Origin of the sequence: Embleya sp. AB8, assembly GCF_049739465.1 — a bacterium.
In the GTDB taxonomy this organism is placed as follows: domain Bacteria; phylum Actinomycetota; class Actinomycetes; order Streptomycetales; family Streptomycetaceae; genus Embleya.
Map to the genome: position 1 here is coordinate 1 of NZ_JBMHHY010000024.1, position 54,281 is coordinate 54,281.

The window sequence follows — 54,281 nt, forward strand, 5'->3', positions numbered from 1 at the left end:
GTTTTGGCGCCCGGGGGGGTGGGGGCCGGGGGGGGGGGGGGCCCCCGGCCGGGGGGGGGGGGGGGGGGGGGGCGGGGGGGGGGGCGGGGGCCCCCCGGGGGGGGCCCCGGGCCCCGCGGCCGGCCGGCGCCGCGCCCGGCGCCCCGGTCAGTAGTCCTCGTGCGCGAACGGCAGGAAGTCCGTCCGCAACGCCGCGTCCAGTCGCCGCGCGGCGCCCGGCGTCGCCTCGACCACCAACCCGGCGGCCACCAGGCGGGACACCGGCGTGGCGCCGAGGTAGCAGGCCGCCAACTCCGCGACGTCCAGCACCAGATCGGCCGGCGCCTCGGTCGCCGCCCAGGTCGTCCCCGCCTCCCCGACGGTGAGCCGGAAGCGCCCGTCGTTGGCCCGGACCGCCGCGTCCCGCACCTGCAGCACCAGATCCACCGGCGCCGCCCAGGACCGCGCGACCAGCGCCGCCCGTACGTTCACCAGGCGCAACCACAACGCCGGATACTGCTTGGTCACCCGTACCTGATCACGATCGGCCGCGAAGTGCAGCAGCGGATCGTCCAGCGGCCGAACCCACGCCGCCACCTTCCCGGTGAGGTCGATCGAGGCGAGATAGGCCCACAGCGCGGCGGCCACCGCAGCGCTTTCCGCCTCCAGTTCCTGCACCTCGACCACGCCGGGGCTGTGCGTGTCGTCGTTGGGTGCCTGGACCCGGTAGACGACGTATCCGGCCGCAGGTTCGCCCGGTTCGCCGAGGGCGACGACCCGGGTCGGTTCCTCGTCCTCCTGGTCCACCAGGACCTGCGTACGCCACCAGTGCGGGTCCCGGGCATAGCGCCCGCCCCGCAACGCCCGGCCCGCCTCGTAGATCGGGCCGAGCAGGGCGGGCGCCTTGGCCGGGTCGAGCAGCCGCAGCGGGCGCGGGTCGGGCTCGATCCGCAGCGCGAGGGGTCGGCGGCTGTCGATCTCGATGGTGCATGCCTCGGTGCCGGTGCCGTAGCCGAAGCGGCCGTAGATCGCGTGCTCCGAGGCCCACAGACACGACAGGGGTTGGCCGAACTCGGCGCATTGCCGCCACTGTTCGGCGAGCAGGCGGGTGAGCAGGCCGCGTCTGCGATGGGTGGGCAGCACGGCGACGTAGTCGAGCCCGGCGCAGGGCAGGTCGCCGCCGGGTACGGAGATGCGGAAGCGGTACGCGGCGACCACACCGACCAGGGTGTCGCCCTCGTAGGCGCCGATCCGGTCGCAGTTCAACAGCAGTTTGCGGCTCTGCCGGCGCTCGTCGTCCGAGTCCTTCTCGTGGAAGGCCAGATCGGTGAGGTCCAGGATCCGATCGACGTGCGCGTCTGGAATCTTTCGGATGTCGAAGGTCACCGCTGCGACGCTAGCCGCGTCGTGCCCGGATGGCCATCGCGTTTGGTCGAGGGGGTCGTGGCGGATGCGTCAGGTGGTCAGGCTGGCACTGATCAGCCAGATGTGGGCGCAGGTGGAAGCCGCCTTCTGCAGGTTCTCGCGGGAGTCCTGCGAGGCGTGGTAGAAGGTCCGCTCGATCATCCAGCACAGGACGTGGGCCATCGCCGACGCCTGTTCCGGTTCGGTGCCGCCCGGGACGCCGGCGCGTTCCAGGACGGCGGTGATGGCCGCGATGAACAGGTCGGCCGTATGGCTCCACAACTCGCCGATCTCCGGCACGGTCAACGACAGGTCGATCGCCGTACGCATGACCGGGCCGTGCTCGTTCCACAACTCGACCGTGCGCCGCATGGCCGCGGCGACGGCCCGGCGCGGCTCCTCGGTCTCCGCGGTGACCCGGGACCGCTCCCACAGGTGTTCCACGGTCCGGGCCACCAGTGCCGTGACCACTTCCTGCTTGGAGCCGAAGTAGAAGTACAGGGCGCCGCGGGTGATGCCGGCGCCCTGCGCGATGTCGCCGACGGTCATCGCGTCGTAGCCCTTGTCCGCAAGGAGCGCCTCGCAGGTGTCCAGGATCGCGCGCTCGCGGACGTCGCCCTTACGTTCGGCGGTGCGTCGGCTGCGCGCGGGGTGGTGGTCGGTCATCGGAGCTGAGCGCCCTCGGCGAAGTCGGTGGTACGGGAGAGCGTCTCCCATGCGCGGATGTCCTCGTCCACGGCCGTGCGCGCGGCGCCGACCAGTCGCAGGGCGTCCGAGCCCAGGAGGAGGTGGGCCGGCGGCCGGTCGACCGACGTGATGTGCACGACGGCTTCCCCGGCCTTGGCCGGATTGCCCAGCTGGTGGCCGGCGGCCTTGTGCCGCGCTTCACGGATGGGGGTGAACAGTTCGTCGTAGTCGTCGATGGTCCGCGTGGCGCGGGTCATGGACCGTCCGGCCCAGTCGGTGCGGAAGGAGCCGGGCTCGATCGCCGTCACGTGGATCCCGAACTGGGCGACCTCCTTGCCCAGTGCCTCGAGGACGCCCTCCAGGGCGAACTTGCTGCCGCAGTAGGCGGACATCCCGGGCACGGCCATCAGCCCGCCCATGGAGGTAACGGCCATCAGGTGTCCGCGGCGGCGCCGGCGCATGTGCGGCAGTGCCGCCCGCAGGGTGGCCATCGCCCCGAATACGTTGACCTCGAACTGCCGTCGCACCTCGGCGAGCGGAGTCTCCTCGAAGGTGCCCTCCAGGCCGTAGCCGGCGTTGGCGACGACGACATCCAGGGGACCGACGCTCTGCTCCACCTCGGCGACCACCCGCGAGACGGCGTCCTCGTCGGTCACATCCAGGGTGCGGCCGTGCGCGTACCCGGGTTCGAGCGCTTCGAAGGCCCGCAGGTCCTGCTCCGAGCGGACCGTGCCGACGACGGTGTGCCCGGCGGCCAGGGCGGCCTGGGCGAAGGCCCGCCCGAGGCCCGAACTGACGCCGGTGATCAGCCACTTCTGCGTCTGCATCTTCTGCATCTTCTGCATCTTCTGCATTGCGCCTCCGGGGTCGGGACTCGAAGGGAGCGCGGACTGCTCTCCCGTGGAAAATTCTACACCACGTCGATTTTTCTCATCACTGTGTAGATAGTGGCAACGTCTCGCCGCTGCGTGCCGACCGACCCATCCCCCAGCTGAGGGATGGGTCGGTCGGCGCGCAGCGGCGAGGGTGATCGCGACCATCACCCACGACAGCGGCAGAAGGAGGCGGTCATGCGACTACGGCTGATCGTTTTGGCCATCGGCACATTCGCGATGGGGGTCGACACGTTCGTCATCGCGCCGATCCTCGGGCCCATGGCGGGCGATCTCGGCGTGTCCCGGACGGCGGCGGGGTGGTTGATCACCGCATTCGCTCTCGCCTACGCGATCGGCGGACCCGCACTGGCCGCCGCGGTCGGACATCGCGCGCCGCGTGGTCTGCTGCTCGGCGGGCTGGTGGTGTTCGCGGCGGGCAACGCGTTGAACGCGGTCGCCGGGACCTACGGCTTGGCGATGGCCGGTCGGGCCCTCGCCGGCGCGGGAGCGTCGTTGTACACGGTCAACGCCCTGGCCGTGGCCCGGGCCACCGCGCCGCCGGGACGCGAGGGCCGGGCCACCTCGGTGGTGGTCGGCGGGCTGACCACGGCGATCGTGCTCGGCCTCCCGCTGGGCGCGTGGCTCGGCGCGACCACCGGGTGGCGGGTGGCGCTGTGGCTGATCGTCGGCCTCGGGGTGTCGGCCGGCGCAGGCGTGGCGGCGGTCGTACCGCGGTTGCCGGGGCTGCCGCGCAAGACGTTGCGACAGCGGGTGGCGCCGTTGTCGAACCCGCGGGTGGTGGTCGTACTCGCGGCCACCTGGCTGTGCCTGACCACCAGTTGGACCGTCTACACCTACTTCGACAAGGTGACCCGGCCGGCGACCGGCGGCGATGCCGGCCGTACCTCGCTGATCCTGCTCACCTTCGGGCTCGGCGCGGTCTGCGGGAACCTGCTCGTGGGCCGCCTGGCCGACCGCTTCGGCCCGGGTCGGACCATGCTGATCGCCGCCCCGCTGCTGACCGCGGTCGCCGCACTGGTACCGGCGCTGACCCGGTCGATGGTGACGGCGTGCGTCGTCGTACCGGTGTGGGGACTGCTCCACTGGATGATCAACGTCCCCCAGCAGTTGCGGGTGACGGCCGCCGCGCCGGACGCGGTTCCGCTGGTACTCGGACTGCATCAGAGCACGATCTATCTCGGGATCAGCGCGGGCGGCGCCGTCGGCGCGGCCGGCTTCGCGCTCGGCGGGCGGGCCGGGATCGGATACGCCGCGTTGGCCACGGGCGTCCTCGCGCTCGCGGTGCTCGTGTGGTCGTTCCGCGCGGGCCTGCCCATCGACCGCAGTAAGGGGTATAGTCTCGCTTCATCACTTACTCCGACAGAGAGCAAGGCGTGGACATCTCGATGACCGATTACGCCCTCGGGGCGGCGCTGGCCACCGCGTTGGTCAACACCTCCCCCACCGTGCGCACCACCACCGGCGAGGCCCTCCCGGACCCGGACGCGCTCGCCGACTTCCTGGCCGGGCACGACCTGCACCTCGACGCCCTCGCCGGTGGGAAGTCGCCGACCGAGGACGACCTGTTCCGGGTCGGACTGTTGCGCCGAGAGGTGCGCGCCGTCGTGGAGACCGAGACGGCGGAGCAGGCCGTCGCGGGCGGCGGCGTGCTGGTGGGGCGGGCCGGGCTCGGCCCGGTCCTGCGCCGCGTCGCCGGCGACGACGACTGGCAGTGGTACGTCCCGACCGCGTCCGGCGCGCCGCTCGCCGACGAGTTGGCGGCGGTGGTGGGCGTCGGGCTCCTCGGCACGGTCCGGGCGCTGGGCCACGAACGATTCCGCGCCTGCGCCACACCGGACTGCCGAGGGGTGTTCGTCGACACCAGCCGGGCCGGGCGGCGCCGCTACTGCCTGCCCGACCTGTGCGGCAACCGGCTCAACGTGGCCAACCACCGCGCCCGCCGGCAGACCGCGAGTGTGACCCGGTGACCGGCGAGCCGCCCCTGGTGGGCGCGTTCCGACTCCCGGACGGCTCCTGGATCCGCGGCCGCGGCCTGCGCAATCCGCAACCGGCGGGCCCGACGCCCGACTTCGGCCTCTACCTGGGCTCGGACCGGCTGCGCCGCCGCCACGATCCGCAGTTGACCTGGCCGCACACCTGGCTCGACTGGCCCGACTTCCGCCTCCCGCGCGACCGGGAGCAGGCGGTACGCGAGCTCCGCGCGCTGCACGAACGGGCACGCGCGGGCGAGACGGTCGAGGTCGCCTGCGGCGGCGGCATCGGCCGTACCGGCACGGCGATCGCCGCACTGGCCGTGCTCTCCGGCCTACCCCCCGAGCACGCCGTCGCGTGGACCCGGGAACACCACCACCACCGCGCGATCGAAACCCCGTGGCAACGCCGCTGGGTGGTCCGCTTCCCGGCACAGTGAGCGCGGCTCTGCGCGAACTCCCCTGCCGGCGGCGTCGGTTCGGCTACATGTAGTCGTCGAGGCGGGCCAGGGCGAAGCCCTGCGCCGTGGCCAGCTCGACGACTCGGCGCAACATGTCCGCCATCGATCCCTTCCACTCGGAGCGACTGCGGAAGTGGGTCAGGATGATGTCGCCCGCGCGCAACCGGCGTTCGTTGCGGTACTCGATCCGGTCCGGGAACGCCTCCTCGTTCCAGATCGGCAGCGCGACGATCCCGCACGCCTTCGCGGCCCGCAGGGTGTCGTCGTTGAACTCGCCGTACGGCGGCCGGAACAGCCGGGCACCATTGCCCATCTCGTAGTCGAGTTCGGCCTGTTCCCGGCAGATCTCCCAACGCTGCTGCGAATAGCTCAGCTTGCGCAGGTCCGGGTGGTTGAGGGTGTGGTTGTTCACCTCGACGCCCTGCTCGTGCAGACCGCGGAAGTAGTTCCAGTTGCTGCGGGCCACATATCCGCTGACGAACGCGCTGAACGGAAGCTGCAGTTCGCGGGTCATCCGGGCGAACTCGGCGTCCTTGTAGCCGCCGTCGTCCACGGTGAGGAAGACCACCTTGTCCTGGGTGGGCACCCGTTCGACCACCGGCGGCATGTCGCCGCGCCGTGACACCCCCGGGGCGGCGGGGTCCAGGACCGGCTTCGTCTCCGGCGGCGCGGGGGCCTTCAGCGGCACCGCCGACAGGCCCCACTGCTGCGCGGCGGCGACGCGGGCGGTCTCCAGCCGGGCGGCCTCCTCGCGTTGCGCGTCCTGGCGCGCGGCCCGCGCCTGCGCGTCGGCCGCCTCCCGCACGGCATCGGGGGGCACTTGGACGGCGGCGACCTGCTCGCCCGGCCCACCCGCTCTCCCGTGACCCGGTTTCTCTCCCCCGTCCGCACACGCGGTCGCGGTCAGGCATACGGACAGGCCCACGGCCACACCCCATCGGGTGAGCGCGCGCCACGACGGGGACGTCATCGCATCGACACAGCTCATGGCGGCAGGTGGTGCCCACTCCTGTTCGATTCGAACCCGGACGTATGTTCGGCCCATGCGGCGGATCGCGCAACGAGACCCGAATTCACCGACGCGGCAACGCCGGTCGCCACACCCGCACGCCACCCGTCCGGCGCACGCCGCCGGGCCGCGCGGGGCCGGCGGATTCGGCCGACCGGTGTACGTCGGGAGGGTGATGGTCTTCCGATTATCGACACGAGCGCGGTCGGCGAGCAGGTCGCCGTCCCGGCGGGGTGGGGCGTGGCGGGGCGGGTGACGCCGTCGGATCGGCGGACGCAACGCAGTCGGTTGATCGGTCGGTCGGTCGGTCAGTAGAGCTCAGGCCTACCTGCTCCCGGCGGTCCCGGTCGCCCAGGAGCTGTACGCGCGGGTCGCCCGACGCAGTGTCCGAACACGAGGGTCGCGCTCCGGCCCACCGGCCGCACGACGACGGCAGCGGCAGCGGCAGCGGCAGCGGCGAGCGTTTCGACCGGGACCCGACCGCCGAACGGCGGCTACCGGGACCGGCACCCGTCAACCCGCCGACCCGCCGACCCGCCGACCCTCCGACCCTCCGACCCGTCGCCGCAGCCACCCCAGCCGGCCATCGGGTCGACGATGTGGCTTGCGCATCGCACGATCGATCGATCGTGGCCCGAGGCGATCGTGGGCGGGATCCTACAGTGGTGTAGAACTTCGAAGGAATCACGCGGAGTTGTGGAACGCTCGGCGCGAGTGGACGGTTTCGGCAGTCCGGGCCGTGGATGTGTGGGTTTGGGGTATGTCGCGGCAGTCGACGTGCGATGCTGCGGGTAATACGCCAAGTACGGTGCGTTGGGGGCAAGATGAGGCTCGGGGCTGGTTGGGGAGGCCGCGCCACGGCGGCGGTGTGTCTGGTCGTGGCGGTGTCCGCGTGTTCGGATTCGAAGGGAAGTTCCGCCAAGCCGGCCGGATATGCGCCATCGGCGACGTCCGGGGCACCCGGGGCGTCCGGGCCGGCCGCGGCGGCGGGCGGCGGCGCGATACCGATCGGGCCGGGGCCGCAGGCCAAGTACGCCGCGCAGCCCCAGCCCGCGCCGGGGACATGCCACTATCGGCACACCGCGACCGGGGAGCCGCTGCCGGATCCGCAGTGCACGCCGGGGGCGTTGAGCCCGGCGGTCACCCAGGCCACGCTGGCCACGACGATCTGCAAGGCGGGCGGCTACACGTCGACGATCCGGCCGCCGGTGTCGGTCACCGGCAAGGAGAAGACGGACAACGCCAAGTCCTACGGCTACACGGGACCGATGGGCGATGCCGAGTACGACCACCTGATCAGCCTCCAACTCGGCGGCGACCCGAACGACCCGCGCAACCTGTGGGTCGAGCCGCCCTCTCCCGGCCATGTCCCGGGCAAGGGTCCGAACAACCCCAAGGACTCCGTCGAAACCCACCTGCACACCGCGATCTGCAAGAACCAGGTCACCCTCGCCGCCGCCCAACAGGCGATCGCGGCCGACTGGACCACGGCCGAGGCCAAGTTGGGCATCTCCCCGGCGGGATCCCCGGTCGAACCGATCGAGTCCGACTGACCCGGCCCACCTCATGAGCAGGCGCCGCGACGTAGCCCGCGGCGTCCCGGGCGGCTACCGACTCCGCGTTCTGATCCCCTCACGATCGCATTCGCGACGGAACCGCCTCGGGCATCCACCCGGGGGGATTTCGTGCCCGGCGCAGTGTTGACGCGGTACTACGTTCCGGTGCGCACCTGGATGAGGCCGTACTTGCCGCTGGTGCGCCATGGCTCCCCGGTGGCGTCCAACCCGGCGACCACCGCCCCGTCGAGGCCGACGACGACGTCCGACTTCAACGTGCGCAGGGCCGTCACCGGGGACGGGAAGTAGCCGACCCTCTCGGCGAACGGGGTTGTGGCGTCCCAGAGTTGGTCTCCGACGAGGCGCCGGTAGTTGAGGTCGCCCTTGCTGATCGTCATCGTGGCGGCGGCGAACTCCGCCCTGAGGTCGGCGGGCATCTCGTGGAACGGCAGCGGCGCGCAGAAGAACTCGTGTGTGCGGACCATGAGGGTGCCGGCGTTCATCGCCTGCCACAGCCGTCGGCCGATCCGTGCCGCCTCCTGCCCGGGCGCGGCGCGAAGGCGGTCGACGGTGGCCAGGAGGTCGGCGGTGGTCGCGTCGGACACGTAGTAGGGAGCGGGCTTGACGTACACGACGACCTCGGCGGCCGGTCCGCTCGTGAGGAGGTGGTCGACCAGGACGAGATCGGGCAGCAGTTCCCGCCCGGCGTTGTCCGCGATGACGCAGACTCTCGGGTTGCTCGCCGCGACGAGCGTGGACCACAGGAGCGGGCTGTCGTCCGCGATCAGGGCGGGGGATGGGGCGTCTCCGACCAGGGCGGTGATTCGGAAACCGAGGTCCGCCCGATTGCCCCACAGAGCCGACGAGAGCAGTACCTCGGCTCGCTTGTCGGCGGACAGGGATGGCAGGTCGTCGAGAGCCGCCAGCTCGTCGTCGACGGCAGGGCCGATCAACTCGGCGTTCTTGAACGGTGCGAACGGGTCGATGCCGTGCCAGGTCCCGGGCCGGAAGTAGCCGGTGGCTTCGAGCAGTCTGCGGTAGAAGTAGCTCTCGGCCCACAGGAACGGCGCCTCGCCCCACGGTCGCCCGAACTGGCCCTCGCCCCACTCCAGCCACTGTCGATGATCATGGGCACTCTCGTCGAGCGGCGCCAGCACGCCGCCGGTGCTCTCCGACAGGAGTTCCTCGACCGCCGCCCGCTCGGTGGGCCCGTAGGGCAACGCGTCGAGCACCTGTCGGACAAGCTTCGGATGCCGCTCGTGGAAGACGCCCCAGGGGAAGGAGCCGGGGATATCACTCAGGATCGTGGGTGCAGTGGACACGTTCAGGCTCGTCCTTCTTCTCGTCGGCCGTCACCGGAATCTACGGCCGGACCGGCATCGGCTCGGTCGACAGCGAGCATGCCGTGACTCGGCCACAACGACGTCGGGCCGGCCGCGCTCCCGACTGGTGCCGTGCGATACGTACCCGGATCGGCGCCGGGAGCACGCCCGACGCGGGCGGTCCTGCCGCCCGGGTGACGTGCTCAGGTCACGGGGTCATCCGGTGGGCGACGCCGACGTGCCTGGGGCGTTGCGGCGTCCGGGAAGTGCTCCGTCGACGATCGCCTCGGCGAGGCCGCGGACGGTGGCGGTGTCGATTTCGTCGGGTGGCGTCGTGACGAGGGTGAACAGGGCGCCGGTATAGAGGGCGATCAGGGTGCGGATCGCGGAAGCCGATACGGGCGTGGCCAGTTCGGCATGCAGAGCCTGGGTCTGTCGCTCCATGGAGGCGGAGACGGAGGACAGAGCGGCGGCGAGAGCCGGCCGGCGCCCGGCTTCGAGCCGGAGTTCGCAGATCGCCAGGTAGCGGTCGCGCCGGTCGGTCGCAGCGCCCAGGAGCGAGTCGGTGAGCAGATCGACCAGAAGCGCGGGGGTGGTGGTTTCGTTCCAGACCCCGTTGGCTGCTGCAACTGCGGCTGCGCCGTCGAGTGTTCCGACCGCGGTGTCCCGCGTTGCCCCGAGCCCGCTCCGTGAGGCGGACTCCATTTCCGAGACGTGCAGCTCGGCGACCCGGTCGGCCGCCGCGACGAGGAGAGCTTCCCGGGTGGGGAAGTAGTTCGACGCTGTTCCGCCGGGCACGTCCGCGATCTTCTCCACGGCGCGGTGGGTCAGCCCGCGGACCCCGTCGGAGGCGAGAAGTGCGATAGCCGCGTCGGCAAGAGCCCGGCGGCGCTGCTCGTTGTTGGGTGGCACGACGGAAGCCTATATGACGCTTGTCCTACGACGATCGTTCTACGATGATCGTTCTACAACTTTCGTACTACTACGCATGTACTGGTACGGTGCGTGAACCCGGCGGTCTCAGCCGGCGAGGTGTCCGGGCGACGGAAGGGAAACGATCCATGAGGGAAATGACGGCGACAGTGGTCGGCGGAGGCATAGCGGGACTCGCCGCGGCGGTGTCCCTGGCCCGGGCGGGCTGGTCGACGACAGTGCTCGAAAGGTCGGCCGGATTCGGTGAACTCGGAGCCGGGGTGGCCCTGCCCCGCAACGGGATCACCGCGTTGCGCTCCCTCGGGCTCGACGACGACACGATCGCGACGCTCGGGCACGAGAGCTTGGTGACGGGATTCCGGAATCTGCGCGGACGCTGGATCCTGCGCATTCCCAACGAGCGCCCGGAGGTGAGCCGGGTGATGGCGGTCTGGGGCATGCACCGTGCGCGCCTGCACACCGCTCTCCGCGCCGCCGCCGAAGCCGCCGGGGTGCGGATGATCTGCGGGGCACGGGTCAGTGAGGTTCATCCGGGGACACCCGGAGGCAAGGCCGCGGTAGTGGCCTGGCGGACCGACGACGATGAACACCGCATCGAGTGCGACCTCCTGGTGGGGGCCGACGGTATGCGCAGTGCGGTCCGGGAGCAGGTCTTCCCCGGCATCGAGCCGGCGTACAGCGGCAGCACGAGCTGGCGGGCTGTCATCCCGGACACCGCGAGCGACGGAAATCTCATCGAACTGTGGGGACCGGGGGCGGAGTTCGGAGCGATGCGGCTCAGCGACAGTGAGATCTACTGGTACGGCTACTTCCGTCATCCCCGGGGCGCCACATTCGCCGACGAACTCGCCGCCGCCCGCAGCCGTTTCGCAGGCTGGGCGCCGCAGGCCGTCGACCTCGTCGAGGCGACTTCCGCGTCGCAGCTGATGCGGCACGACGTCTACCACCTGCCCGGTGGACTGCCGTCCTACGTCCGTGGCCGGGTGGTCATGATCGGGGACGCGGCCCACGCCGCACTGCCCACGATGGGCCAGGGAGCCGCGACCGCACTCGAAGACGGTGCCACTGTGGGACGCATGATCGGCGGCCACCTCGCCGACGGTGCCGACCTCGCCGCGGCAATGGCCGCGTTCGACGCCGAGCGCCGCCCCCGGTGCCATGCGATCGCCCGGCAGGCGACGGTCATGGCACGCTACGGCGCCGACCTGGGCGGCGGCTGGCGCCAGCCGGTGCGGAACGCGCTGCTCCGGCTCGTTCCGGGTGCTGCCGTCGCGCGATCAGCCGCACCCCTGGTGGCCTGGCGCCCCCCTGCGACCGGCTCCTGAACCACGCCGCGAGGGCCGCTGCGGCCCTGCCGCGGTCGGTGCGACCGGGACGCCGATGGTTGGCGACGTCGACGGTCTTCCACCTGCTCGACTCCGCGTTCCGATCCCCTCCCGATCCCCTTCCGATCGTATTCGCGACGAAACCGCCTCGGGCATCCGCCCGGGGCGGTTTTCGTGCCCGGCGCGGTGGTTGACAGCGGAGCCGAGTCTTCGGCCCGGTGGTGGCGCTGACCCCGTTCGGCGACGAGGCGGAGGCGGTCGAGTTGGCCGACTCGGTCAGCTACGGCCTGGCGGGCTACGTGTGGACCAACGACATCCGCCGGGCGCATCGGGTGGCACACCGGGTCGAGTCGGGGATGGTGCGGATCAACTCGCACAACGTGCGGGATCTGCGTACCCCGTTCGGCGGGCTCAAGGCGTCGGGCCAGTCCGGCACCGGCGAGCGCCGACGAGGCGGACACGGTGACCGCCGCCGCGGATCTGTTGTCCATGGTGGACGGGTACGACGCCGAACGGTTCGACGTCGTCGCCCTTTCGCTGGGCGCCCGGCTGACCCGGGAGTTGGTCGAGCAGGCCGGCGGGCGGGTGGGCCGGGTGGTGCTCGGCGGGATGAGCCCGAGCGAGCCGTTCGCCGCCGTGGACGTGCCCGCGCTGCGCCGGGCGGTGCGTGGGGAGGAGGCCGCGTCCGATCCGCTCACCGGCCTGATCGCCGGTCTGATCGGCGCCGAGGAGGCCCGCGCGGAGGGGCTGGTGACCTGCGTCGAGGGGCTGCGGGGCACGCCGTTCGCGCCCGGGAAGTGGGCCGGCGCCGCTCCGCCGCTGTTCGTGGTGGGGGCCGACGATCCGATGACCCGGGGTGCGGACGAGTTGGTCGCGCCGGCCGAGGGGGCGCGCCTGGTCACCGTCCCGGGCGACCACCACGGCGCGCTTGCCGGCGACCGATTCCGGGCCCTGGCCGTGGAGTTCGTCGGCCGCTGAGCGGCGCCGCCGATCGGCACGGGCGGTCGGGTCGGCAGCGCACGCCGACCACCGCCCGCCACTGCCTGCCACCAGACCACGCCGGACCCAGTCGGGCCGGGACACCTCGTCCCGGCCCGCGACCGTGTCCGGCCCTGACCGAGGAGACCGTAGTTGAGTCCCGCAACGGCAAGCGCCGCGAGCAAGGCCGCCAAGGCGTCGAAGTCGGAGATGTGTTACGAGCTGTTGCCCGGACGCATCCTGGACGGCACCTACGGGCCCGGATATCGGCTGGTGTTCGACTAGTTGGCCCGCGAGGCCGGGGTCAGCACCATCCCGCTGCGCGAGGCGGTGCGCCGGCTCCAGTCCGACGGCCTGGTGGAAATCGTCCGCAACGTCGGCGCGCGGGTGGCCGTCGTCGACCGCTCGCAGGTCGAGCACTCCCTCAACGTGCCGGCCCGCCTGGAGGGTTACGCGACCACGATCTCCGCGCCGCTGATGAGCGCGGCGAACATCGCCGAGGCGCGCGCGATCAACGACCGGATGATCGAGGCGCTGGCCGACTTCGACCCGACCGCGTTCACCGCGCTCAACCGGAAGTTCCATTTCTCGCTCTACGCGCATTGCCCCGACAAGCACCTCAACGCGCTGCTCGAATCCGAGTGGGCACGCCTGGACCACATGCGCCGCTCGACGTTCACCTACGTACCCGGGCGGGCCCGGACCTCGGTGCAGGAGCACCAGCACCTGCTCGATCTGATCGGCGCGGGGGCCGATGCCCGGGAGATCGAACAGGCCGCCTGCGCACACAAGATCGCCACGGCGGCGGCGCTGCACCAGGCCAAGACCGGCACGCCGTAGCCGCGACACGGTCCTCGGCACGAAGCAGGGCGGGCGCCCGTTTGCGGGAGTCCGCCCTTCGTGCCTTCGTGCTGCCGCACCGCTCAGCCCAGCAGTTGTCCCCCGTCGACCTGCACCACCGCGCCGGTGGTGTGTGCGGCGGCCGGGGAGGCCAGGAACACCGCGAGCGGGGCGATGTCCTCGGGCAGCGCGATCCGGCCCAGCGGGATCCGGGTCTCCCACGCCGCGCGTGCCTGCGGGTCGGCCATCAGGCCGGCCGTCATCGGGGTGTGCACCGGTCCGGGGGCGACGCCGTTGACCCGGATCCGGTGTGGGGCCGGTTCGAGCGCGCCGGTACGGGTGAGCGCGTCCACTGCGGCCTTGGTGGCCTCGTAGTGGCCCAGGCCGGCGGTGGGTTGCCGGGCGCCGATCGAGCTGATGTTGACGATCGCGCCGCCCGCGCCCTCGGCGATCATCCGGCGGGCGGCGGCTGCGGTGACGGTGAACGTGCCGCGCAGGTTGACCGAGACGACGGTGTCGAACACCTCGATCGGCAGGTCCACGAGCAGGCCGCCACCGGCGACCAGGCCCGCGTTGTTGACCAGGACGGCAAGCGGGCCGAGGTCGGCGACCACGGTGTCCAGGGCGGCGGCCACCGACGCGGGGTCGGTGACGTCCATCGCGACGGCGGTGCCGCCGATCTCGCGGGCGAGTTTGTCGGCGGCCCCGGCGTCGATGTCGGCGATCGCGACCCGGTCGCCGCCCTCGGCGAAGGCGCGGGCGATGGCCGCGCCGATCCCGCTCGCCCCGCCGGTGGCCACGACCACACGTCCGGCGTCCGCTCCCGTGCCGGTCACTGGTGCACCATCCTTTGTCATCGGGCCTTCGCCACGATCACCCGCGGGCTGCCCGGCAGTTCGAGCAGGTCCACCGGCTGCCACCCGGCGTCCACGAGCCACTCCTCGACCTCGGCGCGCGGGTGGACGGTGGTGCCGTCGATGACCGGATATTCGCCCGCGTGCAGCGTGTCGATCAGCCTCGGCACCCCCGTCGGCTCCAGGAAGAAGTCGAGCAGCAGCAACCAGGCGCCGGGTGCCGCGGCCCGGCGCGCCGCCGTGAGGATGCGCCGGTTCTGCTTCGCGTCGAAGCGGTGTACCACGTGTTCGAGCAGCACCAGGTCGAACCCGGTGGGCACCTCGTCGGTCGGCGGGTCGCCGCCGATCACCTCGACCCGGTCCTCGACACCGGCCGCGCCGGCGTGTTCTCGGCGTGCCCGACCAGATCGCCGCCGGACAGGAAGGTCGCGCGCAGTTCGGGATGCGCGCGCAGCGCCTCGGCCAGGAACGAGCCGGAGAGTCCGGCCAGATCCAGGACGCGCCGGTGGGCGCCGAAGTCGTAGGCGCGGGCCGGCATCCGCGCGTGCAGCGCGTTGTACGTCATCACGCCGCCGAGGAAGGTGCCCATCCGGTCGCCGCCCAGGTCCAGCGGGGCGGGCTCGGCGGTGCGCGAGCTCGCGGCCGGCCGGTTCGGCGTGTGGGGCGTCAACAACTGGGCGGCGCGCGACATTTGGGCCGCCCGGCGGTTCGCCGCCGCCGAGGGGCTGACCCCGCCGACCTTCGCCCAGGCTCAAGTACAGCCTGGCCCGGCGTACCGTGCCCGAGGGCGAGCCGTTCGCCGAACCGGTCGCGGACGGGCCGGCCATCCAGGCCTCCGACGTCCTCGAAGGCGGCATCCTGGCGGGCAACCTGCGGCCGGAGCGCAAGATCGGCGCCGACCCGGGCAACATCCGCGACCGGATCCGCCCCGGCTATCCGCTGGTCGCCCGGGTGGCCGCCGAGTTCGACGCGACGCCCGCGCAGGTGGCCATCGCGTTCTGCCTCACCCACGAGGCAATGGCCAACGTACTCTTCGGCGCCGGCCGCCTCGACCAGTGGCACACCAACCTCGCCGCGCTCGGCCTCGCGGCCCGCCACGGCGCAGCGCTGCGCGCGGCGCTCGCGGACGCGTGGGGCCGACGCGGACGTCATGGACCCGGCGGGCTCCGGCGCCTGAATGCGACCGACCCGCCGGTTGTGCCGGCCCGCACCCGGTGGGCCGGCACGGCCGATGCGCGCGACCGAACTCCCGTGCCCAGCCGGGCCGAACCGCGACCCACGCACCCACCGGGCCCTCAGTCAGCCGGGTCGCCCGGGGGTGGCGCCAGCGACCGGGCCGGGTGGGCCGACCAGGCCGGGTGGGCCGGGACCGCCCGTGGGGGTGGTCGCTCGAAGCGAGCAACCTCCCCCGTTCATATCCGGCGAGCCGCCGGGCTCACGGCCCTTCGGGCGACACCGCCTCCCGGTCCGCGCAGAACGGCACCAGGCGGGCTCGCAGGGCGGCCGCGCCGACCTCCTCGAGCAGGCGCAATCCGCCGATGTTGTCCGCCAGTTGCGCCAGTCGCGTGGCGCCGAAGAGCACCGTCGCGGTGGCCGGGTGGGACAGCGCGAAGGCCACGCACACCTGCGCGGGTGTCGCGCCCAGGTCGGCGGCCACCTCGGCGATGCCGGGCGCCGAGGCGATGATCCGCTCCCGAACTCCCCCCGGATCACGGCCGATCTCGCGCGTCGGCGCCACCTTGCCGGCCAGGATGCCGCCCTCCAGGATGTCCGACGCCTGCATCGACAGGCCCGCCGCGAACAGGTCGGCGAACGGCGCGCCGTCCGCGATCGAGCGTCGACACGGGCTGTACTTGAGCTGCGCAACCTGCGGACCGGGCGAGCCGGCCGCCGACGCGTGGCCCCCGATGGTCCGGATCGCGGTCGCCGACCAGTTGTTCACGCCCCAACAGCCGATCAGCCCGCTCTGCTCCAACTCGGCCAGATCCCAGGCCAGTTGGGCCAGGTCCAGGTTCTCGTCCCGGATGTCGCCCAGGATCGCCAGGTCGGCGTGGTCGGTCCCGGCCCGGAACATCGCGCGCTCCACCTGCTCGCGCAAGGACATGGCCGGATAACCCTCCAGCCACACCTTGGTGGACAGCAGGTAGTTCTCCCGGGCCAACCCCGCCGCCCGCACGATCGCCGAGAACAACACGTCGGTGAACGCCGGCGGCCGGCCCGGCATCCCGTACACCGCGACGTCGAAGAGGTCGACCCCCCACCGCACCGCGTGCGCGACCAGGTCGACCGCGTCGTGGAAGTCCATCCGGTCGTAGGTGTGCCACGAACCCAGGGACAGTTGCGGCACGTCGGGTCCGGCCACGCCCAACCGGCGGCGCGGCACGGTGAAGTCGGTCATGTCGATGTCACCCATCGAGAAGGTCCTCTCGGCGAAAACGAGATGTCGGAATACTGCGAGGCGACCGGCGACCGGCGACCGGCGACCGGCGATCGGTGGCCGGTGGCCGGCGATCGGCGATCGGTGGCCGGTCACGGCAACCACGGGTGTACGACCGCCTTGACCTGCTCCTGGCGGTGCATCGCGGCGAGCGCCTCGGTGGCCCCCGAGAGCCCGACCTGGGCGGCGAACAGCCGGTCCCACGCGAACCGGTCGCGGAAGTCGCGCAGGAACTCGACGGCCCGGTAGTAGTCGCCCACATCGCCGTTGAGCGAGCCGACGACAGTCGACTCCTTGCCCATCACGGTGCCCAGCGGCAACCGCTCCGGGGTCGGAACGGTACTCCCGACCATCACGAACGTGCCGCCGAACGCCGCGAGTTCGACCGCCTCCGCAGCGACCCCCGGCGCCCCGGCCAGGTCCAGCAGCAGCTCGGCGCCGCGCCCCCGGGTGGCTTCCAGGACCGCGTCGCGCCGACCGTCCGCGCCGACCGCCAGGCCCAGTGTCACGTCCGCGCCGACCGCCAGGCCCAGTGTCACGTCCGCGCCGAACTCGCGGGCCGGTTCGAGCCGGGCGTCCGGCGCGCCGATGGTGATCACCGTACGCGCCCCGCTCGCCTTCGCCTTCACACCCGCGACGATGCCCAGCGCGCCCGCGCCCTGCACCACCACGTCGGCGCCCGGCCGCACCCCGCCCGCCCGGTCGAAGGCGTGCAGCACGGTCTTGACCGCGCGGCCCGCGCAGGCCGCCCACGTGTCGGGCGCGTCGGCGGGGATGACCACCTTCTCCGCGCACGGCCCGGCGTAGGCGAATTCGGCCAACCCGGCCGTGGCGTACGGCCATCGGTCCGCCCGCCGGCGGAAGCCGTGGCCGCGACGCACGGCGCGCTGCTGATCGACGGCGACTCGGCCGAGCGCCGCGCCGAGCGGCCGGCGGGGATGATCCGGGCCGCGCACGTCGCCGGGCACCGGATCGGCGTACACACCACCGGCGATCGCAGCTCCGCCGCGGTGGTCGCGGCGCTGCGCGCGGCCATCGCCGAGGACGGCCGCACGGCCCGCCACTACCTCATCCACGGCGACCTGCTGCACCCCGGCACGCTCGCCGAGATGGCCGCGGCCGGGATCGGCCCGAACGCCCAACCCGGCATCGCGGTGGCCACCCGCCCACTCCTGCGCGACACCCTCGGCCCGAGCACCCTGGCCCGGATGTGCGCCACCCGCGACGCGCTCGACGCCGGGATCGACGTATGCCTCAGCTCCGACTCCCCCGTCCTCACCCCCGACCGGCGCCGCGGCGTACTCGCCGCCGTCACCCGTACGGGCCTGGACGGCACGGTCTGCGGCGCCGACCAACGCCTGGCCCTGCGCGAGGCATTGCGCGCCTACACCACCACCCCCGCCCGCCAGGACGGCGCCGAATCCTGGAAGGGCTCATTGACGCCCGGCAAGGTGGCCGACCTGTGCGTCCTGGCCGCCGACCCACTGGAGATCGAGGTCGGCGCGCTGCCCGAGATCGGCATCGAACTGACGGTGCCGGCCGGGCAGGTGGTGTACGAGGCGGCAGGTGTGTAGATCGACGCCGCGCCTGCGGGTGCCGGCCCGTCGGGAGGCGTAGGGTCTGACGCGTTATCGGCGGGCGGCGAAGGTGTGTCATGGGCGAAACACGCGAATCGAGCCGGGAGACCGTGCGCATCGTGGAGCACATCGTCTCCGCGGTCGCACGCGGGGACGATGCGCGCGTCCGCGAACTCATCGCCGTCTTCTCCACCCGAGCCGACGTCGCCGACCTGATGTTGTTGCGCCGCCGCCTCGACGATCGGTAGTCGGCGAGTCGTCGGCGGACCACCGGAAAACCGGCCGGCTCACGGCGCCGGCGGATGCGGTAAGTAACACGAGGGACAACTGCCGAACCCGGCCCCCGCCTGCGGCAACTGCCGCATCGACTCGGCCCATTCGCGCACCAACGAATCGAACACCGGCGTCGCGCCGACCCCGGTCGACCACACCTGCGCCGGCACCGGCGCACACCCGTATGTCCCCGCATCCGCCCTTCGGGCTCCCCGCTGCGCTCGCCTCGTCGCCCACTCATCACTCATGCCCTCCTTGATAGCCCGAAGCCCCGCGCCGCGAGCCCGACGGCGTACGAGCCACCCGATCGAAGGACATCCGCGTCTCGAACGGGTGGATCCACGCATGGGGGTCGAGGGTCCTCGTGCGGGGCCCGGCAGCGGACGTGTCCTTCGCCGGCCTGCGGGCATGGGTAGCGGGAAAGCCCCACCGCCACTGACCGCCCGTCCGCCCGTCCGTCCGCCCGTCCGCCCGTCCGCCCGTCCGTCCGTCAGGAAGGTCGCTCGTGAACCACTCCCAACCCGCCGGACCGATCGGGCCGATCGGCCCGGTCCTGGTCAGCTCGCGCACGATCGAGGAGTACCGCGCCCACTTCGTGCTCACCGACGCCGAGCTGACCGCCGGTCCGATCCTGGACTGCCCCGGCGGCGCGAGCGAGTTCGGCGCCGCGGTCCGGGCCGCCGGCGGCTCGTGTACCAGCGTGGACCCCAGGTACACGATGGCGGCCGACGACCTGGCGCGGATCGTCGACGACGAACACGAGCGGGTCGTCGAGTGGATCGCCCGGCAGCCCGATCGGTTCCGCTTCGACGCGGACGGGACATGGGAGCGGGCGACGCCGTGGCGGCGCGCGGCGGACACCTTCCTGGCCGACTACCGACGCGACCGTGCCGCGGGGACAGGTCACTACCTGGCCGCCACCCTCCCCGAACTGCCGTTCGAAGACCGTCGGTTCGCCCTGGTCGTGTCCGGGTTCCTGTTGTTCACCTACGCGGACCTGTTCGACGAGGAATTCCATACGGCGGCGGTCCTGGAACTGGTTCGGGTGTGTTCGGGCGAGGTGCGGTTGCATCCGCTCAACGACACCCGAGGCCGGCGCTACCCGCACCTGCCCGCACTTCTGGACACCCTCCGCGCGCGGGGCGTCGGCGTCCGACTGTGTCCCGTGCGGTCGACCATCCTGCCGAACGACGACCGGACGCTGATCCTCACGGTGAGCGGCGCCTGATCCTCGGCCGAGTACGGTGACCGGGCAAACGTTCGACGAAAGGAACGAGCATGTTCGCGATATCGCTGGGTGACGGAGCCGAGTTGTGCCCGCTGGAGCCGTGGCAGGCCGAGGAGTTCCTGGCGCACCTCGACCGGGGCCGAGAGTACATCGGCCGACACGTCGGACTCACCGACATCGTCACCGACCTGGACTCGGCCCGTGCCTGGCTCCAGTCCTACGCCGACCGGGCCGCCGCCGACACCGGTCGGCTCTACGGCATCCGGCTCGACGAACTGCTCGTCGGCGGCGTGATGTTCCGGGTCTTCGACGCGAACATGGGCAACTGCGAGGCCGGTTGCTGGCTCGAACCGGCCGCCGCCGGACGGGGATTGGTCACCCGCGCGGCCCGCGTGCTGATCGACTGGGCCTTCCACGAGCGCGACATGCACCGGGTGGAGTGGCTGGTCTCCACCGAGAACACCGCCAGCATCAACGTCGCCAAGCGCCTCGGCATGACCCACGAGGGCACCCACCGCGAGAACTTCCGCTACCGGGACGTGCGTCAGAGCACCGAGGTCTGGTCGGTACTGGCCGCCGAATGGCGATCCGCGCCCGAGAAGGGCTGACCCTCAGCGGCCGGCCGCGGCGGACTCGACCACCCGTCGCAACTGCTCGACGGTCGGCGCGCCCGCCGGGCCGTCCGGGGTCCGGTAGACCCGACACGCCAGGCCGGGAACCCGTCCCGGCTCGGCGAACGGGTCGCGCCCGTCGATCAGAACCGTCGGCGACCCGGAGAAGCCGATCCGCTCGGCCTCGGCCGGATCGGCGACGACCCGCGTGGCGAACGCCGTGGCGCCCAGCCCGAGTTCGTCCAGCGCCGCGCGCAGCCGCTCGGCCGTGGGCCGCTCGTGCGGGCAGTCCGGCACCACCAGGATCTCGATCTCCATGCCCCCAGGGTCGCACACAGGAAATTGTCCGGCCGGGCCGTGGGCCCGGGGTGGCTCCCCGGGCCCACGGCCTGCTGCCGGCGGCGGCGGCGCGTCCGAACCGCTACTTCACCGACGAGATCTGCTCGATCAGCCACGAGCCGAGTTCACGGGTCATCTCGGAGTGCATCGTGCTGTGTTCCTCGCTCGAACACAGGAACTCGTCGAGGTCGCTGTCCTGTGCCGGGAGTCGCGACACTCCGGCGTCGGCCCCGTCGATCTCGCGGATGGACACCGCGCTGACCGTCGGGACGAAACAGACGTCGGGGTAGTGCGCGATCGCGATGTCCTCGCCCGCCTCCTTGTTGATCCCGTCGGCGGCGATCTGAAACGACGCGAGCTTCCCGCCGGCGGCGCGGTCCACCTCGGGCAGGTCCTGGGTACGGATCGCGCCCAACTGCTGGCCGCCGAAGAAGAACTCGGCCACCAGCGCGTCGCCGGCGGCCTGGGTGTAGATCGCCGAGCCCGCGAGCAGGCCCTCGGTGATCTCCAGGGCCTTGTGCGTGCCGGACGGGATGCCGTTGTCGTGACCCGCGCCGTTGCCGTTGGCCACTGCGATCTTGCGCGGCCGTACCGGCCACTCGCCGACGGCCTCCAGCGCACGCAGCAGGTCGGTGCGCTTGCCGTCCTCCGCCGGGGTTCCGTCGTAGGTTTCGATGTGCCGCCACAACAACTCCCGCGCGGCCGGGCTGTTGACCTGCTTGGACAGCGCCCCGTTCGGGTCCAGGTGGGCGAAGGCTTGCAGGCCGATGGGGATCCACGCGCCCCGGTGCGGGCTGTCGAAGCTGAGATAGAGCGCCGTCTGGTGCTCGATGCCCTCGGTCTCCATCTTGGCCAGCGTGTAGCGGGTGATGATCCCGCCCATGCTGAACCCGCCGACCACCAGGCTCGTGTTCTCGTCCACCTCCTGGACCGCGCGCCGGATGCACTGCTGGGCCCGGTGCGCGTTGTGCAGGATCGACGCGGAGCGCTCGTCGTAGCCGAGCAGGATCAAGTCGTAGCCACGCTCGCGCAGTTCGTCCGCGAACGCGTACTCGCGCCCGTTCAACTCGAAGTACAGCTCGTCGAAGCTGGTCGGCCCGGTGTTGAAGCCGTCGGACAGGATGACCGGACGCTCCAGCCGCGTGTGCCCGTCGCCGTAGTACACCCGGGCGGTGGCGCCGGGGTAGATGGACTTGTCCGCGAAGCGCCACTCCTCGTTCGGCACCGGCGCGATGGGCAACACCTCGATGGGCGCGCGGAAGACGTTCCAATTCTGGGGCGGCAACTCGGGCATGGCGGGACCCTTCCTCGATGACTTCCGACGACTTCCGACGACTTCCGATGACTACCGGATGTGGACTCCCGGCCGGGGATTCACCGAACGTATCCTCTCGATCACCATCCGGTCAGCAGAAACGTCGAGGTTGTCCTGATGTCGCTGCTTACGTCTCCCGAGCGGCCGGCACCGTATCGGCGAAGGTGCTGCGCACACCACACGCTCGGCCCGGTCGCAGAGCAGGCTCAGGCCGCTGCGGTCGGTGGACGGGCCGGTACCGATCCAGTGCACCGTGCCGCTCGCGGGGATCGCGGGCGTGGGTCGGTCAGCGGACCTCGGCGTTCTCCTTGTCGTCGGTTCCGGCGTGCGTCTCGAAGATGTGCAGGCAGCGGGTCCAGGCCGGGTCGGGCTCGGCCAGGCGCGCCAGGTACGGGTACAACTCGTGCGAGAACGCCCGACTGGACTCGACCGGGAGCAGTGGGGGCAGGTTGTCGATGGCGATCAGGTCGACGGGTCGCTCGCCGCCGCGCAGCCGGCGGACCGGCCGGTCCCAGTCGGTGGTCTCGGTGTAGATCGGGAGCATGTTGCACTGCGAGTGCACATCGCATGTGACGTCCGCGATCACCCGGATTCGTCGCCGGGGGTCGTCCAGATCGGCCTCGGTCACGAAGGCCGGTTGGGGGTGGGTGCCGAGCACGGTGTTGACCACGATGTCGTGGCGCAGCAGCGCGCGGCGGTCGATCTCGCGGGTCTCGGCCGGATCCCATCGGGTGGGTGTCAGGCCCGCCGCGGTCAGTGCGTCGCACGCGCCGCGCCCGGCTCGCCCGAGCGCGCCGATCACCAGCACGCGGGCGTCGTCGCGGGCACCGGCGAGCAGCGCGTCCAGGCCCGCCCGGTCCAGGGGGCACAGCGGTGCGGCCAGGTTTCCGCGCCATTGGAGTACGGCCAGGGCCGCGCCGACGTAGCCGGCCCAGTAGCCGAACGCCGCGGTCCGGCGGCCGTGTTCGTCGGTGAGGCAGTCCAGGTCCAGGAGCACGCCGCCGCCCGCGATGAAGCGGGCGAGCAGTTCCCGCGCACCGGCCTGTCCCTTGTAGGCGTGGCCGAAGTAGATGTGTCGGTGGCGCAATCGGTGCGGTGTGTCGGGCAGTTCCTTCAGGCCCAGGACGTAGTAGTCGGTGGGGGCGTCGACCCAGCGGCCGGTGGGTGCCACCCAACACCCGGCGGCGGCGTAGTCGGCGACCGGGAAGGCGCGTCGATCGCTTTCCTCGACTGCGATCCCGATGCCCCGGCGGACCAGTCGTGCCGCGTCCTCGGGCACGAGTGGTGCGCGTTGCTCGTTGTCGTGCGACTCGTGCCGCATCCATAACCGTGGCGCGTCCGGCATCGGATTCGTGCTTCCTCTCGGGTCTCGGACGGCTCCGCTGCTCGCACATATGTGCGGAATGTACGGCGCCGCGCGCGATCGGCGGGATTCGAGGGGTGGAATGATTCGCGGGGTCCAGCGTATTGGAACAACTCGGCAAATCGGCGCGGCCCGGCGGTATTGCCGCCGGCGCCGGGGGAGCCGGCCGTCGGGTCGAGGGTGGGGGTCGGCGAGAGATTCCCTGGTCGGGTCGGTCGCAACGCGCGGAGATTCGCCCGCGCCGGCCGGTGATCGAAATCCGAACGGGAGTGCGACCATCCGCTTTCGAATACCGGCCCGATGATCGACATGGGCGAAGACATCGGGAAAACTTGATTGCCGCCGAGTGCCGTCGTATGTTCGACCCGGGACGCCCTCGGGCCCGGAAGGACCAGTGCCTGCTTCCACCTGGATGGTGCGTGGATGAGAAATCCCTGTTGAACCTCCTTTGGTGATCTTCCCTTCCCATGTCTTTCCGACATGTCATGGTCGTTTGTCGCCCGGATGATTCATCCGGATTTTCGGCTGCGGTGATTCCGACCGCGCCGATTGCGGTTTCGGTGGCCCACCCCGGTGTTTCGCCTGCCCGATCAACGGCGGCGCACCGCGCCGGCCGCGCATCGAGAACGACGAATACCTCATGGCGGTCGGCTCGGCTCGCCCTCTCGAAGACGCCTGGCGAATTTCCAGGGTCGATATGGTGCGCCGGCTGGGCGAACTCTACGCACTCGATCGACTCGACGCCGATCAGCTGCTTTCGCAGATTTCCCGACCCCCTTGGCAAATGTGGCGGACACGAACTACAGCACGGTCGCCAAGGTGCCCAAGGCGTTTCTCCCGCGCACGAACGCGTACGCCGGGATGCACCTGCGCATGCGGGCAACGGCGACCCGTCCGTAGGTCCGTGACCTCACCCACGAAACGACACCGATCGGAGCCGAATCCGTGGAAATACGCAGTCACGAACGCAGCGCGCCGGACCCGAAGAATCGCCACTCACCACCGCTGATTCCCCGGCCCGCGCTCAACGCGCCGTTCGAGGCCGCCTGGTGCGTGGTCCACCCGAATTCCTCCTCGATCCGGCACGCGCACCCCGATTACGAGATCTTCAGCGCGCTCTCGGGAGAGGCGATCGTAAAATCGCGGGGCGGGCGGCAAAGCTTCCGCCGGGGCGACATCGTGCACTTCCCGCCGAACACCGACCACCAGGTATTCAACGAGGGTGCCGAGGACTTCCGGATGTACGCCGTGTGGCGGACGGGCGAGACCGTCGAGGGCTTCCCGGCCCGCCATCGCGGCGAGGTGTGAGCGATGCGCGCGAGCGACCGCACCCGACCCGCCGTCATCGTCGAGACCGCCCCCACCCCCAACGGCGACCTGCACATCGGCCACCTGGCCGGCCCGTTCCCGGCCGCCGACATCCACGCCCGCTTCCTGCGCGCCCGGGACCGCCCGGTGGTCCTCTCCACCGGCACCGACGACAGCCGGACCTACGCGCCGGCCGCACAACGGAGGCACACATGCGCACGGTGATCGTCGGCGGAGGCGTCGTCGGCCTGCTCACCGCCCTGGAATGCGTCCGGGCCGGCCACCACGTCACCGTCGTCGAACAGGGCTCTCTGCCCAATCCCAACGCCGCGTCGCACGAGCCGCATCGGGTGTTGCGCGCGCTGCACCCGGAGGATCCCGGGGCCACCGGCGCCGCGGTCGCCGCCCACCACGCGTGGCTGGAACTGGAGACGCGCCTGCGCGTGCGCTGCTACCACCGGGTGGGCGCGCTCACCGTACTGCCCGCCGACCGGGTCGCCGCCGCCCGATCCGTCCTGGCCGCGGCCGGCGGCAGCGGGGGCAGCCTCGGCCCGGACTCGCTCGCCCGGCGCTACCGCCACCTGCGCTTCCCCGCCGGGCACGGCGCGGTCTTCGAGGAGCGGGCCGGCGTCCTGCTCGCCGACCGGGTGTTGGCCGCGGCGGTACGCCGGCTGCGCGCCGGGCCGCGCACGCAACTGCTCGCGCACACCACGGTCACCGCGGTGAACGTCGCCGAACGTGCGGTGACCCTGGCCAACGGCCGGGTGCTGCGCGGCGATCGACTGCTCGTCGCGGCCGGCGCGTGGACCCGCCCGCTGCTGCCGGCCGAATGTGCCCGGCGGCTGACCGTACACCGGCAGACCGTCCTGTACTGCGACGTCCCGCACCGCGACCGGGAGACCTGGGCACGCAGCCCGGCGATGCCCGCGCTCGGTGGCGCGGGCGGCGCATGGCTGGTGCCGCCGGTGGCCGGCACGCCACTCGAGATCTCCGCCCACGAAGTGACCCGGGTGGTGGCCGGCGTCGCCGGGCACCGGGCCGCGCCGCTGTGGGTACGCGCCCTGCACGAGCGCTTCGCCGAGCTGATCCCGGGCTTCCATCGGGGCTGGGTGGTCGACGCGCGCGACTGCTACTACGTGAGCGACGCGGCGACCGGCGGGCCGCTGCTCCTGGACCTGGCGGACGGCGAGGTGTTCGCCGACGCGGCCTCGGCGGGCGGCTCGTTCAAGTTCGCCCCGCTCACCGCCCGCGCCCTGGCCACCCGGTTGACCGGTGTCGCGCCACCGCCGACGGGACTGCGCCACCTGGACCGCCCGGTGCGCGTCGACGTGCCCGACGTCGTCGCCCACCCCACCGACCGAGGGGCCAACCCCCGATGACCGAGCCGCGCCCGCCCGCCCGGGCGCCACGCCTCGACCGGCCCACCGAGCGAAGGGCCACTGCCCGATGACCAAGCCGCGCGCGGCGCCCGACTGTCCGCCACCCGTCGCCGAGGACACACCCCGCGCCCGACCCTCCCACCGAAGTTGGGCCGGCCCGCCCGACCACTGCCTGTTCATCCGGAACGGCGCCCGCGGCCGGCGCGGCCCGGCCGACCCGAACCTGAGCTTGATCGCCCGGCGCAGCCGGCGCGTCCTGAACCGCATCCTCGGCGTCAAGACCGACGACCGGTGCCCGCCGTTCCCACGCCGGCCACCGCATCCCGCCGTCGACGAGTTCTCCCCGGGGGTGTGATCCGGTGCCACACGTGCAAGTCGCCGTCGTCGGCGCCGGAATCATCGGCTGCCTGATCGCACGCGAGGTGACCCGGCGCCACCACGACGTCTCGATCGCGCTGCTCGACCAGGACATGGTCGGCTGCGGCGCGAGTCGGCGATCGGCCGGCCTGCACATCCCGCGCGGCGGGTCGCCCCGGATCCGCGAGATGACCCGGTACAGCCAGGACTACTACGCGATGTTGCGGCTGACCCGGCCCACGCTGCCGATCCAGCCGATCGCGATGACCGTGGTCTCGGCCGAGGAGACCGACGAGAGCCTGCGCCGGAGCTACCTGCCGAGCGCCGTGCCGACGCCCACCCGGACGCCGCCGTGTTCGGTGACCCGGCTGCCCGAGGGGGTGCCCGCGTGGAGCGTGCGCGGCGCGCAATACGCGGACGTGCCCGCGCTCACCCTGGCGCTGGCCCGGGAGTTGCGGGCCCGGGTGGTCGTACGCGAGAGCACCCGGGTCACCGCCGTCGACGCCGGCGCCGGCCGCGGCGTCGAACTGCGGCTGGCCGACGGGGAGTCGCTGACCGCCGAGCGGGTGGTCCTGGCGCCCGGGCCGTGGCTGGCCGGGCAGCCCTGGTCGCCGTGGGTCGCGCCGCTGGGCATCCGGGTGAGGAAGATCGTCGCACTGCACCTCCACCGGCCGCCGGCCGCCTGGGACGGGGCGGTGGTCTTCCAGGACGAGGACGCCTTCCTGCTCCCGCTGGCCGGGACGGGCCGGTGGCTCTACAGCTACCCGTGCGCCACCTGGGACGTGGACCCCGACACGGTCGGCCGCGGCCTGACCCCCGACGACGCGACGGAGGCAACGGAGAGCCTGCGCCGCACGGCCCCCACGCTCGCCGATGCCGGCGGCCTCTCCGGCCGGGTCTTCTGCGACGCCTACGGCCCGACGGGCGAGCCGATCATCGAAGTCCTCGACCCCCGGGGCCGGATCGTCTTCGCCGGCGCGGCGAGCGGCCTCGGCTACCGCCTGGCCCCGGCCATCGCCCGAGCCACCACCGAGGCCCTGTTCTGACCGGGCCCGGGTACGGGGAGGCCGACGGCGAGGCCGACGGGGATGCACGGGGCGCAAGGGCGTCCGGGCGCAATACCCGTATGCTCCCCGGCTCCGCACTGCTCCCGTCCTGCTCGCCAGCAGCGCGGTGTTCGATCCTGTGGTATCGATCCTGTGGTGCCGATCCTGGTGCTGTTCGCGAGTCTCCTGCTCGCGGTATCGGCCCGGCGGTGTCGGGAGCCCTGTTCGTCAGCCGACCGCCCACGGGGGCGCCCGACCCGGCTCCGCAGCCGGACGCCCCGCCGCCGTCGCCGCTCAGTCCAGGCGTACGCCCGCCCACGCCAAGTCCGCCGCGATCGCCGCCCGTTGCGCCGCGTCCGCCGGCACCAGCGGCAACCTCGGCGCACCCACCGCCAACCCGCGCAACCCGCACGCGGTCTTCACGAAGGCCACCCCGCCGACCCGACCCAGCGCCCGATACACCGGCAACAGCTCGAAGTGCACCGTCCGCGCCGCGACCACGTCGCCCGCCTCGAACGTGTCCAGCAACGCCCGCAACCGGTCGCCCACCACATGCCCGATCACGCTCACGAACCCCACCGCGCCGACCGACAACCACGGCAGGTTCAGCGGATCCTCGCCGCAGTAGTACGCCAGTTCGGTCTCCGCCATCACCCGCGCCCCGGCCAGGAAGTCCCCCTTGGCGTCCTTGACCGCCACGATCGCCGGATGCTCGGCAAGCCGGAGCAGCGTGTCCACCTCGATCGCCACCCCCGCCCGCGCCGGGTTGTCGTACAACAACACCGGCAGATCGCACGCGTCGGCCACCCCGGTGAAATGCGCCACCAACCCCTCCTGCGCGGGCCGCGAGTAGTACGGCGTCACCGCCATCAACCCGTGCGCCCCCGCCCGCAGCGCCTGCCGGGCCAGTTCGCGGCTGTGCGCGGTGTCGTACGTCCCCACGCTCGCGACCACCGTCGCCCGCTCCCCCACCGCCTCCACCACGGCCCGGACCAGCAGTTCCTTCTCCCGGTCCGTGGTCGTCGGCGCCTCCCCCGTGGTGCCGTTCACCACCAGGCCGTCGTTCCCGCCGTCGACCAGCGCGGCGGCCACCTCCTGCGCCACCTTCGGGTCGAGCCGCCCGTCCGTGTCGAACGGCGACAACATCGCGGTCAGCACCCGCCCGAACGGCCGCCCCGGCAACGGCGTCCGGCCGCTCATCGCAGACCCGCCGGCGAGCCCGGTCGCAAACCCGCGTGCTCGGGCCGCAACTCCGCGATCGAGCCCACCCCGAGCAACTTCATGCTCCGGACGATCTCGGTCCGCAGGAATATCCACCGCCCACTGCACGCCGCGCTCCGGGTGCCCACCTCGGCGATGGTGTGCGCGGCGGCCAATCGGCGTTCGGTGCCGTCGAGTACGAACGGGCGCGGACGCAGGATCCGAGCGAACTCGCGCGGACGGGGCAGCCGACGTGTCGTTGTCGTCGGTTTCGTTTGCTTCGTCTCCTTCATCTGCTTCATCTCCTTCATCTGCTTCGTCGTTGTCACCATTCGGAAGCCTCTCTCACCGGTTCGCAGATCCGGTGTCGGCTCGGCCCGTCGGGCCACGCTAGCCGAGCAGCACCATGGCCAGTAGGGCGCCGGTGGGGTCGAATCCCCTTCGCCGGTCCGCAAGTTGGGGATCGGCGCAGGTCCGGGCCGGGCGCGTGGCGAATGCCCGATCGGTAACACCGGAGCGACGGCGGCAGGCGGTTCGCGGCGCTACCTTGGTGCACGCTCGGAACCGACACGGCCCAGGGAGGGCGATCGCCGTGCAGCGACGGCAGCGACGGTGGACAGGACGACCGGCTCGGTGGACCCGTACGTGGTGTCGCGGGGACGGCGGTCACGCGTGGTCACACCGACGGCCCGATTCCTGACCCGATGAGCACCTCCGAGGAGCGCGGCCCCGAACTGGCGACGGAGCAACTCGCGCTGATCCTGCGGGCGTTGGCGATCGGGAGCGAGCCGGAGCGGGGTGCGCACCGGCGCCGTCCGGGGTCGGGGTCGGCCTCGGGGTCGCGGCCGGCGGCCGGGGCGGGGCAGCCGCCGCTGGTGGAGTACCTGGCGATCCTGCAAGCCCGCGTCGAGGCGCCGGCGCGGGAGGGAGGTGGAGCTCGGGCCGGCGACGGATCCGCGGCCCGGTACGGGGCTCGGTACGGGGCTCGGCCCCGCGACGAAGCCCGGCTCCGCGAGGAGACCCGGGCTCGCGACGAGGCTCACACGCGCACCGTCCACCGCCGATTCGCCGACGACCTGCGACGTCGCCTGGTGGCCACCGCCGAGATCGACCGCGCGCCACGCCCCGACGCGGTCGGCGACCCACCCCCGCCGTTCCCGTTCACCGCCCTGCTCGACGGGCTGCCCGCGGACGTCCCCTACCGGGCGTTGCCCCCGGCCGCCCGGGAGCGCTGGGCCCGGGCCGTCGCCACGCGACACGCGGCGCGCGAGGCGTACTTCGAGGCCGCCCCCGAGCCGCGCGACGAGGACGCGTGGAGCCACGACCGCTGGTTGTGCGACCGCATCCGTACCCACCGCCGGGCCTCGTTCGACGCGGCCCCGGACCACCGCGCCGCCCACGCCCGCATCGTCCACGAGCTACGTGCTCTGCGCCGAGGCGAACTCCCCGACCCCGCCGCCCCATAGGCCCGCCACACCTCACCCGGCGGCGGCGTACCACGCCCGCACGGCGAAGCCGATCCACTCCGGGTTGTCCCACGTGCTCCACCGCGCACGAGCGTCCCGGTCGATCACCACCACCGCGTCGTCGACCGAGACGCCGGCCGCCCGCAGCCGCTCGACCTCATCGCGCACGTACGCGAGGTATCCCCGGACCTCCCGAATCAACGCTCCGTCGCCAACCTCACCGTGCCCGGGCACGACGATCTCCGCCTCGATCGCCGACAGCCGATCCAACACGTCGATCCACGCGGCGCCGTCGACGTCGGTGTCATGCGGCGGGAAGTACGGCGCGATCGGGAACATCCGCGTCTCCACCAGGTCCCCCGTGAACAACACCTGCCCGTCGACGAGCACGGTCTGATCGGACGTGGTATGCGCCGGCCCCACCCCACGCAACACCGCCGTATGCCCGCCGAGGTCGATCTCGGCGTATCCGTCGTAGACCACATCGGGGTCGACCAGCGTCACCCCGTCCAGCCCGGCGGCGAGTTGCGGACTCAGCCCGGCGAACATCGCGAGGTAGCCGGCACCCTTCCGGCGCAGCTCGTCCCGCTGGGCCCGGTTGTAGACGATCGTCGCCGCGCCCTTGAACGCCTGTGCCCCGAAGCCGTGTTCGGGGTGGAAGTGGGTGATCGTCAGGTACAACGGCCGGTCCCCCGCCAACCGCCGAGCCTGCTCCAGTACGTAGGCACCGTTGCACGGCCCGAGACCGGTGTCGATCACCAACGCGGCCCGCTCGCCCACCACGATGCCGATGTTCGGCACCAGCGGCACCCGACCGTCCGGGATGACGAACACACCCTCGGCCACCTCGACCGGCTCGCCGCGCACCACCGGCGGCGGCGCGTCCGACACGTCCGGCAGGGCCGACTCGGCGCCCGCCGTATTCCGGGCGTTCGCGGCGTCGGCGGCGCCGGCCGACCCGGATCCGAGATCCACAACACACATCAGCAACACTCCCCATCTGATCACTGTTCAGATAGCAACGCCCCGACCGTAACACCGACCACCCCGATCCGAACACCGTTAAGATGGCGAGCATGGCAACCGGGCGCTACCACCACGGCGAACTACGCGGCGCACTCCTCGACGCCGCCGAGGCACTGGTCCGCGAGCGCGGCGTCGAGGGCTGGTCGTTGCGCGAGGCCTCGGCCCGGGTCGGGGTCAGCCCCAGTGCCGCCTACCACCACTTCGGCTCCCGCGACGAACTGGTGGGCGCACTGTCCCAGCGGGTGCTGACCCGCCTCGGCGAGCGGCTGCGCCGAGCCACCGCCCGCGCCGCCGGCACCGGCCACCGGCGCCTGATCGCCTACGGCCGCAGCTACATCCGCTGGACCCTGGACGACCCGGCCGTGGCCCGCCTGGCCTTCGGCGCCGGCCGCACCACCCCCCGGCAGCCCGTCTCGCCACACCCCCACGACGTGCTGGCCGGCGAACTCGACCGCCTGGTGCAAGCCGGCGAACTCCCCGAAGCCGCCCGCCCCGGCGCCGAGTTCCTCGTCTGGTCGGCCGTGCACGGCCTGGCCACGCTCCTCGCCGACCACCTGATCCACCTCACCGGCCCGGCCGAGGTGGACCGCCAGACCGAACGCCTGATCGGCGCCGTCCTGCTCGGCCTGTCCCACCAGTCCGCGCCCGACACCCCCTGGCCGACCCCGACCTCACGCCATTCGAGAGGCCTGGCCACGCCGTAGATGCAGATGGCCGTCGAGCGGATAGGTCGGCGGCCACGGCGGCAGGATCCGGTCGAACCGGTAGCCGCCCTTCTCCGCGACGCGACACGAGGCCACGTTGTCCACCTGATGCAACAGCCGCAACGCGGCCAGCCCTTCGTCACCGAACGTCGCGAACGCCCATGCGGTCAGCGCCTCCAACGCCCGCGCGGCGACCCCGCGCCCCCGCGCGTCCGCCACCGTCCAGTAGCCGACCTCGGCAATCCCCGCACCGGCCGCGACATCCTTGACCACCACGGTGCCGACCACCCGCCCATCCTCGACCACGGCGAACCCGAACCGATCCCCCGCCGCCCACCCGCGCCACTGGGCCCGCACCCACTCCTGCGCCGCCGCACGATCGTCCGGCGGCGCGTCGGTCAACCGCCGCACCTCCGGATCCCGGTACGCCTCGACCACCGCATCCGCATCCGCCAACCGCCACGGCCGCAACACCAGAGCGGGCGCCCCCGGGGTCACCACGTCCACCGCAACCGCAGGCGCCCGCAACGCCCGCCCGGCCCAGTCGAACACCGCCACCGAACTCTCCGGCGCCGCCCACCCGTTGATCACCGCGAGCAGCCGCAGATACCGCTCCCGCCGCGGATCCCCCATCCGCACCAGCCGGTCCACCAACCGCCCGTCGTCGAACCCGGCCCCCACGAACCGCGCGTACTCGGCCCGCAACTCACCAATCACCCCCACCGCCCGAACCGACTCCGCCGCCACCCCCGCCACCACCAGCGGCCCGACCAAATCCCGCACCACCGCCCCGAAATCCCGCCGCAACCCGCCGCCGGCCGACTCGGCCGCCAACTCCTCCGCAAGCCCCCGAATCAACTCGCGAAACTCCGTGTCCCGCGCCAACTCGGCCAGTTCCACCCAGGCCCGAATCTGCTCCGGCGCGGGATCGGCCGGCAGCTCGGGCGTCATCGTCCGGATGATCCCGACGAACGCCGGCTCACCCCCCAACCCGCCGAAGGCCGCGTCGAGAAAATCCCCCACCAACCGCTGCCGCTCGACCTCCGACAACCGCGCCAGATCATGCATGAGACTCATCTCCTCGGGTGTGGACTCCCGCTCCGCCACAGCGGCCAACACGGCGCGGCGCAACCGCAGAATCCGGATCTGTACGTCCAACGCCTCGCCATGGACGGCGGCCACCTCGGCCAACGAAAGCTCCCGATCGACGACCTTACGAATCGTCGCGAGATCCAACCCCACCTCACGCAACGTGCGCACGAACGCGACCCGCCCGGCAGCCTCGACGCCATACCGCCGATAGCCACCCGAAGTACGCCCGACCGGCGCCAGGATCCCGAGATCGGAGTAGTACCGAATCACCTTGACCGAAACGCCGGTCCGCCGAGCCAACTCACCGATCGACCACAACCCGCCACCGTCCATGCCCCCACCCTGCCGTCTCCCCCGACGGGAGACTCAAGCCCGCACGAGCAACCTGTTCGGATCGCCGATGTCGATCCTGAGGATGTCGGTCCCCGGGCCGCGCCACGCGACGCCCGACCCTCCGACCCTCCGGACGTCCGGCCGGGTGACGCTCGACGGCTTGCCCCAGCGCACGGAACCTGCGGGATTCGCTGCCGAAGAATGGTTCCTGCAACGGGACTTACAACGGAGTATGGGACGGGGACCGCTACGGAAGCTGCAACGCGATCTGCTACGGGATCTGCTACGGACCCGGCATGGAACCCGGCATGGAACCGGGTACGGAACCCGCAACCAACCCGGAACGTGGCGGTGTTCCCCAGCACAGCCGCGAAACGGGCCCGAAACCGGCCCTAAACCGACCCCAACGGCCCCAAACCGGCCCGAAGCCCGGCCGACCGCGCGCCGTACGTCCGACCCTAAGCGCCCCCGATCCCCGTCACCCGCAGTGACATTCGGCCACCCGAGGGATTGTCGGGCAGCCGACCCGCACCGCCGGCGACGACGCGGACCGGCAGGCCCGCGCGGAGCAGTGGCCGGCACAGCAGTGCGAATCGGTGATATCCACCCACCGTGGGGCAACGAATGTGCCCGCCGCGCGCCGTACTTCACCGAGGCGGGCCACGCTCCGGGGTTCGCGGCGCAATGTCCGGCGCGTGCGGCGCGTGCCCCGGCGTCGCCGGGCGCGCGGGGCGTTTACGCTGGTGGGGTGGAATGGTTCGGCGACTCGCCTCCCCCGGATCTGGACCGGCAACTCGTCCCGTTCGGGTCCCTGTTCCCCTTGCGCGCCCCGGGCGATGCCTGGCGACCCACCCCGCGCTCGGCGGCATTGCTCCATGCGACGCTGGGCATCCTGGCGGACGAGGTGGACGACGACGTATACCGGCATGGGCCGGACCCGGTGCTGGCCGGCCGCGAGGGGCGGTGGAGCGTACTGCATCGCCTGCCGCGCGAGACCTGGACGGTGGTCACCGCGTGGCGTCGTTCCCTGGCCAATGCCCTGGACCTGCTCGCCGCCGACCTGGAGGCGGGCCGACTCCCGTTCCCGCGCTGCCTGGCCGAGCACCACGCACTGCACCTGGGCCTGACCGACGCCGCCGAGGCGCTCGCCACCGACCCGGACCTGGTCGCCGCGGACAATGCCCACCTGCCGGCCGACCCCACCGACTACGACTGGCACGGCTGCCGGCGCAGCCTGATGACCACCCGCACCACCACCGGCGTACCCGCCACCGCGTGGTTCCTGCCGTTCCCCGACGTGGAACCACGAGGTGCCGGCAGGCAGTAGCCCGAGACCGCCGGCCCCACACACGCACAACCCACCACTCTCTACACATCAGTCGAGAAGTCGGGACATCAAGGAGCCGAGAGGTCCCGATCGCCGATCAGTGGTGGAACCCCGCGACGTGCCGCTCCGCGGGCAGCGGGCCCTCGAGCAGGTCCAGGTAGCCGACCGCGTCGCGGATGTCGTCGAGCAGCGCGCGGGCCAGGTCCATGCCCAGACCGTTGCGGACCACGATGCGCTGTACGGTCGTGTCCGCCAGGTTGTCCGGCAGCGAGTAGGCCGGGACCTGCCAGCCCTTCATCCGCAGCCGGTCGGACAGGTCGTACAGCGTCCACCGGTCGGTATAGCCGCCCGTGAGCCGCCACGCGAACACCGGGATGTCCGATCCGTCGTTCCACAGCTCGAACGCGTCCATCTCGCCGATCGCGCGCGCCAGGTACATCGCGACACCCTGCGAGGCCTTCTGCACGTCGTGGAAGCCGCTGCGGCCGAGGCGCAGGAACTGGTAGTACTGCAACAACACCTGGGCGCCCGGCCGGGAGAAGTTCAACGCGAAGGTGGGCATGTCGCCGCCGAGGTAGCCGACCTTGAAGATCAGGTCCTCGGGCAGCCGGTCGGTGCTGCGCCACACCACCCAGCCCAGGCCCGGATAGACCAGTCCGTACTTGTGGCCGGACGTGTTGATCGAGTGCACGCGCGGCAGCCGGAAGTCCCATTCCAGGTCCGGTTGCAGGAACGGGGCGATCATCGCGCCGGACGCGCCGTCCACGTGGATCGGGACGTCCAGGCCGGTGTCCCGCTGGATCGTGTCGAGGACGGCGGCGATCGCGGCGACCGGCTCGTACATCCCCGTGTAGGTGACGCCGAGGATCGCCACCACGCCGATCGTGTTCTCGTCGACGTAGGAGGCCAGGTCGTGGCCGTCCAGGGTTTGGTGCTCGTCGCTGATCGGGACATAGCGCGGCTCGATATCCCAGTAGTTGCAGAACTTCTCCCACACCACCTGGACCGCCGAACTCATGATCAGGTTCGGCCTGTCGGTCGGCTTGCCCACCGCCCGGCGGGCCTGCTGCCAGCGGCGCTTGAGCGCCAGGCCGCCGAGCATGCACGCCTCGGAGGAGCCGACCGTCGAGGTGCCGATGGTCTGTTCCGGGTCCGGCGCGTTCCACAAGTCGGCGAGCATCCGCCAGCAGCGCGTCTCGATCGCCGCCGTCTGCGGATACTCGTCCTTGTCGATCATGTTCTTGTCGAACGCCTCGGCGTACAGGCGCGTCGCGTGGTCGTCCATCCAGGTGCCCACGAAGGTGGCCAGGTTCAGCCGCGCGTTCCCGTCGAGCATCACCTCGTCGTGCACGACCTGATACGCCGTCTCCGGCAACATCGACTCCAGCGCCATCCGGAACCGCTCGACGGCCCGCGCCTCCCCCGGCCGCGCGAACATCGGATTGACCCCGACCACGTGATCCGCCGACATGTACCGCTCCGCTCCATCGAAGAAGGGCCAGGACGCCCCGCGCTCACGCCCGGTACCCCAGGTCGCAACACACGCAACCCGAACGGGTGGCCGCTACCGCCGACCGGGTCACGACGGCCGCGCCGCCCCGGCGGTTGTCCCCCGCCCCGGTCGGTCGTCAGTCGTCGCGGCCGACGGTGCCCAGGAACGTCTTGACCGTGTCGATCGGAATCGCGAAGCCGATGCCGACGCTGCCCGCATCGGTACCGCTACCGGTACCGGCGGCCCCGCCGGCACCGCCCCCGGCACTGCCCCCGGCACCGCTCGGGTCGGCGCCGGCATCGTAGATGGCCGAGTCGATGCCGATCACCCGGCCGGACAGGTCGACCAGCGGGCCACCCGAACTGCCCGAGTTGATCGCGGCGTCGGTCTGGATCGCGGGGTACGTCAGCGTGTTCGCGGCGCCGCCCGCCGGGTCGTCCGACGACGCGCCGATCGCACCGTCCCCGGACACGGTGACCTCACGGTCGACGGCGCTGACCACGCCGGAGGTGACGGTCCCGGTCAGGCCGAGCGGCGAACCGAACGCGACCACCTTGTCCCCGACCTGTACGGACGCCGAGTTGCCGAGGGTGGCCGGGGTGAGCCCGGGGACGCCGCCAACTCGGACCACGGCGAGGTCGTGCGCGGCGTCCGCGCCGATCGCGGTGGCGGGGGCGGTCCGGCCGTCGGCGAATACGGCGGTGATGCTGCCGACCCCCGCGCCGGCGACGACGTGGTTGTTGGTGAGGATCCGCCCGGCGGTGTCCAGTACCAGGCCCGAGCCGGTGACCGAGCCGCGCCGCGTGGTCACCCGCAGCTCGACCACACTGGGCTGAACGGCCGCCGCCACCACGGCGATCGGCGTACCGGTCCCGGTGGCGGCCGCATTGCGGGCGGGCGCCCCGGATACCGTCTGCGGTGTCGCGCGGTCGCCGTCGCCGAACCCGCCCACCGCGACCGCACCCACGAGGCCGCCCACCAGCCCGGCCGCCACGGCGGCGGCGATCAGGACGACCGAGGCGCGCCGCACCCGACGACGGGGCGGGAGCGGCCTCGGAGGGATCGTGGGCATCGACGGAATGGGCGGGATAGGCGGGATAGGCGGCTCGTGGGTCCTCGCGTCCTCAGGCGTCATACTCACGACTGTCGGGTGCGCGGATGAAGAAAGCCTGAGAACGGCCTCAGAGTCCACACAGAACGAGCCCGCCGAATCGCTCCCCGGCCGGGTGCGGCCCGGCCGGGCGACGCTCGACCGGAGGGCACTCGGCCGGAGGGCACTCAGCCGGAGGTGCTCACCCGGACGCCGGCTCGATCGCCAGTGCGTGTCGGAAGATGTCGTGTGGGTCCCAGCGAGCCTTCACCCGTTGCAGGCGTGGGTAGTTGTCCTTGTAGTAGAGGGTCGACCAGGGCACCCCGGAGGTGTTCCACGCCGGGTCGGCCAGGTCGACGTCCGGGTAGTTGATGTACGCGCCGTCACTGACCTCACCGGGCACCGGGACGCCGCCCGTGTCGGCGTAGACGTCGCGGTAGAAGGCGCGGGTCCACCCCACGTTGGTCGCGTCGTCCCGCTCGTCGATCCACAACGTCTGGTAGACCGCCTTCATCACCACGTCGCGCTGGGCGATCGCGGTGTCCCCGGGGGCCACCGCGCCGACCCGGCCGCCGTACCCGACGAGCAGCATGCCGGCGTGCTGGGCGGTGGTCGGGGTGGTCAAGTAGCGGTGGATCGTGTCGAGTTGGCCGTCCGTGAAGGAGCGGCGCAGATAGCCGGCCTTGATCTTGTACCGGCGAGTGAACACGTCACCGGGCTCCCCGGTGCCGGGCCAGGTCGTCGCGTGCACCCACGGCATGGTCCGGTGGTCGTTCAGGAGCGGCTCGACGTTCGTGCCGTCCCTGACCGCGAGGATGAAGTCGTCGACCAGGCCCTCGGCGTTCGGGAGATCGGCGTCGATCTGCACGACCATGGAGAACTGCTTGGCGCTGCGGTGGGTGGGCAGGAGGATCGCGTACAGACCGGCGTTCGGCGACCCGGGCGCACTGTTGCGCTCGTGCCAGGTGCCGAAGTTGCGGAGCAGCGTGGTGAACACGTCCTTGGTCATCCTGTCGTCCCAGGCCCAGATCACCAGGTATTCCAGCATGTTGCGCGGCGCGGGCGGCAACATCCGGGTGGGGTCGGCGCTGCGGCCGACGTTCGGTGAGCGCAGCCAATACCGAGTGACCACGCCGAAGTTCCCGCCCCCGCCGCCCGTGTGCGCCCACCACAGGTCGCGATGCGGGTCGTCGGGCTCACGGGTGGCGACCACCACGCGGGCGTCGCCGTCACGATCGACCACGACCACCTCGACGCCGTACAGGTGGTCCACCACCGAGCCGTAGCGCCGGGACAGCGGCCCGTATCCGCCGCCGGCCAGATGCCCGCCCGCGCCCACCTCGGGACAACCACCCGCCGGGATCGTCACGCCCCAGCCCTTGAACAGGGTGCGGTACACGTGCCCGAGCGTGGCCCCCGGCTGCACCGCGAACGCGCCGCGCGCCGCGTCGTACCCGACGGCGTCCATCGGCGCCAGATCGAGCAACATCCGTACCCCCGGGTCCGCGCTGAACCCCTCGAAGCAGTGCCCACCGCTGCGCGCCGCGATCCGCCGCCCGGTACGCACCGCGTCCCGCACGGCCCGCAACACCTGTTCGGTCGACCCGAGCACCCGAACCTCGTCCGGCTGCCCGACGAACCGGAAGTTGTTCCCGCGCAACAGCCCGTCGTACCGCGCGTCCCCCGGCCGAACGGTCACCGGCCCGAACGCCGTGGCCGCCGGGGACGCTGCGGACATCGATTCGGCCGCGCCGTCGGCCACCGCCGAACCCACCGGGCCGGCCGACCCGAGGGCGACCCCACCGGCCACCGCCGCACCGGCCCGGGCGATCAACCCACGACGACCGATCGAGCGGGAATTCGCATCGTCCACCACAGTCACTCTCCCGTCCGGCCGGCAACCCATCCGGAACCGCCGGCACCGTCAAGAACTCGTGGAACCTCGGCAATTGTTCACGATGACGCAGCCGACAACCGTCGATTCGAACCTCATCGAATCCTTTGCCCCCGGGAGGAGTACTTCCGCATGCTCGTTGCGTCGACCGTACGTCGACCGTAGCCCCGGGCAGGCCGGGGCATCGAAGTCGAAGGAGGAGAAAATGCGGATCAACTTCAAGTCCGCCGCAGTGGCCGGCGCACTGGCGCTGGCCACCGCGGTCACCACCTCGGTCGTGACGGCTTCACCGGCCTACGCCGGCTACGGCTGCACCGGTGGCGACGGCTGCAACCACCAGACCGGCATCGCCTTCGACGACAGCCAGTACGTTGCCAACAAGAGTTTTTGGGGGCCGTTCACCGTCTTGAAGATCCAGACGGACGGCAACTTCGTGCTGTACTGCCAGGGCCACGGCTCGAGTCGTGCGGTATGGGCTTCGGGCATCAACGTCAACCCGATCGCCGCCAAGGTGATCTTCCAGCGGAGCGGCAACATCTCCACCTGGCAGTACCACTACAGCACCCACGACTACCCGGTATGGGATGCGACCTGGATCTCCAGGACCGACTACCAGGGTTCCTGGCAGGCCCTCGTGCAGGCCGACGGAAATTTCGTCATCTACAACAACAACCGTGACCCGATTTGGTCATCCCAGACCTACCACGCCTGCCCGGGAACCGAGGGTTACTGGGGCTGAGGGGCCTGCGGGTCAAGGAGACTCGCGGTGGCATCGCGGTGCCAGGTGTGGGCGTCAAGTAGGTTCCTCTCTCGGCAGTTCGGCAGTCCGGCGGTCCGGCGGTCCGGTCGTGCGGCCGGGCGGCCGGGCGGCCGGGCGGCCGATCGACCATTCCAGGAGGAGAACATCATGGCGACCACCACTCCCACCGTCGGCTACGCGTCGGTGAACGGCATCGAGATGTACTACGAGGTGCACGGGACCGACGGGCCGCCGCTGGTCCTGCTGCACGGTGGTGCGCTGACGATCGAGTCGAGTTTCGGTGCGTTGGTGCCGGCGCTCGCCGCGACGCGTCGGGTGATCGCGGTCGAGTTTCAGGGGCACGGGCATACGGCGGACGCCGATCGTGAGATCACCCTGGCCGCGTTCGCCGCCGACGTCCTTGCCGTACTCGACCAACTGGGCGTCGAGCGGGCCGACTTCGTCGGGTTCAGTCTCGGCGGGCTGGTCGCGCTGGCCACCGTGACGCGCCATCCGGAGCGGGTGGATCGCCTGGTGTTGTTGTCGACGCAGTATCGACACGACGGCTACCACCCCGAGCTGGGCGCACCCGAGCAGACGTCGCGGCGGTTGCCGACCGAGGACGACTACCGGGTGATGTTGGACGCGTATACCCGCGTCGCCCCCGACCCGAGCGGCTTCCCGACCATCCTGGACAAGGTGAAACCGCTCGCCCAAACCTTCGTGGAGTGGACCGACGACGAGCTGCGCGCGATCACCGCCCCCACCCTTCTGGTCCTCGGCGACACCGACTTCGTCCGGATCGAACACGCCGCGCGCATGCATGAGTTGATCCCGCACGCGCGGTTGGCGATCCTGCCCGACACCACCCACTTCGGCATGATCGGGCGGGCCGAGCTGCTGATCCCGCTCGTCGACCCGTTCCTGTCGGTGGATTCCCGGTAATCGAGTCGGCGGCGCCCGGCGAGGTCGCGCACGATCCTCGCCGGGCAGCGGCCGAGCACGGCCGGGGCCCCGGGGGCCGCCGACCGGGGAGTTCAGCTCCAGGTGAGGCCGGCGGGCTCCTGGATCGTGGTGTTGATCCGGTTGAAGAAGTTGGTCGTGGCGATCATCAGAATGATGGCGGCCAGCTGCTGCTCGTCGAAGTGGTCGGCGGCCTCGTCCCAGATCGCGTCCGACACGGCCTGACCGGAGTGGTCGGCCAGGCGCGTGGCCGCCTCGGTCAGGGCCAGTGCGGCGCGCTCGCCGTCGGTGAAGAAGGGCGATTCGCGCCAGGCGACCACCGCGTGCAGGCGCTGGTCGGTCTCCCCGGCCTTCTTGGCGCTGTCCACGCCGCCGAACACACAGGCCGCGCAGCCGTTGATCTGGCTGGCGCGCAGGTGCACGAGTTCCAAAATCTCCTGGGGCACGCCGCCCTGGGACATCGCCTTGTAGAGGTTCTGCACGGCCGTCATCGCGTCCGGCAGGACCTGTGCGGGGTTCTTCATGCGAGCGGCGTTCATGATTCTTCTCCGTTTCGTGGTGGACGACGGGCGGGCGGTTGGGGTCCGCACCGGCCGGATATCGTCCTTCACTGCACTGACGGAACGGCACGTGGAGATGTGACAGGTGAGCGAGAAAGATTTCCTGGCGCAGCGATTCGAGGAGTCTCGGCCGCAGCTGAGCGCGGTGGGCTATCGCATGCTGGGCTCGCTCGCCGAGGCGGAGGACGCCGTACAGGAGGCGTGGTTGCGGCTGAGTCGCACCGATGTCACCGAGGTGGCCAACCTGGGCGGCTGGCTGACCACGGTGGTCGGCCGGATCTGCCTGGACATGCTGCGCTCGCGCAGCACGCGGCGGGAGGATCCGCTGCCGGACGACGACGGGTACATCCGGCTGCCGGACCCGATCGTGAGCAGTCCGGACGGGTTGGATCCCGAGCAGGAGATCCTGCTGGCCGATTCGGTGGGTATCGCGCTGCTGGTGGTGTTGGAGACGCTCGCGCCCGACGAGCGGCTCGCGTTTGTGCTGCACGACATGTTCGGGGTGCCGTTCGACGAGATCGCCCCGGTGCTGAGCCGTACGCTCGCCTCGACCCGGCAGCTGGCCAGTCGGGCCCGCCGCCGGGTCCAGGACGTGTCGCCGGCCCCGGAACCGGACCCGGGCCGGCAGCGTATGGTCGTCGACGCGTTCCTCGCCGCGTCGCGTGGTGGCGACTTCGAGGCGCTGGTCGCCGTACTCCACCCGGACGTGGTGGCCCGCTCCGACGGCGGAGCGCTGCGCCCGAGTCTGGTCCGGCGGGGCGCGGTCGTGGTCGCGTCGCAGGCGATCAGGTACGCCCGCTTCGCCGAGGTGGCCCGCCCGGCGCTGATCAACGGCACACCGGGCGCGGTCGCGATGGCCCACGGCCGGCCGCTGGCGATCATGGCCTTCACGATCGACGCCGGCCGGATCACCGCCCTCGACTTCCTCACCGACCCGGACCGCCTGGCCCTGCTCGACCTGAGCGTGCTGGACGGCTGAGCCGCAGGCGGACCGGTCGGACCGGTCGGTGCGGTCGGTGCGGCGGATGTACGGGTGTACGTCGGTACGGGTGTACGTCCGCCGCACCACCCGGCGCCGCACCATCCGGCCCCGCGTCGGTTCGGGTTGCCAAGGAACTCCGCTCAGCGCAGCAGGTGGTCGAGTACGAGCCAGCCGCCGATGCCGATCATCGCGGCGCCGGACAGTCGGCCGATGTGCCGGGCGGCGTCGGGGCGTTCGGCCAGGACGGCGTGGGTGAGCCGGCCGATACCCAGGTAGAACGCACCGCAGGTGGCCAGGTAGGCCAGGCCGAGGACGCCGATCTGGGCGGCGATCGGCCAGGTGCCGTGCGGGTCGGTGAACTGTGGGAGCAGGGCGACGAAGACCAGCAGGCCCTTGGGGTTGAGGCCGCTGACCCCGATCCCGCGCCGGAAGATGTGCCAGTCGGTGCCGGCCGGTCCGGCGTCCGTCGGTCCGGCCTCCGTCGGGACGGCGGGTGGCGCGGCGGGGCGGGCGAGGGTGGTCACGCCCTGGTGGATCAGGTAGAGGCCGCCGACCAGGGTGAGCCCGGTCAGGATCCGCGGATTCTCCGCGACCAGCGCACCGACGCCGGCCGCGACCACGACGGTGACCATGGCGTAGCCGACGACCAGCCCGCCCACCGCCGGATACACCGCCCGGCCACGCAACCCGGCACTGATCGTGAAGGCCCAGTCGGCGCCCGGCACGACGATGAGCAGAAAGGCGACCGCCCAGAAGGCGAGCACGGACCCGACGGCCATGGGCATCTCCCGACCCGACACAACGGTTGACGGTAGGAGAATAATCTCGAAGACCCCAAAAGTGCTGCCAACTTTCACCCCAATAAAGCCCCCTCATGGAAGAATCTTCCACATGGATGCGATCGACCACAAGATTCTTGCCGCGCTACAGGAGGACGGCCGCCTGACAATCACGGAACTGGCCGCGCGCGTGGGCCTGAGCCTGTCCCCGTGCCACCGTCGGCTGCGCGAGTTGGAGCGCAACGGCACGATCCGCGGCTACCGGGCGATCGTGGACGCCGCCGCGATCGGCCTGACCTTCCAGGCCCTCGTGTTCGTCACGATGCGTCAGGAGGACCGGGACACCCTGCTGTCCTTCGAGGAGGCGGTGACCCGGATCCCGGAGGTGGTCCAGGCCCAGCGGCTCTTCGGCGACCCGGACTACCTGCTGCGCATCGTCACCGCCGACCTCACCGCCTACCAGGAACTCGAGGACGACGTGCTGTCCGCGCTGCCGGGCGTGCAGCGCCTGAACTCGACCCTGGTGATGAAACACGTGGTCGACGAACGCCCCCTGCCCACCACGGCAGGCGTCGGCCGCGACTACGGGCGCGGTACGCGGCTGTAGTCCTGGCCGGGGATCTCGATCAGCGCGTGGGTCGGCGCGATCTGCAGGTGATGGGCCCCGTCGATCTCGTAGCCGCCCGGAACGCCGTAGCCGGCCCAGACCGGCAGATCCACCCGCAGCGCCCAGGCCCCGGACGCGGTCCGCTCCCACCGCAGCACACGACAGAGCAGGACCCCACGATCCTCCGGCTGCCGAACCCAGATCCAGGTCCCCTCCGAAGGCGGCAACGGCCCGGCCGCCACCTCGACCGCCGCCGCACGGGCGGCCGATGCCCGGGTGGCATCCACACGCTCGGCCAGACTCGCGCGACCACCGGAGAACGACGCCTCCAGCTCGTCGACGTCCCGCGAATTCCTCATACCGATCATGGTAGCCCCGTTTCGAACCAATTTCGAACATCTGTTCGCATAGGTGGTCGGGGCGGGTGGTCGAGGCGGGCGGTCAGCCGGCTGCGGTCAGCCGGCTTCGGGGTGGGCCGGATCGGTTGCTGCTTGGGTCAGGTGGTCGAGGACCAGTCGGCCGCGGGGGGAGATCCGGTAGCCGACTTCGAGGCTTTCGGTGAGGCCGCGTTCCTTGAGCTTGCGGACGTCCGCCTTGAACCGGAGCCGTTCCCGGCCGACCCGTGCGGCCAGGTCGCCGGCTCGGACCGCCGGGTTTCGGGCGATCAGGCGCAAAATCTCGGTGGTCCACGGTCCGCGACCGCTGCGTGCGTCCAACCGGCCCAGCCCGGCCACGATTTCGTCCAGGTCCGCAGCGGACAGGTCGGTGTCCGCGCGCAGTTCGGTACGCGGATCCGCGCCCGCGAAGCGCAGCCCGATCCGGTACAACTGCCGGTCCTCGCCGGGCCGCTGACGGGCCAACAGCTCGGCCCGGTCGGCGTAGCCCGCCCGCCGAGCGTCCCGGTCGGTCACACTCGCCTCCGCGACGACCACCACCTCGCCGACTTCCAGGACGCCGACCCTGGTCCGCAACGCGGTACCGGTCCGGACGGCGGGCCTGCGCCAGCGCCGGAAGGCCAGATCCAGCTCACCCGCCGCAAGCCGATCCAGCGAGTCCTGTGTGAACAACACGGCAACTCCGAGTTCGTGAGGAGCGCACCCGACGCCATGATCAACCTCGCCGGCGGTCGCCGCCCGACACCACGCCGCGCCCATTCCGGTGACGGATGCGGAGACTGTGCGGGTGAGGATGACGCGGCGCCTCTTGCTCACCTGGATCTCCCCCGGCCCTCCCGGGCTCGACACGACGAGCGCCCGGAAGCGGGTCGGGTCTGCCATTCGGTCACCGGGCCGCGCAATCGCGGGTCCCGGGGCCGGCCCGCCGAGGCCGGGTCGGTGCGCAGTCGGGCGAGGAACAGGTCGAGCGCGGCGCACAGTTGCGCCGTACGCAACTCCGCAAGCCGCGCGGCGATCTCCGGCGGGGAGTTGCGGCACGCGGTGAAGACGGCGCCGGTCGGCGTCCGCCGCAAAGTCCGCTGCGGAGTCCACCTCGGAGTCCGCCGGAGACTGGTGACATGCCCCACCTCGTCCGGCATACTTCCGACTCATGTTCCTTATCGGTGTCCTCTTCGCCATGCTCGTCCTGATCGGGCTGCCGATGTGGGCGCTGCTGGCACTCGGCCGCTACCTGTCCCGAATCATGTAGCCGAATCATGTAGCGGCGGAGCCCGCAAACCGCCACCGACCGGTCACGCTGGGTGAATGACCGAGAACAGCACGCCCGAGAGCCCCGAAGCCGGCGCGGACGAACGCAGCCCGGACCGCCTGATCGCGCTGTCCGACGGGATCTTCGCCATCGCGATGACCCTGCTCGTCCTCGACATCCACGTCCCCCCGGGCCTGCACGCGGCGCAATTCCGGCACATGGTCGGCGAGTTGCTGCCCAACCTCGGCGCCTACGCGTTGAGCTTCGCCATCCTCGCCGGCTTCTGGCGCGACCACCGTCGAATCCTGCACCTGGCCCGCGCGGCGGACGGCCGGCTCGTCCGCCTCACCCTGGCCGGCCTCGGGGTGATCGCGCTGCTGCCGTTCCCGACCACGATGTTGTCCGAGTACGCCTCACAGCCCCTGGCCGTGGCCATCTACGCGGGCAACATCGTGGTCATCGACCTGTTGCACCTGGCCCTGTTCCTGGCCATCCGCTACCGGCCCGGCATCGCGTACCCCATCTCCGTCCGCCGGGCCCGCGCCATCACCGCCGACCTGGCCTCGACGATCCTGGTCTTCGGCGCGACGATCCCGATCGCCTTCGTCTCCCCCACCGCCGCGCTGTGGACGTGGTTGACGCTGCTGCCGATCAGGCTCGCCCTCGGCCGGGCCAATGCCACTCACCCGGCCGGCGCCGGCTGAGCCCCGGCAGCGGCGTCGGCTGCCGTCTCGATCAGTTCGAGGAGGTTGCCTTCCGGGTCGGCGATGTAGGCGTAGCGCATGCCCTCGGTCACGCCGGGCGCCGGGGGCGATACCGGGGTGGCCCCGCAGGCGCCGGTCAGTCGGGTGAACTCGGCGTCCAGGTCCGGGACTTGGATGGCGAGGTGGGTGAAGGTCTGGACGGCGGTGGCGGCGAAGGGGTCGGCGGGCGCGGCGGGGGTCGAGCCGGGTCGTTGCACGAACTCGACCCGCAGGCCGGTCGTACCGCTCAGGACGACGGTGCGCACGCCGGCCTCGGGCAACTCCAGGCGCTCGTCGACGTGGGTGAGCCCGAGGGCGCTGCCGTACCAGGCTTCCTGGGCCGTGAGGTCGGCGACCGACAGGCTGACGTGGTGGAACCGGGCAGTGGTCATGGCAAGCTCCCATGGTTAATGCCTCTTACCTGGTAAGTAGTGTTAACCTTAGCGCCATGAGCCCTCCCGTCAAGCGGCGACCCACCGGGCAACACCACGGGGATCTGCGCAACGCCCTGCTGCGCGCGGCCCTGGACCTGGTCGCCGAACGCGGCCCGCACGGCTTCACCCTGGCCGAGGCGAGCCGCCGGGCGGGGGTGAGCGTCGCGGCGCCGTACAAACACTTCGCCGACCGCGAGGCCCTGCTGGCCGAACTCGCCACGAGGGGCTACCGCGAGCAGCGCGACCGCTTCGCCGTCGCCGTGGGCGCCGGCCCGGACCCCGCCGCACAACTGGCGTCCTTCGCATCCGCCTACGTCCGGTTCGCCGCCGAGGAGCCGGCCCTGTTCGACATCACCTTCAACGCGGGCCTCGACAAGTCCGGGTTCGCCGAGCTGGCCGCGGCCGGCGACGAGGTGGCCGGCCTCCTGCTGCCGATCGCCCGCCGGCTGGCCCCGGACCCGGACGCCGCGTACGACCTGCTGCTCCGCGTCGCCGGCGCCGCACACGGCCTCGCGGTATTCCTCCGCCAGGGCCTGTTCGGCGTGGGCGGCGAGGCCCTCCCGGACACGGAGGACAGAGCCGCCCGCACGGCGCTCGCGATCACCCGACAGCAGCCCACCGGGCAACCCCCCACGTGAGCCGCCGCCGCACGGCTCACCTCCGGTAGTCGGCCCAGGCCCGGGCCGTGCGCAGCAGGTGGCGGCCGGCCGGGCTACTTCGCGTCTCGGCGCGGTGGGCGCAGCGCGTTGGTGACGACCCGGTCGGCGGCGCGCTGTTGGGACAGGATTTCGGGCAGGCTTCCGTCGAGGCCGAAGTTCATCGAGACGACCGCCCCGCGTCGACCGTCCTCGGTGACGCCGACGGTCACGATGGATCCCGTGTCGCCGCCGTCGTGGCCCCAGTAGCGGCCGCCGCCGGGCAGCGGTCGAGAGACCAGGCCGAGGCCGTATCGGCCGTCGGGCCAGATGCACTTGACGGCCTCCCCGCTGACCGCCCGGGTGGTTTTCATCGCGGTCAACTCGGCCGGGCGCAGGAGGCGTCCGCCGAGGAGGGCCCGGAAGAAGACGTCGAGATCGCGGGTGGTGGAGACGATGCCGCCCGCCGGGTAGGCGGGGATCTGGGAGGTGACGTCGACGAGTTCGCCGTCGAAGCGCTGGTACTGCGTGGCGTGCGGCAGCCGGATCTCCGGCGAGGTCCCGGGCCAGTAGGTGTGCCGCAGGCCCAGCGGCCGGAAGATCCGGCGGTCGAACTCGCGGTCCCACGGCTGCCCCGTGACACGTTCGATGAGCAGTTCGGCGATCAGGTAGCCGGTGTTGGAGTAGGCCCAGTTCGTGCCGGGCTCGAAGAGCTGCCCCAGGGCCACCCCGTCGGCCACCGACTTGTCGATGGGGTCGGGCCGATAGCGCATCTCCAGGTACTGCGCCTTGGTGTTCCACGACGGCATGGCGTCCTGCAGGCCCGAGGTGTGCTGGAGCAGTTGCCGGATCGTGATCGGGCGGCCGGCCACGATTCCGGGCAACCATCGTTCGACCGGGTCGTCGAGGCCCAGGCGTCCCTCGCCGACGAGTTGCAGGACCACGGTCGCGGTAAAGGTCTTGGACACGCTGGCGATTCGGAAGGCGCCGTCGGCGGGGATCGGGCTTCCGGTGCGCACATCGGCGACGCCGACGCGCGCCGCGTAGCTGACCCGGCCCGTCGTCGCCCGCGCCTGAACGGCCGGGATGCCCAGGGCCGATACCGCCTCGGCATCACGACGCAGCAGCGGATGGTCGGGTACGTCCGAGTCGTTGGCGATGTCGTGCGCCGCCGGGTCGCCGCCCGCCGTCCTGCCGATCGCGGTCGGGGGGCACGGTGACGTCGCCTGCGCGCCCATGGCGGGGGGCGCGATCAGGGCGGCGGCCGCGGTGGCGCTCAGTGCCAGTGTCAAGGTGAGTGGAATGGTGTGCAGGCGGTTTCGCATGTCCGGAAAGTTAGCCGGCGTCGAGCCGGCCGCCGATACCGCAGGGCGGAGGTGTGCTGGTACAGCCTGCTGTAGTGCCGGGTCATACCGCCATCCGCATACTGATCGCCATGTACAAGTATGGATCGAACGCGTTGCGTGCGTGCGCCTATCTGCTCGGTAACGTGCCCACCGCGCTCGGGGGTCTCTTCTTCCTCCCCCGCCCGGGCGCGGTGGACAACTGGGCGGACAGTCGGCGGACCGCCGCCCGGCGATGGCTCGGCGTATCGAATGATTCGTCCGATTCATCCGATTCGTCGCCGACCACGCGCCGTTGGCTGGCGATCAACACGCTGATCGGCGTACCGGCGGGCCTGATGGCCCTGCTCGTGGCCGGCAACCTCGTCGTCGGTGTGCTCGGCACGACCGTCTGGTGGGCGTTTCCGCGCGCGAACCGCCCGCGGTTGTGGGTGGACTTGCCGATCGACGGCTGGGCCGACGCACTGTCCCTCGGCATCGTCCAGGTCGTCGTCCTCGGCGCGGTGGCGTGCTTCGTACTGCCGCCGCTCGCGCGGGCGCACACTCGGCTGCTCGCGCCGTCCCGGGCGGAGCGGTTGGCGGTTCGCACGGCGACGCTGACCCGGACCCGAGCCGACGTCCTCGACGCGCACGGCGCGGAACTGCGCAGAATCGAGCGGGACCTGCACGACGGCACGCAGGGCAGGCTGGTCGCGATGACCATGGAACTCGCCCTGGCGCGGCAGGCGGTGCGCGAGGAGCCGGAAACGGCCGAGGGACTGATCGAACGTGCACACGCGAGCGCCGAGGCCACACTGGCCGAACTCCGGGACGTGGTGCGCACGATCTACCCGCCGATCCTCGCCGACCGGGGGTTGTCCGGGGCGTTGAGCGCGGTCGTCGCGCGGTCGGCCGTGCCGGCCCGGCTCGATCTGGGCGAGTTGGGCAAGATACCCGCCGCGGTCGAAACGGTCGCCTACTTCACCGTCGTCGAGGCGCTGACCAATGCGGCCAAGCACAGCGCGGCGTCCGCCGCCACGGTCGTGGTCGAACGTACGGACGGCCGGCTGCGGATTCGGATCACCGACGACGGGTGCGGCGGCGCCGACGAGGCGCGCGGCACCGGGCTGGCCGGAATCCGTCGTCGGGCGATGGCGCTCGACGGCGAGGTCACCGTGGACAGCCCGGCCGGCGGCCCGACGGTCATCACCGCGGAGTTGCCGTGCGTCTGGTGATCGCCGAGGACAACGTGTTGCTCGCGGAGGGCCTGCAACTCATCCTCGCCAGGCACGGCTTCGAGGTGGCGCACGTCGCCGAGACGGCCGACGGCCTGCTCGCGGCGATCGAGGAACACCAGCCGCAGGCGGCCATCGTCGACGTGCGTCTGCCACCTTCGTTTCGCGACGAGGGCCTGCAGGCGGCGATCGCCATCCGGCGACGTCGGGCGGACTTCCCCATCCTGGTGTTGTCGCAGTACATCGAGCAGACCTACGCGACCGACCTGCTGTCCACCGGGCACCACGGCGTCGGCTACCTGTTGAAGGACCGGGTCGGCCGGGTCACCGAGTTCGTCGACGCCCTGCGCAAGGTCGCGGCGGGCGGCATGGCGCTCGACGCCGAGGTCATCGCGCAGGTCGTCCGCCGTCGGGACGATCCGCTGACCACGCTGACCGCACGTGAGCGGGAAGTCCTCGGCCTGATGGCCGAGGGCCTGGACAACACGACCATCGCCGCGCGTCTGCGGGTGTCGGACAACGCGGTGCAAAAGCACATCGGCAACATCTTCGCCAAGCTGGGCCTGGCCGTCACCGACGCCGGCCACCGCCGAGTACTCGCCGTCCTCACCTACTTGGACGCATCGCCCCGCTGACGGCCGCGGACAACCGACCCCGTGGCGGCCGGCCCACCGGTCGCGGCCGGCCGGGTGGTTACCCGTCGGCTCCGAAGCCTCCGTCCTCTCCCAACGATGGGCGCCGAGCGACCCTGAACCGGCGGCCCGTCGATGCCTATGGCGCAAGGACGAACGAGCCGCGGTGGATGGTCAGGATGCCCGCGTCGAGGGCGATCGCGAAGTTCAGGGTGCGGGTCAGGCCGTCGGTCAGGAGGGCGGGGAGGGTGGCTCCGCCATCGCCTGCACCGGTGGCCATGCGGGCGCCGATGTTCTCGAACCAGCGACGAACCCAGGCGGTCTCGTCGACCCATTCGAGGAGTTCGAAACCGCCGGCCCCGATCGCGGCGCGCAGTTCGTCGGCCGTGACCAGATGACTGTCGGTACCGTCCAGCGACCACGGCAGCGGCGGGGTCGGCTGCGTCTCGCCGCCGAGGCAGACCTCGAAGGTCGCGAACCGTGCTCCCGGTCGCAGGCGCCGGCCGATCTCGGCGAAGTAGGCGTTCTTGTCGGCGATGTTCATCTGTACATGCATCGTGTAGGCGGCGTCGAACCCGGCACCGGCGAAGACGGCGATGTCGCCGCGGAAGAACCCCACCTGCTCGGCGAGTCCCGCCGTGCGGGTCAACTCCCGGGCCGCGTCGACGTAGGCGGGGGTGATGTCGACGCCGACGACGGTACAGCCGCTGTTGCGGGCGACCTGCCGGGCCGGGCCGCCGAGTCCGGAGCCGACGTCGAGCACAGTCATCCTGGGTGCCAGGTGCAGGCCGGGCAACATCCGGTCGACGGCCTCGGACCCGCCGGCGTGGAACTGGTCGAGCCGGTCCCACTGTTCCCGGGTCAGCACAGCCAAGTCGTCGCCGGCGAGGCGCTCCATCGAGGCGACCAGGTCTGTTTCGGCGTAGGTCATGACGTTGCTCCCGATCGAAGGAGGTCAAGGGGGTCAAGGGGGTCAAGGGGGTCAAGGAGGTCGATGAGCGGCGCCGGGGTGCCGACGATCCGCAGGCCGAGGTCCGCGGCCTGTTCCGGGGTCAACCGGCCGGACAGGACCGCGCCGACGAGCGTCGCTTCCCCGGACAGCGTGACGTCGGCATTCGGGGCCGGGCCGCGACGGATCTCGAAGGTGCCGGGCCGCAGGATCGCGTACACGGCCTCGCCGCCGGTCTCGATCCCCACCACGACCTCGGTCTCCGGGGCGATGTGCGGCGACAGCACCAAGCCGGCGAACAGCGCGGACCACTGCGGCTGGACCGCGTCGCCGTCCTCGACGCCGCCGTACATGCGCTCCAGTCCCCAGCGCGCCAGCGCGTCCACGACGTCCCGCAACTCGCGGCCCCGGTCGGTGAGTCGGTACAGGACGGCGCCCACCGGGGGCGGCGCGTCGTACCGCTCGACCAGGCCCTCGGCCTCCATCGCCTTGAGCCGCTCGGCGAGCAGATTGCTGGCGATGCCCGGCAGTCCCCGCTTCAGGTCGCTGTACCGGCTGGGCCCCAGGGCCAACAGTTCGCGAACGATGAGCAACACCCAGCGTTCCCCGACGACGTCCAGCGCGCGGGCGACGGAGCAGTACTGCCGGTAGCTCTTCATACCTCTACCGTAGACACGGCGGTGGAGAAACGAAAGTTGCTGGTTGAAAAAATAAAGCTCCCTCTTGCAATGCCCGCCATCCGCCGCTCAGTTGCGTAACCGCGCGTTGAGGCGGGCGGCCTGTCGGGTGAGGTGGTCGCGTTCGGGGAGGCTGGGCGCCGATCGGGCGGCTTCGGCGTACAGGCGTGCCGCGGTCGCCGGGTCGCCGTCCCGCTCGTGCAGATACGCGGCGACGGCGGTGTGCCGGGGCAGGGCCGGGTCCAGCTCCGCCAACGCGGCCAGACCGGCTCGCGGGCCGTCGGCCTCGCCGACCGCGACGGCCCGGTTGAGCCGGACCACCGGGCTGTCGGTGAGGCGCACCAGTTCGTCGTACCACTCGACGATCTGTACCCAGTCGGTCTCCTCGGCCGTGCGGGCGTCGGCGTGCAGCGCGGCAATGGCGGCCTGGGCCTGGAACTCGCCCAGGCGATCGTGCGCGAGGGCCGCCTGGAGCACGTCGACGCCCTCGGCGATCAGGCGGGTGTCCCACCGGCCTCGGTCCTGCTCGGCGAGCGGCACGAGCCGGCCGTCCGGGTCGATCCGGGCCGGGCGCCGGGCGTGGTGGAGCAACATCAGCGCGAGCAGCCCGGCGACCTCCTCGTGGTCGATCCCGGCCGCCAGTTGGCGGGTGAGCCGGATCGCCTCGGCGGCGAGGTCGACGTCGCCGGAGTAGCCCTCGTTGAAGACCAGGTAGAGCACCCGCAACACGGTGGCGACGTCGCCGGGTTGGTCGAACCGGACACCTGCGACGGTGCGCTTGGCCCGGCTGATCCGCTGGGCCATGGTCGCCTCCGGCACGAGGTAGGCCCGGGCGATCTGACGGGTGGTCAGGCCGCCGACCGCGCGCAGCGTGAGTGCGACGGCCGAGGCCGGGGTCAGGGTCGGGTGCGCGCACAGGAAGTACAGCCGGAGCGTGTCGTCCACGGCCTGGACCGGACCGGGCCCGGGCTCGTCCTCGACGCGTACCTCACGCTGCCGTCGCGAGGTGTCGGCCCGGGCGGCGTCGAGGAACTTGCGCCAGGCCACGGTGACCAGCCAGCCCTTGGCGTCCTGCGGCTGGTTGTCGGGCCATCGGCGCACGGCCTCGACCAGGGCGTCCTGTACGGCGTCCTCGGCCGCCGCGAAGTCGGCTCCGCGGCGGACGAGGATGCCGATCACCACGGGGGTGAGGGTGTGCAACAGCGCCTCGTCCACGGTGCGTCACTCCCTGATGGTCGACGCCGCGGTCAGGAACGGGCGTACCTCGAGCCACTCCCGAACCGGCTGCCCACCCGCGCCGGGAGCCTCGGACAACTCGGCGGCCAGTTCGAGCGCCCGGTCGTAGGTCTCGACGTCGATCACCATCCAGCCGGCGATCAGGTCCTTGGTCTCCGCGAACGGGCCGTCGGTGACCGGCGGTCGGCCCGCGCCGCCGGAGCGCACGAACGTACCCTCCGGGGAGAGCGCCTGGCTGTCGACGAACTCGCCGGTGCGCTCGAGCCGAGCGGCGAAGTCCTCCATGTACCGCACGTGGGCGGTGATTTCCGCCGGCGTCCACTGGTCCATCGGCACGTCGTTGGCCGATGCGGGCGCGCCTCGATAGTGCTTGAGCAACAGATACTTGGCCATCGTCTTCTCCTTGCTGCGGTACGGCCGTGGTGGCCGGGTTCACTGCGGGGACGGAGCCACGGGCAGGTTCTCGACATCCTCGGCATCCCGGCGCGAGATTCCTTCTTCCGGCGGGCGTCAGGCGCGTCGGCTCTCCTCCCGCCGATCGACAACCGGGCGCGTGGCACTTCGAGATCGTAACGGCACCCTGGGTGACCGGACGGTGATCGCCGTCGCACCGTGTGTCCGTAACGTCAAGGCGAGGTGTCCTTGGACGGTGGTGGAGCCAGTCGCCCTGTCATCCAACATCCAACATCCAACATGCAATCGAGGTATTCGACACCGAACCCAGGCGGGCACGCCCTCGCGCCGCCCCGACCGGCCGGTACCGCCAACGGCGATACCGGCGCGATCGAGGCGGTTGTACATGTGCCGGCTACCGCCATCGAGGAGGGCCGGGCCCTGTCCTCCTCGATGAGCAGTCGGGGCTAGCGCAGATGCCGGCTGAAGAACCGGGCCGCGGCGTCCCCGGCGAACTGCGGGACGCCGGTATGCCCGCCCATGTTGGCCTCCAGCGTCTTCTCCTCGGAGCCGAAGGCGTCGAACAGGTCCAGGGCCGCCTGCCGGTCGTTCCCTTCGTCGTCCCACTGCAACAGGACGTGCAGCGGAATGGTGACCCGGCGGGCCTCCTCGAACATGGC

General features: G+C 71.7%; 61 protein-coding genes and 2 pseudogenes (1 of these 63 running past the window's edge). 29 read left to right on the forward strand and 34 right to left on the reverse strand.

What is annotated here, in order from left to right:
- Positions 1-147: 147 nt before the first annotated feature.
- The 3 genes from ABIA38_RS31520 to ABIA38_RS31530 form a co-directional block, all read right to left on the reverse strand.
- Positions 148-1,365, reverse strand: a complete 1,218-nt coding sequence (locus tag ABIA38_RS31520; RefSeq protein WP_424642293.1) for a GNAT family N-acetyltransferase — start codon at positions 1,363-1,365, stop codon at positions 148-150.
- A gap of 69 nt (positions 1,366-1,434) precedes the next feature.
- Positions 1,435-2,049, reverse strand: a complete 615-nt coding sequence (locus ABIA38_RS31525) for a TetR/AcrR family transcriptional regulator (RefSeq protein WP_424642294.1) — start codon at positions 2,047-2,049, stop codon at positions 1,435-1,437.
- The gene (locus ABIA38_RS31530; protein WP_424642459.1) at positions 2,046-2,897 is read right to left on the reverse strand and encodes an oxidoreductase; all 852 of its coding nucleotides are present in this window, start codon (positions 2,895-2,897) and stop codon (positions 2,046-2,048) included. Before ABIA38_RS31530 ends, ABIA38_RS31525 begins: the two co-directional genes overlap by 4 nt.
- A gap of 243 nt (positions 2,898-3,140) precedes the next feature.
- On the opposite strand from ABIA38_RS31530, the gene ABIA38_RS31535 reads away from it, so the two are divergent.
- Genes ABIA38_RS31535 through ABIA38_RS31545 form a run of 3 tightly spaced genes read left to right on the forward strand, consistent with a single transcriptional unit; the run spans position 3,141 to position 5,376 of the window.
- The gene (locus tag ABIA38_RS31535; protein WP_424642295.1) at positions 3,141-4,355 is read left to right on the forward strand and encodes an MFS transporter; all 1,215 of its coding nucleotides are present in this window, start codon (positions 3,141-3,143) and stop codon (positions 4,353-4,355) included.
- Positions 4,352-4,933: a CGNR zinc finger domain-containing protein gene (locus tag ABIA38_RS31540; protein ID WP_424642296.1), complete on the forward strand. Its 582-nt coding sequence runs from the start codon at positions 4,352-4,354 to the stop codon at positions 4,931-4,933. Before ABIA38_RS31535 ends, ABIA38_RS31540 begins: the two co-directional genes overlap by 4 nt.
- A complete protein-coding gene (locus ABIA38_RS31545) occupies positions 4,930-5,376 on the forward strand; it encodes a protein-tyrosine phosphatase family protein (RefSeq protein WP_424642297.1) in 447 nt (148 codons plus the stop codon). The genes ABIA38_RS31540 and ABIA38_RS31545 overlap by 4 nt, the downstream gene beginning before the upstream one ends.
- Before the next feature lie 43 nt (positions 5,377-5,419).
- Here ABIA38_RS31545 and ABIA38_RS31550 read toward each other — a convergent pair whose 3' ends face one another.
- Positions 5,420-6,385 (reverse strand): polysaccharide deacetylase family protein, encoded by a 966-nt coding sequence (locus ABIA38_RS31550; protein ID WP_424642298.1) that lies wholly within the window; start codon positions 6,383-6,385, stop codon positions 5,420-5,422.
- An 845-nt stretch (positions 6,386-7,230) separates the two neighbouring features.
- On the opposite strand from ABIA38_RS31550, the gene ABIA38_RS31555 reads away from it, so the two are divergent.
- The gene (locus ABIA38_RS31555) at positions 7,231-7,959 is read left to right on the forward strand and encodes a hypothetical protein (protein WP_424642299.1); all 729 of its coding nucleotides are present in this window, start codon (positions 7,231-7,233) and stop codon (positions 7,957-7,959) included.
- Between the two features lie 158 nt (positions 7,960-8,117).
- Here ABIA38_RS31555 and ABIA38_RS31560 read toward each other — a convergent pair whose 3' ends face one another.
- On the reverse strand, positions 8,118-9,284 hold the full coding sequence (locus ABIA38_RS31560; protein WP_424642300.1) for a damage-control phosphatase ARMT1 family protein: 1,167 nt from the start codon (positions 9,282-9,284) through the stop codon (positions 8,118-8,120).
- A 216-nt stretch (positions 9,285-9,500) separates the two neighbouring features.
- Positions 9,501-10,196, reverse strand: coding sequence for a TetR/AcrR family transcriptional regulator (locus ABIA38_RS31565; RefSeq protein WP_424642301.1), 696 nt, complete (start codon positions 10,194-10,196; stop codon positions 9,501-9,503).
- Between the two features lie 20 nt (positions 10,197-10,216).
- Here ABIA38_RS31565 and ABIA38_RS31570 point away from each other — a divergent pair, with 20 nt between their 5' ends.
- The 5 genes and pseudogenes from ABIA38_RS31570 to ABIA38_RS31590 all read left to right on the forward strand — a co-directional run bounded on the left by ABIA38_RS31570 (position 10,217) and on the right by ABIA38_RS31590 (position 13,360).
- The gene (locus tag ABIA38_RS31570; protein ID WP_424642302.1) at positions 10,217-11,542 is read left to right on the forward strand and encodes an FAD-dependent oxidoreductase; all 1,326 of its coding nucleotides are present in this window, start codon (positions 10,217-10,219) and stop codon (positions 11,540-11,542) included.
- 221 nt (positions 11,543-11,763) lie between these two features.
- Positions 11,764-11,916: pseudogene (locus ABIA38_RS31575) on the forward strand (aldehyde dehydrogenase family protein); the annotation flags it as partial.
- An 88-nt stretch (positions 11,917-12,004) separates the two neighbouring features.
- On the forward strand, positions 12,005-12,520 hold the full coding sequence (locus ABIA38_RS31580) for an alpha/beta fold hydrolase (RefSeq protein WP_424642303.1): 516 nt from the start codon (positions 12,005-12,007) through the stop codon (positions 12,518-12,520).
- A gap of 153 nt (positions 12,521-12,673) precedes the next feature.
- Positions 12,674-12,805 carry a hypothetical protein gene (locus tag ABIA38_RS31585; protein ID WP_424642304.1) on the forward strand — a complete coding sequence of 44 codons (132 nt, stop codon included), beginning with the start codon at positions 12,674-12,676 and terminating at the stop codon, positions 12,803-12,805.
- Complete coding sequence (locus ABIA38_RS31590; protein WP_424642305.1) at positions 12,806-13,360, forward strand: GntR family transcriptional regulator; 555 nt, start codon at positions 12,806-12,808, stop codon at positions 13,358-13,360.
- Between the two features lie 83 nt (positions 13,361-13,443).
- Here ABIA38_RS31590 and ABIA38_RS31595 read toward each other — a convergent pair whose 3' ends face one another.
- The 5 genes from ABIA38_RS31595 to ABIA38_RS31615 form a co-directional block, all read right to left on the reverse strand.
- Positions 13,444-14,196 (reverse strand): SDR family NAD(P)-dependent oxidoreductase, encoded by a 753-nt coding sequence (locus ABIA38_RS31595; protein ID WP_424642306.1) that lies wholly within the window; start codon positions 14,194-14,196, stop codon positions 13,444-13,446.
- Between the two features lie 17 nt (positions 14,197-14,213).
- Positions 14,214-14,564: a hypothetical protein gene (locus tag ABIA38_RS31600; RefSeq protein ID WP_424642307.1), complete on the reverse strand. Its 351-nt coding sequence runs from the start codon at positions 14,562-14,564 to the stop codon at positions 14,214-14,216.
- Positions 14,561-14,905, reverse strand: coding sequence for a hypothetical protein (locus ABIA38_RS31605; RefSeq protein WP_424642308.1), 345 nt, complete (start codon positions 14,903-14,905; stop codon positions 14,561-14,563). Before ABIA38_RS31605 ends, ABIA38_RS31600 begins: the two co-directional genes overlap by 4 nt.
- Before the next feature lie 744 nt (positions 14,906-15,649).
- A complete protein-coding gene (locus ABIA38_RS31610) occupies positions 15,650-16,627 on the reverse strand; it encodes an aldo/keto reductase (protein WP_424642309.1) in 978 nt (325 codons plus the stop codon).
- 116 nt (positions 16,628-16,743) lie between these two features.
- Positions 16,744-17,532 carry a zinc-binding dehydrogenase gene (locus tag ABIA38_RS31615; RefSeq protein ID WP_424642310.1) on the reverse strand — a complete coding sequence of 263 codons (789 nt, stop codon included), beginning with the start codon at positions 17,530-17,532 and terminating at the stop codon, positions 16,744-16,746.
- Between ABIA38_RS31615 and ABIA38_RS31620 the strand changes: the two genes are divergently transcribed.
- From ABIA38_RS31620 to ABIA38_RS31635, 4 genes are all read left to right on the forward strand, one after another.
- Positions 17,518-18,225, forward strand: a complete 708-nt coding sequence (locus tag ABIA38_RS31620; RefSeq protein ID WP_424642311.1) for an amidohydrolase family protein — start codon at positions 17,518-17,520, stop codon at positions 18,223-18,225. The two genes, ABIA38_RS31615 and ABIA38_RS31620, sit on opposite strands and share 15 nt — an antisense overlap.
- An 80-nt stretch (positions 18,226-18,305) precedes the next feature.
- Complete coding sequence (locus ABIA38_RS31625; RefSeq protein WP_424642312.1) at positions 18,306-18,476, forward strand: hypothetical protein; 171 nt, start codon at positions 18,306-18,308, stop codon at positions 18,474-18,476.
- Positions 18,477-19,006: 530 nt separating this feature from the next.
- Positions 19,007-19,729: a hypothetical protein gene (locus tag ABIA38_RS31630; protein WP_424642313.1), complete on the forward strand. Its 723-nt coding sequence runs from the start codon at positions 19,007-19,009 to the stop codon at positions 19,727-19,729.
- Positions 19,730-19,779: 50 nt separating this feature from the next.
- Positions 19,780-20,337, forward strand: a complete 558-nt coding sequence (locus ABIA38_RS31635; RefSeq protein WP_424642314.1) for a GNAT family N-acetyltransferase — start codon at positions 19,780-19,782, stop codon at positions 20,335-20,337.
- A 3-nt stretch (positions 20,338-20,340) separates the two neighbouring features.
- Here the strand turns inward: ABIA38_RS31635 and ABIA38_RS31640 are convergent, their stop codons facing one another.
- The 3 genes from ABIA38_RS31640 to ABIA38_RS31650 form a co-directional block, all read right to left on the reverse strand.
- A complete protein-coding gene (locus tag ABIA38_RS31640; RefSeq protein WP_424642315.1) occupies positions 20,341-20,658 on the reverse strand; it encodes a DsbA family protein in 318 nt (105 codons plus the stop codon).
- A 103-nt stretch (positions 20,659-20,761) separates the two neighbouring features.
- Positions 20,762-21,973, reverse strand: coding sequence for an esterase/lipase family protein (locus tag ABIA38_RS31645; protein ID WP_424642316.1), 1,212 nt, complete (start codon positions 21,971-21,973; stop codon positions 20,762-20,764).
- Positions 21,974-22,280: 307 nt separating this feature from the next.
- Positions 22,281-23,315: a saccharopine dehydrogenase gene (locus ABIA38_RS31650; protein ID WP_424642317.1), complete on the reverse strand. Its 1,035-nt coding sequence runs from the start codon at positions 23,313-23,315 to the stop codon at positions 22,281-22,283.
- Between the two features lie 987 nt (positions 23,316-24,302).
- Between ABIA38_RS31650 and ABIA38_RS31655 the strand changes: the two genes are divergently transcribed.
- From ABIA38_RS31655 to ABIA38_RS31675, 5 genes are all read left to right on the forward strand, one after another.
- Entirely contained in the window at positions 24,303-24,665 is a 363-nt protein-coding gene (locus tag ABIA38_RS31655) for a cupin domain-containing protein (protein WP_424642318.1), read from the forward strand.
- Positions 24,666-24,668: 3 nt separating this feature from the next.
- Positions 24,669-24,890: a class I tRNA ligase family protein gene (locus ABIA38_RS31660; protein WP_424642319.1), complete on the forward strand. Its 222-nt coding sequence runs from the start codon at positions 24,669-24,671 to the stop codon at positions 24,888-24,890.
- The gene (locus ABIA38_RS31665) at positions 24,878-26,044 is read left to right on the forward strand and encodes an FAD-dependent oxidoreductase (protein ID WP_424642320.1); all 1,167 of its coding nucleotides are present in this window, start codon (positions 24,878-24,880) and stop codon (positions 26,042-26,044) included. Before ABIA38_RS31660 ends, ABIA38_RS31665 begins: the two co-directional genes overlap by 13 nt.
- Positions 26,045-26,111: 67 nt before the next feature.
- Entirely contained in the window at positions 26,112-26,399 is a 288-nt protein-coding gene (locus ABIA38_RS31670; RefSeq protein WP_424642321.1) for a hypothetical protein, read from the forward strand.
- Between the two features lie 4 nt (positions 26,400-26,403).
- Positions 26,404-27,447 (forward strand): NAD(P)/FAD-dependent oxidoreductase, encoded by a 1,044-nt coding sequence (locus tag ABIA38_RS31675; RefSeq protein ID WP_424642322.1) that lies wholly within the window; start codon positions 26,404-26,406, stop codon positions 27,445-27,447.
- Between the two features lie 294 nt (positions 27,448-27,741).
- Here the strand turns inward: ABIA38_RS31675 and dapA are convergent, their stop codons facing one another.
- Positions 27,742-28,647, reverse strand: coding sequence for a 4-hydroxy-tetrahydrodipicolinate synthase (gene dapA, locus ABIA38_RS31680; RefSeq protein ID WP_424642323.1), 906 nt, complete (start codon positions 28,645-28,647; stop codon positions 27,742-27,744).
- The gene (locus ABIA38_RS31685; RefSeq protein ID WP_424642324.1) at positions 28,644-28,940 is read right to left on the reverse strand and encodes a hypothetical protein; all 297 of its coding nucleotides are present in this window, start codon (positions 28,938-28,940) and stop codon (positions 28,644-28,646) included. Before ABIA38_RS31685 ends, dapA begins: the two co-directional genes overlap by 4 nt.
- 411 nt (positions 28,941-29,351) lie before the next feature.
- Between ABIA38_RS31685 and ABIA38_RS31690 the strand changes: the two genes are divergently transcribed.
- Positions 29,352-30,113 (forward strand): hypothetical protein, encoded by a 762-nt coding sequence (locus ABIA38_RS31690; RefSeq protein ID WP_424642325.1) that lies wholly within the window; start codon positions 29,352-29,354, stop codon positions 30,111-30,113.
- A 12-nt stretch (positions 30,114-30,125) separates the two neighbouring features.
- On the opposite strand, the gene ABIA38_RS31695 is transcribed toward ABIA38_RS31690, so the two are convergent.
- Positions 30,126-31,097, reverse strand: coding sequence for an MBL fold metallo-hydrolase (locus ABIA38_RS31695; protein WP_424642326.1), 972 nt, complete (start codon positions 31,095-31,097; stop codon positions 30,126-30,128).
- A gap of 92 nt (positions 31,098-31,189) precedes the next feature.
- Here ABIA38_RS31695 and ABIA38_RS31700 point away from each other — a divergent pair, with 92 nt between their 5' ends.
- Positions 31,190-31,843, forward strand: a complete 654-nt coding sequence (locus ABIA38_RS31700; RefSeq protein WP_424642327.1) for a TetR/AcrR family transcriptional regulator — start codon at positions 31,190-31,192, stop codon at positions 31,841-31,843.
- Here the strand turns inward: ABIA38_RS31700 and ABIA38_RS31705 are convergent.
- Both ABIA38_RS31705 and ABIA38_RS31710 read right to left on the reverse strand, forming a co-directional pair.
- Complete coding sequence (locus ABIA38_RS31705) at positions 31,811-32,350, reverse strand: GNAT family N-acetyltransferase (protein ID WP_424642460.1); 540 nt, start codon at positions 32,348-32,350, stop codon at positions 31,811-31,813. The two genes, ABIA38_RS31700 and ABIA38_RS31705, sit on opposite strands and share 33 nt — an antisense overlap.
- A gap of 15 nt (positions 32,351-32,365) precedes the next feature.
- Positions 32,366-33,268, reverse strand: a pseudogene (locus ABIA38_RS31710) (MerR family transcriptional regulator); the annotation flags it as partial.
- A 748-nt stretch (positions 33,269-34,016) separates the two neighbouring features.
- On the opposite strand from ABIA38_RS31710, the gene ABIA38_RS31715 reads away from it, so the two are divergent.
- Positions 34,017-34,595 (forward strand): hypothetical protein, encoded by a 579-nt coding sequence (locus tag ABIA38_RS31715; RefSeq protein ID WP_424642328.1) that lies wholly within the window; start codon positions 34,017-34,019, stop codon positions 34,593-34,595.
- A 97-nt stretch (positions 34,596-34,692) separates the two neighbouring features.
- Here the strand turns inward: ABIA38_RS31715 and ABIA38_RS31720 are convergent, their stop codons facing one another.
- The 3 genes from ABIA38_RS31720 to ABIA38_RS31730 all read right to left on the reverse strand — a co-directional run bounded on the left by ABIA38_RS31720 (position 34,693) and on the right by ABIA38_RS31730 (position 38,915).
- Positions 34,693-36,066 (reverse strand): glutamate decarboxylase, encoded by a 1,374-nt coding sequence (locus ABIA38_RS31720; protein ID WP_424642329.1) that lies wholly within the window; start codon positions 36,064-36,066, stop codon positions 34,693-34,695.
- A 157-nt stretch (positions 36,067-36,223) separates the two neighbouring features.
- Entirely contained in the window at positions 36,224-37,159 is a 936-nt protein-coding gene (locus ABIA38_RS31725; RefSeq protein ID WP_424642330.1) for a S1C family serine protease, read from the reverse strand.
- Positions 37,160-37,379: 220 nt separating this feature from the next.
- Positions 37,380-38,915: an FAD-binding oxidoreductase gene (locus ABIA38_RS31730; protein WP_424642461.1), complete on the reverse strand. Its 1,536-nt coding sequence runs from the start codon at positions 38,913-38,915 to the stop codon at positions 37,380-37,382.
- 361 nt (positions 38,916-39,276) lie between these two features.
- On the opposite strand from ABIA38_RS31730, the gene ABIA38_RS31735 reads away from it, so the two are divergent.
- Both ABIA38_RS31735 and ABIA38_RS31740 read left to right on the forward strand, forming a co-directional pair.
- Positions 39,277-39,810, forward strand: coding sequence for a hypothetical protein (locus ABIA38_RS31735; RefSeq protein ID WP_424642331.1), 534 nt, complete (start codon positions 39,277-39,279; stop codon positions 39,808-39,810).
- A gap of 168 nt (positions 39,811-39,978) precedes the next feature.
- Complete coding sequence (locus ABIA38_RS31740; RefSeq protein ID WP_424642332.1) at positions 39,979-40,755, forward strand: alpha/beta fold hydrolase; 777 nt, start codon at positions 39,979-39,981, stop codon at positions 40,753-40,755.
- A gap of 92 nt (positions 40,756-40,847) precedes the next feature.
- Here ABIA38_RS31740 and ABIA38_RS31745 read toward each other — a convergent pair whose 3' ends face one another.
- A complete protein-coding gene (locus tag ABIA38_RS31745; protein WP_424642333.1) occupies positions 40,848-41,312 on the reverse strand; it encodes a carboxymuconolactone decarboxylase family protein in 465 nt (154 codons plus the stop codon).
- Positions 41,313-41,418: 106 nt separating this feature from the next.
- Here ABIA38_RS31745 and ABIA38_RS31750 point away from each other — a divergent pair, with 106 nt between their 5' ends.
- Positions 41,419-42,312 carry a sigma-70 family RNA polymerase sigma factor gene (locus ABIA38_RS31750; protein WP_424642334.1) on the forward strand — a complete coding sequence of 298 codons (894 nt, stop codon included), beginning with the start codon at positions 41,419-41,421 and terminating at the stop codon, positions 42,310-42,312.
- Positions 42,313-42,455: 143 nt separating this feature from the next.
- On the opposite strand, the gene ABIA38_RS31755 is transcribed toward ABIA38_RS31750, so the two are convergent.
- A complete protein-coding gene (locus ABIA38_RS31755) occupies positions 42,456-43,094 on the reverse strand; it encodes a LysE family translocator (RefSeq protein WP_424642335.1) in 639 nt (212 codons plus the stop codon).
- A gap of 112 nt (positions 43,095-43,206) precedes the next feature.
- On the opposite strand from ABIA38_RS31755, the gene ABIA38_RS31760 reads away from it, so the two are divergent.
- Positions 43,207-43,701: an Lrp/AsnC family transcriptional regulator gene (locus ABIA38_RS31760; protein ID WP_424642336.1), complete on the forward strand. Its 495-nt coding sequence runs from the start codon at positions 43,207-43,209 to the stop codon at positions 43,699-43,701.
- Here ABIA38_RS31760 and ABIA38_RS31765 read toward each other — a convergent pair.
- From ABIA38_RS31765 to ABIA38_RS31775, 3 genes are all read right to left on the reverse strand, one after another.
- On the reverse strand, positions 43,677-44,060 hold the full coding sequence (locus ABIA38_RS31765; RefSeq protein WP_424642337.1) for a hypothetical protein: 384 nt from the start codon (positions 44,058-44,060) through the stop codon (positions 43,677-43,679). The two genes, ABIA38_RS31760 and ABIA38_RS31765, sit on opposite strands and share 25 nt — an antisense overlap.
- Positions 44,061-44,156: 96 nt before the next feature.
- Positions 44,157-44,771 carry a hypothetical protein gene (locus ABIA38_RS31770; RefSeq protein WP_424642338.1) on the reverse strand — a complete coding sequence of 205 codons (615 nt, stop codon included), beginning with the start codon at positions 44,769-44,771 and terminating at the stop codon, positions 44,157-44,159.
- A 137-nt stretch (positions 44,772-44,908) separates the two neighbouring features.
- Positions 44,909-45,169: a hypothetical protein gene (locus tag ABIA38_RS31775; RefSeq protein WP_424642339.1), complete on the reverse strand. Its 261-nt coding sequence runs from the start codon at positions 45,167-45,169 to the stop codon at positions 44,909-44,911.
- Positions 45,170-45,401: 232 nt separating this feature from the next.
- On the opposite strand from ABIA38_RS31775, the gene ABIA38_RS31780 reads away from it, so the two are divergent.
- Positions 45,402-46,049, forward strand: coding sequence for a TMEM175 family protein (locus ABIA38_RS31780; protein ID WP_424642340.1), 648 nt, complete (start codon positions 45,402-45,404; stop codon positions 46,047-46,049).
- On the opposite strand, the gene ABIA38_RS31785 is transcribed toward ABIA38_RS31780, so the two are convergent.
- Positions 46,028-46,480, reverse strand: coding sequence for a VOC family protein (locus tag ABIA38_RS31785; protein WP_424642341.1), 453 nt, complete (start codon positions 46,478-46,480; stop codon positions 46,028-46,030). The genes ABIA38_RS31780 and ABIA38_RS31785 overlap by 22 nt on opposite strands.
- Positions 46,481-46,536: 56 nt before the next feature.
- Between ABIA38_RS31785 and ABIA38_RS31790 the strand changes: the two genes are divergently transcribed.
- Positions 46,537-47,160 (forward strand): TetR/AcrR family transcriptional regulator, encoded by a 624-nt coding sequence (locus tag ABIA38_RS31790; RefSeq protein WP_424642342.1) that lies wholly within the window; start codon positions 46,537-46,539, stop codon positions 47,158-47,160.
- A 74-nt stretch (positions 47,161-47,234) separates the two neighbouring features.
- Here ABIA38_RS31790 and ABIA38_RS31795 read toward each other — a convergent pair whose 3' ends face one another.
- A complete protein-coding gene (locus tag ABIA38_RS31795) occupies positions 47,235-48,482 on the reverse strand; it encodes a serine hydrolase domain-containing protein (protein WP_424642343.1) in 1,248 nt (415 codons plus the stop codon).
- 110 nt (positions 48,483-48,592) lie between these two features.
- On the opposite strand from ABIA38_RS31795, the gene ABIA38_RS31800 reads away from it, so the two are divergent.
- Together ABIA38_RS31800 and ABIA38_RS31805 are read left to right on the forward strand one after the other, a co-directional pair.
- Positions 48,593-49,714 (forward strand): sensor histidine kinase, encoded by a 1,122-nt coding sequence (locus ABIA38_RS31800; RefSeq protein ID WP_424642344.1) that lies wholly within the window; start codon positions 48,593-48,595, stop codon positions 49,712-49,714.
- The gene (locus ABIA38_RS31805) at positions 49,702-50,349 is read left to right on the forward strand and encodes a response regulator transcription factor (RefSeq protein ID WP_424642345.1); all 648 of its coding nucleotides are present in this window, start codon (positions 49,702-49,704) and stop codon (positions 50,347-50,349) included. The genes ABIA38_RS31800 and ABIA38_RS31805 overlap by 13 nt, the downstream gene beginning before the upstream one ends.
- Positions 50,350-50,485: 136 nt before the next feature.
- Here ABIA38_RS31805 and ABIA38_RS31810 read toward each other — a convergent pair whose 3' ends face one another.
- The 5 genes from ABIA38_RS31810 to ABIA38_RS31830 form a co-directional block, all read right to left on the reverse strand.
- On the reverse strand, positions 50,486-51,277 hold the full coding sequence (locus ABIA38_RS31810) for an SAM-dependent methyltransferase (RefSeq protein ID WP_424642346.1): 792 nt from the start codon (positions 51,275-51,277) through the stop codon (positions 50,486-50,488).
- The gene (locus ABIA38_RS31815) at positions 51,274-51,954 is read right to left on the reverse strand and encodes a winged helix-turn-helix transcriptional regulator (protein WP_424642347.1); all 681 of its coding nucleotides are present in this window, start codon (positions 51,952-51,954) and stop codon (positions 51,274-51,276) included. Before ABIA38_RS31815 ends, ABIA38_RS31810 begins: the two co-directional genes overlap by 4 nt.
- 87 nt (positions 51,955-52,041) lie before the next feature.
- Positions 52,042-53,187, reverse strand: coding sequence for an RNA polymerase sigma factor (locus ABIA38_RS31820; protein WP_424642348.1), 1,146 nt, complete (start codon positions 53,185-53,187; stop codon positions 52,042-52,044).
- A gap of 6 nt (positions 53,188-53,193) precedes the next feature.
- On the reverse strand, positions 53,194-53,601 hold the full coding sequence (locus ABIA38_RS31825; protein WP_424642349.1) for a YciI family protein: 408 nt from the start codon (positions 53,599-53,601) through the stop codon (positions 53,194-53,196).
- Positions 53,602-54,068: 467 nt separating this feature from the next.
- Positions 54,069-54,281 carry the end of an alpha/beta hydrolase gene (locus ABIA38_RS31830; protein ID WP_424642350.1) on the reverse strand. Its footprint extends 528 nt past the window's final position, so only the last 213 of its 741 coding nucleotides appear in the window; its start codon lies beyond the right edge, outside the window; it ends in the stop codon at positions 54,069-54,071.

What these genes read in the sequence shown, in the direction of transcription:
- ABIA38_RS31530 (WP_424642459.1), bottom strand. Translation starts at nt 2,897, where the DNA reads ATGCAGACGCAGAAGTGGCTGATCACCGGCGTCAGTTCGGGCCTCGGG.
- ABIA38_RS31645 (WP_424642316.1), bottom strand. Translation starts at nt 21,973, where the DNA reads ATGCCCGAGTTGCCGCCCCAGAATTGGAACGTCTTCCGCGCGCCCATC.
- ABIA38_RS31755 (WP_424642335.1), bottom strand. Translation starts at nt 43,094, where the DNA reads ATGGCCGTCGGGTCCGTGCTCGCCTTCTGGGCGGTCGCCTTTCTGCTC.
- dapA (WP_424642323.1), bottom strand. Translation starts at nt 28,647, where the DNA reads ATGAGCGGCCGGACGCCGTTGCCGGGGCGGCCGTTCGGGCGGGTGCTG.
- ABIA38_RS31555 (WP_424642299.1), top strand. Translation starts at nt 7,231, where the DNA reads ATGAGGCTCGGGGCTGGTTGGGGAGGCCGCGCCACGGCGGCGGTGTGT.
- ABIA38_RS31795 (WP_424642343.1), bottom strand. Translation starts at nt 48,482, where the DNA reads ATGCGAAACCGCCTGCACACCATTCCACTCACCTTGACACTGGCACTG.
- ABIA38_RS31700 (WP_424642327.1), top strand. Translation starts at nt 31,190, where the DNA reads ATGGCAACCGGGCGCTACCACCACGGCGAACTACGCGGCGCACTCCTC.
- ABIA38_RS31725 (WP_424642330.1), bottom strand. Translation starts at nt 37,159, where the DNA reads ATGCCCACGATCCCTCCGAGGCCGCTCCCGCCCCGTCGTCGGGTGCGG.
- ABIA38_RS31685 (WP_424642324.1), bottom strand. Translation starts at nt 28,940, where the DNA reads ATGAAGGAGACGAAGCAAACGAAACCGACGACAACGACACGTCGGCTG.
- ABIA38_RS31640 (WP_424642315.1), bottom strand. Translation starts at nt 20,658, where the DNA reads ATGGAGATCGAGATCCTGGTGGTGCCGGACTGCCCGCACGAGCGGCCC.
- ABIA38_RS31745 (WP_424642333.1), bottom strand. Translation starts at nt 41,312, where the DNA reads ATGAACGCCGCTCGCATGAAGAACCCCGCACAGGTCCTGCCGGACGCG.
- ABIA38_RS31660 (WP_424642319.1), top strand. Translation starts at nt 24,669, where the DNA reads ATGCGCGCGAGCGACCGCACCCGACCCGCCGTCATCGTCGAGACCGCC.
- ABIA38_RS31720 (WP_424642329.1), bottom strand. Translation starts at nt 36,066, where the DNA reads ATGTCGGCGGATCACGTGGTCGGGGTCAATCCGATGTTCGCGCGGCCG.
- ABIA38_RS31760 (WP_424642336.1), top strand. Translation starts at nt 43,207, where the DNA reads ATGGATGCGATCGACCACAAGATTCTTGCCGCGCTACAGGAGGACGGC.
- ABIA38_RS31695 (WP_424642326.1), bottom strand. Translation starts at nt 31,097, where the DNA reads ATGTGTGTTGTGGATCTCGGATCCGGGTCGGCCGGCGCCGCCGACGCC.
- ABIA38_RS31810 (WP_424642346.1), bottom strand. Translation starts at nt 51,277, where the DNA reads ATGACCTACGCCGAAACAGACCTGGTCGCCTCGATGGAGCGCCTCGCC.
- ABIA38_RS31790 (WP_424642342.1), top strand. Translation starts at nt 46,537, where the DNA reads ATGAGCCCTCCCGTCAAGCGGCGACCCACCGGGCAACACCACGGGGAT.
- ABIA38_RS31665 (WP_424642320.1), top strand. Translation starts at nt 24,878, where the DNA reads ATGCGCACGGTGATCGTCGGCGGAGGCGTCGTCGGCCTGCTCACCGCC.
- ABIA38_RS31525 (WP_424642294.1), bottom strand. Translation starts at nt 2,049, where the DNA reads ATGACCGACCACCACCCCGCGCGCAGCCGACGCACCGCCGAACGTAAG.
- ABIA38_RS31785 (WP_424642341.1), bottom strand. Translation starts at nt 46,480, where the DNA reads ATGACCACTGCCCGGTTCCACCACGTCAGCCTGTCGGTCGCCGACCTC.
- ABIA38_RS31740 (WP_424642332.1), top strand. Translation starts at nt 39,979, where the DNA reads ATGGCGACCACCACTCCCACCGTCGGCTACGCGTCGGTGAACGGCATC.
- ABIA38_RS31765 (WP_424642337.1), bottom strand. Translation starts at nt 44,060, where the DNA reads ATGAGGAATTCGCGGGACGTCGACGAGCTGGAGGCGTCGTTCTCCGGT.
- ABIA38_RS31730 (WP_424642461.1), bottom strand. Translation starts at nt 38,915, where the DNA reads ATGTCCGCAGCGTCCCCGGCGGCCACGGCGTTCGGGCCGGTGACCGTT.
- ABIA38_RS31815 (WP_424642347.1), bottom strand. Translation starts at nt 51,954, where the DNA reads ATGAAGAGCTACCGGCAGTACTGCTCCGTCGCCCGCGCGCTGGACGTC.
- ABIA38_RS31825 (WP_424642349.1), bottom strand. Translation starts at nt 53,601, where the DNA reads ATGGCCAAGTATCTGTTGCTCAAGCACTATCGAGGCGCGCCCGCATCG.
- ABIA38_RS31670 (WP_424642321.1), top strand. Translation starts at nt 26,112, where the DNA reads ATGACCAAGCCGCGCGCGGCGCCCGACTGTCCGCCACCCGTCGCCGAG.
- ABIA38_RS31610 (WP_424642309.1), bottom strand. Translation starts at nt 16,627, where the DNA reads ATGGGTGACATCGACATGACCGACTTCACCGTGCCGCGCCGCCGGTTG.
- ABIA38_RS31605 (WP_424642308.1), bottom strand. Translation starts at nt 14,905, where the DNA reads ATGTCGCGCGCCGCCCAGTTGTTGACGCCCCACACGCCGAACCGGCCG.
- ABIA38_RS31735 (WP_424642331.1), top strand. Translation starts at nt 39,277, where the DNA reads ATGCGGATCAACTTCAAGTCCGCCGCAGTGGCCGGCGCACTGGCGCTG.
- ABIA38_RS31635 (WP_424642314.1), top strand. Translation starts at nt 19,780, where the DNA reads ATGTTCGCGATATCGCTGGGTGACGGAGCCGAGTTGTGCCCGCTGGAG.
- ABIA38_RS31550 (WP_424642298.1), bottom strand. Translation starts at nt 6,385, where the DNA reads ATGAGCTGTGTCGATGCGATGACGTCCCCGTCGTGGCGCGCGCTCACC.
- ABIA38_RS31625 (WP_424642312.1), top strand. Translation starts at nt 18,306, where the DNA reads ATGGGCGAAACACGCGAATCGAGCCGGGAGACCGTGCGCATCGTGGAG.
- ABIA38_RS31535 (WP_424642295.1), top strand. Translation starts at nt 3,141, where the DNA reads ATGCGACTACGGCTGATCGTTTTGGCCATCGGCACATTCGCGATGGGG.
- ABIA38_RS31540 (WP_424642296.1), top strand. Translation starts at nt 4,352, where the DNA reads ATGACCGATTACGCCCTCGGGGCGGCGCTGGCCACCGCGTTGGTCAAC.
- ABIA38_RS31690 (WP_424642325.1), top strand. Translation starts at nt 29,352, where the DNA reads ATGAGCACCTCCGAGGAGCGCGGCCCCGAACTGGCGACGGAGCAACTC.
- ABIA38_RS31800 (WP_424642344.1), top strand. Translation starts at nt 48,593, where the DNA reads ATGTACAAGTATGGATCGAACGCGTTGCGTGCGTGCGCCTATCTGCTC.
- ABIA38_RS31650 (WP_424642317.1), bottom strand. Translation starts at nt 23,315, where the DNA reads ATGCGGCACGAGTCGCACGACAACGAGCAACGCGCACCACTCGTGCCC.
- ABIA38_RS31780 (WP_424642340.1), top strand. Translation starts at nt 45,402, where the DNA reads ATGACCGAGAACAGCACGCCCGAGAGCCCCGAAGCCGGCGCGGACGAA.